Raw genomic sequence first — 42543 nt, 5'->3', positions numbered from 1 at the left:
AGCGTTGGGGAAACGCCCGGTTCCATTCCGAACCCGGTAGCTAAGCCTAACTGCGCCGATGGTACTGCACTCGGGAGGGTGTGGGAGAGTAGGACGCCGCCGAAATTATTCATCGAGAGCCCCGGTCGTAGGACCGGGGCTCTTTTTCTATTCGGAAACCGTCGGAAATCCCCGCTGGCTCCTGCACCAGCGTGACCCTCCCCATCCGTGCGCGTCGCAGGTGACTCTCGCGCTGCACGCAGCTTCAAATCCCGATAGAGTTAACGTCTGTAGTTCGTTCGCAGGGAACGGGCCCGTCAGGTAAAGGACAGTGATGGCGAGCTTCACGATGGATGACATCGACCCTTCCCTTGCGGAAGCGATCCAGAGCAGGCTCGAGGCTGTCGAAGATAAGCTGCGCGCTGCCGTCTCTACGTCGGACCCCATGATGCGGGCCACCGCTCCGTACCTGCTCGAAGCCGGCGGCAAGCGTGTGCGTCCGGTGCTTGTCATGCTCGCTGCTGCCTTCGGCGATCTATCGGCTCCTCAACTTGTTGACGCCGGTGCGCTCGTCGAGCTCACCCATCTCGCGACGCTCTATCACGATGATGTCATGGATGGCGCAGAAACCCGTCGCGGTACGAAAGCTGCTCATCGCGTGTGGGGCAACAACATCGCCATCCTCACAGGGGATTTTCTCCTAGCGCGCGCGAGTGCAATAAGCGCGGGCCTCGGCTCGGAAATCGTCGCCGTCCACGCGCAGACCTTCGAGCGCCTGTGTTTGGGGCAGCTCAACGAGACGGTGGGTCCCACCGAGCGTGACGATCCGTTTGCTCATTACATCGACGTGCTCTCGAACAAGACAGGTTCGCTCATCGCGACCGCCGGTGTTCTCGGAGCGATGATCTCCGGGGCGCCTGCGCAGGTGGTGGAGACCATGCGTGAATACGGCGAGGCTGTTGGCGTGGCCTTCCAACTTGCTGACGACGTGATCGATATCCGCGCAACGCCCGAGCAGTCCGGCAAGACCCCTGGTACTGATTTGCGAGAGGGCGTGCCCACGATGCCCACCCTCCTCTTGCGCTCCCATGTTTCCGAGCACCCCGACGACACGGCGTCAGCACAGTTGCTTGCCTCGCTCGACGGTGATCTCTCGAGCGATGAACGCCTCGCCGAGGTCGTCAGCCATCTGGCCAAACACCGTGTCGTCGACGAAACCGAGAAGCTTGCTGAAAGCTACGCTGATCGCGCTCTCGCTCTTGTCGAAGCACTTCCCGCAGGCGCGGCGAGGGATGCGCTCACTGCATTTACCGTGTCTCTCGTGAGGCGTCGTGCCTAAGGGGCGTGTGCGCCTGCACCGTTCATCGCTTCTCGCGTATGCTTGAGTACGCTCCAGGTACCGCGCGTGCTGAGTCCCCGCGGCGCCTCCTTATCGCGGCTGTACGGTCGAATGCGCTCACAGCGTTTCGGTCTTCACGCCGTGCTCGACCAAGGTGATGTGAACCAACTCGTGAATGCAGACCTTTCATTGCGTGCCGAACGGCACGGGGGAGATTTCGGTGTGGCCTCGACAGGCGCAACCGACGTTGGTCTCGTGCGGTCCATCAACGAGGATTCGTTTATTTCCTACGACCCGATTTTTCTCGTCGCCGACGGTATGGGCGGCCACAATGCCGGCGAAGTCGCGAGCGGAATCGTCGCGGATGAGTTCGCCTCGCTCGCCGGTGGAGACTACGTAGAGCTCGAGGACGTCGCCGACGCCATGGTCCGCTCCTATGAGCGCATTGCAAGCCTCGACGATGACTCGGGGCGTAGTGCAGGCACGACCGTGGCGATGGTTGCACTTACGCTTCACGAATCCGAGCCTCACTGGCTCGTGATGAACCTCGGCGATTCCCGCGTCTACATGCTGCGCGACGGTGAATTCTCGCAGATCAGCGTCGACCATTCAGTTGTGCAAGAACTCGTGGACCGCGGCGAGATTACGCTTGACCAGGCCCGCGTCCACCCCTATCGAAATATGATCACGCGTGCGCTCGGCGCCGGCCCCGATACGCGACCTGATTTTTGGCTCATTCCCGTTCGCCTTGGGGACCGCTTCCTCGTGTGTAGTGACGGCGTGACCGGAGAGGTCAGCGACGGCGAGCTTCACACGATGCTTCAGGAGACCTCGGAAGCGGATTTCGTAGCCCAGCGCATCGTGGAGACGGCCGTTGCCCATGGCGGGCGTGACAATGCGACGGCGGTCGTTGTGAGTGCCGTTGAACCCGATGATGCGGGAGTGTACGGGGAGCATATTTTCACGACCGTCGACCGGCTTGAACTGCCCGTGATCACTGACGAAGATGCGCTCGACGACGCTGCGACTGCGCAGCTGGAGGGCGAGCCTGACACCGGTGACCAAAGCGATCGCGGTGACGGCGCAGAAGCCGTCGGATCGTTCGAGGCTGAACAGGAGCACCCCGAGGGCGCCTGACGCACCTCGCCTTGTGCCGCACACAACCCCGCTTTTCACAATCGTGAAAGGCGGGGTTTGGCGTATCCCGAATCTTCGCGATTCTTGAGGAGGTAACGGTGGTGGAAAGGAGGCGGGCCCGTGACGCTGATAGTCGAGGTTAGCGCTTCCTCACAGCCTCCCGTTGTGCTGGAGATCGCCGCAGATGCCACCGTGAGCACGGGGGAACTTACCGAGCGCCTGCGGCATCATTTCGGCCTTGAGGGCGATGGGTATGCCCTGCGCATTGCGCGAGGGAGTACACAAGGGGTACCGGGCACGCTCTTCGCCAGTGAGGTCTCGCTTCATACGTCTGGGTTGGTATCCGGCATGAGCCTTGAGCTTGTGCGCACCCCGGGTGCCCGCCCTGAGCTTCGGCGGTCGGTGCCCTCGTCGTGGGAACTCGTGGTCGAAAGCGAGGGAGTGGAGCGCGTGTGTGCTCTCGATGTGGGGCTGTCGTCGCTGGGGTCATCCTCGACCTGCCGGCTCACCCTTGAGGGCGGGGGAGTCTCGAGTACGCATGCGTATATTGAGGCGGGCATCGACGTGTGGATCCACCCTGCTCAAGGGGCAGTGATAGCTCGCGAGGGGGAAGGGGAGGCAGGGTCGATTCGTCTCGCGCCTGGTTCCTATGCCCAGGTGGGGCCGTGGCGTGTCAGGGCTCGCCACAGGCCTGGCGCGGAGGTCGTAGTCGACGATGCGCCCGCGCGCGCATATCTTCCGCCCTCTCGAATTGAGCTCACGCAAGCGGAAGTGGAGATCGCGTTGCCGCGTGTGCCGCGTCGCGGTTCGTCACCGCCAGTTCCGTTTGTGAGCTTGTTCTTACCGCTCATGCTCGCTGGCGTCATGTACGCGCTCACACGGAGCACATTTGTCATCATTTTTGCGATTGCGATGCCAGCGATGGCGCTCGCGCACTACTGGTCCCAGCGCGCCCGCGTGCGTAGGGAATGGGTGGGTGCTGTTCGCGAGTTTGACGCAGCACTTGATGAGGCCCGAGCCGAGGTGCACGGTGTGCACGAAACGGAGAAAGCGCGCCTCGAGGCGATGCTCCCGTCGGCAAGGGCCATCCTCCAGTGGGACTCGCCGAAAACTGGAGATCTGTGGGCGCTTCGCGACGAGCACAGCGATTTTATGGTGCTTCGACTCGGCACTGGCCGCATCTCGAGCTCGGTGAGCTTCAAAGGGGAGGCTGGGGCGGAAGGGCCTCGTGCTCTGAGGGGTGAGCTGGATATTCTCCGGGAGCAAGGCTCAACCGTCATCGCGCCAGTGACCATCTCCCTGCGTGAGATTCGCGGGCTTGGCATCACAGGTGAAGGGCGCATGTCGCTTGCGCGTGCTCTTGCCGTACAACTGGGCGGGCGGCATTCCCCTTCCGACGTTCGCCTCGCCCTCGTCAGTTCTCCCGCCGCTAACGCGAGCGCACGAAATCTCGCCTGGCTTCCCCACGTTCGGCGAGCCGGCGCAGGAGGCGTGCTTGTCCTCGAAACCGACGAAAGTGTTGCGGAGTGGGCCGCGCGGCGCATGCCGGGCGCAGTGGAGGACATAACAGAAGCAAATGTCGTCATTGTCGCGTTTGAACCGACCACGGCGCAGCTTACGTCGCTCGCAATCCTCGCGGAGGCGTGGGAGGCGCATGGCGAGATTGGGCCTCGGCTGATCGTAACGTCGGGGGACAGCTCGCACGTGCCGGGCGTGTGCGCGGCTTTAGTCGAAACACTGGCTTGCGGTGCAGTGCTGTGGCATCGAGGGGGTACTGCCCCTGTGACTCTCGAGTCTCTCGAGGGGGTGGGAGAGCAGGCGATTCTCCCGTGGGCGCGCCGCCTGGCACCCTTGGTTGATGCCCGTACAAGGGAGGGCAGTAGTGAAGCGATCCCCGCGAGCGTGTCGCTCCTCGAAGTGAACGGCACCGAACGTCGTCACATCCGTGACCGTATCGCCCGAGCATGGCACGTGAGCGATCAAGCGCAAACCCTCACCCTCGATGCTCTCGTGGGGTACGGCGAGACAGGCCCCCTCACCATCCCACTGCGCACGTGGGGTCCACACGCGCTTGTGGCGGGCACAACGGGATCGGGGAAATCGGAGTTCTTGCAGTCATGGGTTCTGGGTCTCGCTCTTCGGTATTCGCCGCGACGGCTCACCTTCCTGTTCGTGGACTACAAGGGAGGGGCTGCACTCGGGGAGTGTGCGCGGTTGCCGCACTGCACTGGGCTTGTCACGGACCTCAGCCCCGGCCTCGTGACACGTGCACTCACGTCGCTAAAGGCGGAGCTTCGCTACCGGGAAGAGCTGTTGGCCCGCATCGGAGCGAAGGACAGCGACGAGTACGCCGAAAGCGGCGGCACTGACTTGCCCGCGTTCGTGATCGTTGTCGATGAGTTTGCCGCGCTGCGCGACAACTACCCGGAGTTTCTTGACGAACTCATCGACATAGCTCAGCGAGGCCGCTCACTCGGGATCCACCTCATTCTCGCGACGCAACGCCCCGCAGGAATTGTAAGCGAACGACTTCGAGCGAATGTAAGCCTGCGCATCGCCCTTCGATTGAGCGACGCCGCCGATTCAATCGACGTCATCGGGTCAAAGGCAGCCGCTCAGATTTCCCTCGACACCCCGGGCCGAGCCGTCGTGAGCGCGGTGGGAGCGGGCCTTCAGCGCGAGGTGCAGATGGCGTACTCTGGCTCGCGCGGAGAAAGCGACCGGTCCTCGAGGCTCGCGGTCACTCCTGTTACGGCTATGAACATCGAGGGCGTGCCTCGCGATTGGGATGCTGAGCCGAAACGGTCGACGGCCACGCCGACGCGGGGACACACGCGAGAGCGGACGGAGGCGCGCCTCATCGTGGATGAGGCGATCGGCGAATGGTCACGGACTGGTGCCAGGGTACGCTCCCCGTGGTTGCCGCCGCTCGAGGAAAACTACGCGGGCGAGGGGCTCGCGAAAGAATGGGGGCTCCCAGCGCCTTTCGCACTCCTTGATGATCCGGCTCGCCAACGCCGCGCGGTCGCGCGAGTGGGAGAGCCCGGATCCGTGTATGGCGTCTACGGTGCCTCCGGAACTGGGCGGAGTACGAGCATCGTGAGCATCGTGCGCTCGACCCGCACGGTAGAGGACAGGCCTCGAGTGTTCGTCATCGATTCGGCAAGCAGAGGCCTCAACGTGCTCATCGACGAGTCTCACGCCGTCGCATATGTGAGGGGAGACGACACCGCCTCGGTCCTAAGAATGCTCCGTCACCTTGCTCGTACTGAGACTCTTTCTCGAGCGTCGATGCTCGTGATCGACTCTTTCGCGGACCTATGCCACGAGGCCCATCCGAGCGATCGCGAGGATATGCTCTCGCTTCTCGGCGCCCTTGCCCGCACGGCGCGCGCACGCAAGCTCACTCTGGTTATCGGGGCCACGGGCCCCAGCGAACTTCCGCGGAGCCTCGAAACATCGTGCACCGAGAGAATTATTCATCGACTCTCGCGGCCCGAGGACTATGCCCTGTGTGGGCCGGCCGTCAGGCTCACCGATGCGGCACCCGTTGGCCGGGCTAGTATCGGTGGCCTCGAGGCTCACGTTGCGCTCTTTGATGAACCGTGCGCGCGCGAGGAGCGTGACCGGAATGCATGCCTCGAGGCCTTTACACTCTCCCGACGGTTGCTTGACGTGCGCGAGGCTCGAGAGCTCGTGCGCGATCCGCGTCGCGGGTTTGTAGGTTTCTCCCATACTGACGGAACACCGGTTTCGCTCCCGCTTATGCCCGGAGGGCTCGTGTTGGGAGGCGCGGCTCATGAGCGCCTCGCGCTGCTCGAGTCGCTTGCGCACCTCGCCCACGATCGTGAAGTCCTACGTGTCCCTGCTCGTGCCTCGAGCGATGCCGAGCATCCGCGATACCTACTCGAGCGGGCGAAGGGCATGGGAGCTGCGGCATTCGTTCTCCTCGAGGACATCAAAGCTCTCGAATCCGACGGCGGTGGCCCCGAGCTGGGTTCCGCTATCCGCGGGGCACTCGGTGCTGGTGCATGTATCTATGGCGGGCTCGAGGGAGGCTCATTTTCAAGGCTCGGATCCGTGGGGCCGACACTCGCGCAGTCGGGCTGCGGCATTGTTCTCGGAGCGAGCGAAACTGATGTGTTTACCGTGTTCGGTCGCACTCCGCCTCGCACGAGGTGGGCGAGCACCCCGGACGTCGCCTGGCTTGTCGAGGGGCACGAGTGCCGACTTATCGTCCCCTCGCTCGTGGCACGCAGCTGCGCGGCATAAATCGCGACTCCGCTTAGCGGAGGCGAACACACTGCATGACACGACAACAGCACCCATCAATGACTTGAGACCACCACACACCACCACGAAGGAGCACACCTCATGGGTGAAGGAATGGATCCGGCCGCAGTCGAGCGGCTCAGCGAACTCTTACGGTTCAACGCAGAAAGTTGGAGGCATGCGGGGCAGGAGCTTCATACCCTCATCGGTGCCCTCTCCTGGAAAGGCCCCGATGCCGAGACTTTCGCCAATCACGGCCATGAGGTGTCTGCTCACCTCTTGACCGTGAGCGACATGCTCAGACAACTCGCCCTTGCACTGGTAGAGCAGGCGGCAGAGCAACGTCGTGCCTCGAGCGCGGTGCGCTAGCCAACGAGCGTCGAAAAGCTCGGTCCGTTATCCACATCGGAGCCAGCCGCTCTCGCTCCACAGAATGTTCGTGGGCGCTGAGGCCGTAGCGTGAAGGTGTCGGAAATCGACCGTCGTAGATGACATGAGAAGGGAAAACACCATGATGAAGGGAATGGATCCCGGGAGCGTTGAGACCATGGCGGGTGAGCTCGAGTCGCTTGCCGTTTCGCTCCGTGACACGGGAAGTAACGCGGTGAACATGGTCCAGTCACTCGAGTGGGCCGGGGAGGACCGTGAAAACTTCCTGGCGCAGCTGGGCACTCTTGCCCACGCGGGTGACGACAATGCCGCGAGGCTCGGGCTCTTGGCCGAGAACGCGCGCGGGCAGGTAGCCGAACAGCGCGCGGCCTCGAGCGCCGGGTAGCACACACGCTTCTACACACGACTCAAGGGGGAAACATGAACACGACATTTATCGGTATGTCGCCCGAACAGGGCGTCTCCACGGGCGAGGGCCTCGTCTCGCTCGCAACGGCAACCACGACTGCTCTGAACACCGCACGTGAAAGCGTCCAAGCCGCCCAGTGGGTAGGAGAGGATCGCGACGCGTTCGTCGCGAACTTCGAGGCCCTTGCGACGAGCATCGAAGCGCTACTGACGAACCTTCGCACGCACGGTGAGCAGGTCAAGCAAGAGGCGGCCGAGCAGATGCAGGCCTCGGCTGCAAGCTAGCGTACGCAGCCTCACCGGTTCTCTTTGGTTTCACGCCCTGTGCACGAGGGAAGAAGGGGGGAGGTGCACGCTTAGCGAAAGAGCGGTGCACCATGGGACAGAGGAGACGCACGCGAGGACGAGGGGGGAAGAGAAGGGGAAAGAATGGTGGGCGCCGCGGTTCAAACGGCTGCGGCGCCCACCCACGGAAAGGTCCGGCTTGGCCGCGTGCACATCCTGTGAGAGGGAACACGGCTCCCAGCAGCCAATCTGCGTGGACGAAAGCGTAAAGGATCGCTAGTATTGATCAGGTTCGCTTCGCGATATGAAACCTCGAGAGGTGGCGTATTCGGCGAGCAAGGCAGGTTACCCTAGCGGCCAAAGGGATCTGACTGTAAATCAGACGGCTCAGCCTTCGGGGGTTCGAATCCCTCACCTGCCACGCAGATCACCTCCACGAAAGTGGCTGTGATCCGCCGCACCGGGGACTTTCCCAAATTGCCTAGAGTGGCAAAACACGGTAAGTTTTCACGCGTTGCCCTGATAGCTCAGTCGGCAGAGCATCTCCATGGTAAGGAGAAGGTCAAGGGTTCGATTCCCTTTCAGGGCTCTGATCGGATGGCGGCCCGGCACCGAAGCATCGGTGTCGGGCCGCAGTTCCGATCGAGCCGGGGTAGCTCAGACGGTCAGAGCGCACGACTCATAATCGTGAGGTCGCGGGTTCGATCCCCGCCCTCGGTACCACTCCAGGTTTCCCTGGCGTGTTGACGTGCCTGCATGACGCAGGCGATAGGACCCGCGTATGCAAGATGCGCGCGAAACGGAAAGAGGCGAGTCATGGCAGCAAAAAGCTCTGACGTGCGTCCTAAGATCACCTTGGCGTGCGTAGATTGCAAGAACCGCAACTACATCACCAAGAAGAACCGTCGCAACACCCCTGACCGCCTCGAGCTCAAGAAGTACTGCTCGACGTGCGCCAGCAGCACGGTTCACCGCGAAACCCGCTGATCCATACGCACATACTCATCAAAAAGCCACCCCGGGTGTGCTCTCCGGAACCCCTCCGCTGAGCCGCTCACGAGGGTGGCTTTTTGCTGTGCAGTACGGTCCGGGGCGCACCACCACGGGCCGCGCTGAGCGACCGGATACGATGAGAACCTATGCGTGCCGTTAGAGGGCCGCACAACCGATCGAAGGGTGAGAACCAATGGCATCGCCGAATCCTGACTTCGCGGGCCGCGTGTACGACAGTGGCCCGTGCGTGCGAGTGTCGGAAACGAAGATCCGCGAGTTTGCCGCCGCTACCGGTAACACGCATCCCCTCACGGTGAGTGAGGATGCTGCACGCGCCGCGGGTTACGAGGCGATTATCGCGCCGCCCACATTCCTCGTGACGCTCGCCCAGGCAGAAGAGGCACGCTACATCAACGACCCGGAAGCCGGAATCGACTTTTCGCGCGTCGTCCACTCCGAGGAGTCCTTCGCCCTCAGTCGCGCGATTGTGGCAGGCGACGAACTCACTCCCAGCCTCACCGTCGAAGCTCTCAAGCAGGTTGGGCCGCACGCGATGGTGACGACTCGTGTGGACTTTACCGATGAGGCAGGCGCGCATGTCGCGAGCGTCCGTTCGTCGCTCGTTGTTCGAGGCGAGGAAGGCTAACCGGCATCATGACCATTCCCACCACTCCCACGCTCGAAACCCTCGCAAAGGGCGATGTCGTTGCACGCGAGACGCGACGTTTCACGCGCGACAGCCTCGTGCGCTATGCGGGTGCTTCTGGCGACTTTAACCCGATCCATTACAACGATGCGTTCGCACGCGAGGTAGGGCTTCCCTCCGTTATCGCACACGGCATGCTCACGATGGGCACCGTGATTGCCCCCGTTCTCGACTGGCTCGGCGATCCGGGCCGACTCGTGTCGTACGAGACGCGCTTTACGCGCCCGATCGAGGTGCCTGCGCTCGGTGGCGTCGACATTGATATTGAGGCAGCCGTCGGACTCCTGACCCCTGAAGAGGGCACCGCGCGCATTGACATCACGGCGAGTGTTGACGGGCACAAAGTGCTGACGAAGTGCCGCGCGGTGGTGAGGCTCGCGTGAAGCTTTCGGACCTCACGACTCTTCGCATCGGTGGCGAGATCAAGCACTACGTCGAGGCACGCACCGAAGAGGAACTGATCGCTGCCGTGCGCGACGCCGATGCGGCGGGCGAGGAACTGCTCGTCCTGGGCGGTGGTTCGAATCTCGTCGCGTCGAACGCCCCCTTCGAGGGAACCGTTGTACGCGCGGTCGGTGAGGATCGCCCGACGTGTATCGATGCGACCTGTGAGGTGTCGACAACAGGCGAGGCGCGGGTCGAAGACCGCACTCCGCTTGCGCCTGCCTGCGGCGGTGCGAGCGTCGAATACTTCGCTGGGACCACGTGGGATGCCGCGGTTGCGTACGCGGTCGAGCGCGAGATGATTGGGATCGAAGCGCTTTCAGGCATTCCGGGAACGGTGGGTGCCACTCCCGTGCAAAACGTCGGCGCGTACGGGCAGGAAGTGTCCTCTGTCATCACTCGTGTACGCACGTGGGATCGGCTCGAGAATACGATTCGGACGTTCTTTGCTGCCGACTGCCAGTTCGCGTACCGAGACTCGATCTTCAAACGTACGCGGATGCCCGGTGGCGGCGCGACCGGCCGTTACGTGGTGCTCTCGGTAACCTTCCAGCACCACCTCGGCTCCCTCTCGGCTCCCGTGAGGTACGCGCAGCTTGCCGAGCGACTCGGCATCGAGCCGGGGCAGCGCGCGCCGATGCGTGAGGTCCGCGAGGCCGTCCTCGACATCCGTGCGCGCAAGGGTATGGTCCTTGATGAGGGCGATCACGATACGTGGAGCGCGGGAAGCTTCTTCACGAACCCGATCCTCACGCACGAGGAGGCTGCGCGGCTGCCTGAGGCAGCGCCCCGTTACGAGGCTGAGGGCGGAATTAAGACGAGTGCCGCATGGCTCATCAGTCATTCGAACCTCGAAAGGGGATTCACGCTCACACCGGATAGGCGCGGTGCGGCACTGTCGACCAAACACTCGCTGGCTCTCACTAACCGCGGTGAGGCAACGAGCGAAGACATCGCGCAGCTTGCGAACCATGTACGCTCCGTGGTCCACGATCGATTCGGGGTGTGGCTCGAGCCTGAGCCGGTGCGTCTGAATGTTCGGATAGGTGCGTAGGCGCGGAGCCGACGCTTGCTCATCTGGCGCTGTTGCCTGGCTCACTAAGTGATTACACTCGAGCAGGACATAAGTCTTAGTACGCGAAGGAGCGCATATGAGCACGCATAGCGATTCGATTGCCACGGTCGACCCGGAGATCGCCAAGGTTCTCGATCAGGAACTGCATCGCCAGCAAACCACCCTTGAAATGATCGCGAGCGAGAACTTTGTTCCGCGGGCGGTTCTTCAGGCCCAGGGGTCGGTTCTCACGAACAAATACGCCGAGGGCTACCCGGGTAAGCGCTACTACGGTGGCTGCGAGTTCGTGGACGTCGCGGAAAACCTGGCAATTGAGCGTGCGAAGTCCCTTTTCGGTGCTGATCACGCGAACGTGCAGCCCCATTCGGGCGCGTCCGCCAACGCGGCTGTGATGCATGCTCTCGCAAGTGCTGGCGACACCCTCATGGGGCTTTCCCTCGCGCACGGCGGGCACCTCACCCACGGCATGAAGATCAACTTTTCGGGCAAGCTCTACAACATCGCGGCCTACGAGGTCGATCCCGAGACCGGCCGCATCGACATGGATCGTGTGCGCGCGCAAGCGCTCGAGGCGCACCCGAACGTGATCGTTGCCGGGTGGTCGGCGTACCCGCGCCAGCTCGACTTTGAAGCATTCCGCTCGATCGCCGATGAAGTTGGTGCGAAGCTGTGGGTCGATATGGCGCACTTCTCGGGTCTTGTGGCCGCAGGTCTCCACCCGAGCCCGGTGCCGTTTGCCGATGTCGTTTCGACGACCGTTCACAAGACTCTCGCGGGTCCCCGCTCGGGCCTTCTTCTCGCCAAGCAGGATTTCGCGAAGAAGGTTGACTCGGCGGTGTTCCCTGGCCAGCAGGGCGGCCCGCTCATGCACGTGATCGCTGCGAAGGCGGTCGCTCTGAAGCTCGCGGCGACCGACGAGTTCAAGGAACGCCAGAAGCGCACGCTCGAGGGCGCGCAGATTCTCGCTGAGCGCCTCGGTCAGGCTGACGCGAAAGAGGCCGGCATCGAGCTCCTCTCAGGAGGCACCGACGTTCACCTCGTACTCGTTGACCTCCGCAAGTCTGAGATCGACGGGCAACAGGCCGAGGATCTCCTTCACGAGATCGGCATCACCGTGAACCGCAACGCGGTTCCGAATGATCCGCGTCCGCCGCGCGTGACGTCGGGTCTTCGCATTGGTACGCCGGCGCTTGCGACGCGTGGTTTCGGTGCGAGCGAATTCACGGAGGTCGCCGACATCATCGCGACCGCACTTACCGGCAAGGGGGATGTCGAGCAGCTTCGAGGGCGCGTTCGTACGCTCGTGGAAAACACACCCCTGTACGCCGACCTCACCCAATACTGAGAACTCACGACGCAAGGAGTAAGGACGCTATGACTGCACAAATTCTTGACGGCAAGGCCACGGCGAAGACCATTAAGGAAGAACTGCGCGAACGCGTGGAGAAGATCGTTGCTGAAGGCGCGGTTCGCCCTGGCCTTGCGACCGTGCTCGTAGGCGCGGACCCGGCCTCGGAGATCTACGTTGCCGGTAAGCACCGCGATTCCGAGGCAATCGGCATCAACTCGATTCGCAAGGACCTGCCCGAGGAGACGACTCAGGAGGAACTCTTCGCAGTCCTCGATGAGCTCAATGCCGACCCGGCCTGCACGGGCTACATCGTGCAGCTTCCCTTGCCGAAGCACATCGATACCGACGCGGTTCTCGAGTACATCGACCCGCAAAAGGATGCCGATGGTCTTCATCCCGTGAACCTTGGCCGACTCGTGCTCAACGTCAACAAGCCCATCACCACCCCGCTGCCGTGCACGCCGCGCGCCGCGATTGAACTCGCGAAGCGTCACGGTATCGATTTCAACGGCAAGCACGTTGTCGTCGTAGGCCGTGGCGTGACGGTGGGGCGCCCCATCGCGTCCCTCCTCACGCGTCGCGAGCATAATGCGACCGTCACCCTCACGCACACTGGCACTAAGAACCTCCCGGAGCTCCTCAAGCAGGCCGACATCGTGATCGCCGCTGCCGGGGTGCCACATCTCGTGAAGGCGGCCGACCTTCGCGACGATGCCGTTGTGCTCGACGTTGGTGTAACGCGTGAACCGGATCCGGAAACGGGTAAGCAGAAGATCAAGGGCGATGTCGAGCCCGCTGCTAAGGAGAAAGTCGCCTGGATCAGCCCGAACCCGGGTGGCGTCGGACCCATGACTCGCGCGCTGCTCATGCAGAACGTTGTCGAGTCGGCCGAGCGCGCGTGGGAAGCCGAAAAGGCTAAGCGCTGATACCCGAGTTGCCTTGCACGTTCACTGTGTAGAACGATCGTGGGGTGACTGACGGCAGGGACCCGTCCTTCGTGGGGCGGGTTCCTCCCCGTCAAATCGGGCGCGAGCGCGCCCGTGGATGAATGAAGGAGTAAGTGTGACTTTCACGGTGGCGACGGTTAACGTCAACGGCATTCGGGCGGCGGCTCGCAAAGGTATGGGGGAGTGGCTTGCCTCGTGCGGCGCAGACGTCGTCACCTTCCAGGAGGTGCGTGCTCCCGAGGACCTCGTCGAGGGACTCGTGGGACAGGGGTGGCGGTCGGCCGCACACGCCTCGATGCTCAAGGGCCGCGCGGGGGTTGCGATTGCGGTGCGCGAGGGGCTCGAAGGAGCGAACGTGGGAGAGGTCCGACGCTTGCTTCCCAACCTCGAGGCGGATTCGCACACCGGCCGCTGGCTCGAACTCGACGTCGAGGACGCACTCGGCGACGGCATGGACCTAACCGTGATTTCCATGTACATGCACTCGGGCAACGTCGACAAGCCTCAAACGATGGTCGATAAGTACGAGATGCTCGAGGGCGCCTGGTCGCGCCTCGAGGAATTGCGTGCGAGCGGGCGCCACGTGCTCCTCACGGGAGACCTCAATATCGCGCACACGAACCTCGACATTAAGAACTGGAAGGGCAACCTCAAGAGCGCGGGTTTCCTTCCCGAAGAGCGCGCCTACATCGATCGCCTGCTTGAGGCGGGGGAATGGGTTGATGTGCACCGCGCGCTCGCTGGCGATGTGCCCGGGCCGTACACGTGGTGGTCGCAGCGCGGGAAAGCCTTCGATAACGATTCGGGCTGGAGGATCGACTACCACCTGGCCTCGAAGGAACTCGCCACGCGGGCTGTGTCCGCACGCGTCGACAGGGCTGCGAGCTACGACACGCGCTGGAGTGATCACGCCCCACTCGTCGTGACTTACGAGTAAATTTCGAGCAGAAAAAGATAGGCGTGCCCCCGGCGAAGGCTGGGGGCACTGGCAGAAAGCGATGTGACAGTGGTGAACACTCGGTGGAGTATCAATCGCCGTGGTTTTGTAGGGCTCGCGAGTCTCGGCATGGTTGCCCTCGCCGGATGCTCGGCACTGCCCGAGAAGGACGCCCCATCGAAAACGCAGCAACCGTCGGAGGCCACGGATGCTCACGATGGCAGCGTGAAGGTGACCGACGCATGGGCGAAGGCAGCAGACCCCGCTGACACGGACATGACGGCAGTCTTCGCGTCCCTCACCTATGCGGGCGGTGCAAAGGAGAGCGTGCAGGTCACAGGCGCGCGATGCGATGCGGCGGACATGTGCATGCTCCACGAGGTTGTGACAGAAAACGGTAAGAGCACGATGCGCGAAGCCGAGGGCGGATTCACGCTCAAGGCCGGCGAGAGCTTCATGCTCGAACCCGGTGGCCCCCACATCATGCTCATGGGGCTGACGAAGCCCCTTGCCGCTGGCGAGAGCATCGCGCTCACCCTCGAAATCGAGGGGATGGATGACGTGGACTTCACCGCAGTCGTCAAGGACTTCGCGGGCGCGGAGGAAAACTATGACGACATGGGCAGTGACGACGGCCAGTGAGACCCGATGGTGACCGGCGAGCTTTTCTCGCCGCAGGCCTCGTAGGAGCTGCGGGAGTCGGTCTTGGCGCTGCGGGGGCGAGCGCGTACCACGCCTCAGCGGAGGAGAATCCCGAGCGCACGGCACCAATCCCTACCGAGGAGGAGCTCGACAAGCGCCGCATCGTGGGCGAGGCGCGCGAGAGCTTTTATGGCCCGCACCAGGCGGGCATCGCTGAGCCACCACTCGCGCACGGGGTCTTCATCGCCCTTGGCCTTCGACCGGAAACCGATAGAAGCGGCCTCGAACGAATGCTGAGGCTCTTAAGCGACGATGCTGCGAGGCTGACGCAGGGGCGTGCCCCGCTCGCCGACACGGAGCCCGAACTCGCCGATGCGCCCGCACGGCTCCGGGTCATGTTTGCGCTCGGTGAGAAGGCGGTTGCGCTCGCCGGTGTTGAGCCGCCCTCGTGGCTGAGGCCGCTGCCGGCGTTTGAGATCGATAGGCTCGAGGATCGTTGGTCGGGCGGAGACGTGCTGATCGCCCTGCAATCGGACGACCCGATCGCGCTCGCCCACGCTCAACGGATGCTGCTCAAGGATTCGCGCGCGTTCTGCACGCTCACCTGGGTGCAAAAGGGTTTCAGGAATGCGCGCTTTGCTGCCCCCACGGGGTCTCAAAGGAATCTGTTTGGGCAGATTGACGGGACAGTGAACCCCGAGGGGAGCGGTCTCGACACGCACGTGTGGATCAACGATGGTCCGTTCGCCGGTGGCTGTTCGATGGTGGTGCGCAGGATCGCGATGGACGTTGACGAGTGGGACCGTGCGGACCGCGTGGCTCGCGAGTTTTCCGTGGGGCGACGGATGTCCGACGGCTCCCCGCTCGCCGGTGGGCCAGGCGAAAACGGCGAAGCCGATTTTGCCGCGAAAGACAAGCACGGTTTTCACGTGATCGGCGAATACTCCCATATGCGGCGCGCGAGGTTGGCGGACGACGGTACGCACCACGAGAATGAGCAGATTCTTCGACGGCCCTTCAACTACGACGACGCACCCACCGGGAGCGAGATCTCGAATACCGGGCTTATTTTCGTGAGCTATCAACGCGACGTCGACGAACAGTTCGTCCCCATGCAACAGCGGCTTTCCGACGGTGACTTGCTCAATACATGGACGACGCCGATTGGCTCGGCTGTGTTTGTGGTCCTTCCCGGGTGCCGCGAGGGCGGTTTCGTCGGGCAGAGTCTCTTTCAGCGTTGACGCACCAGCTCCGTTAGCCTTGGCCTATGACCACCTCCTCCCCGTTTATTCCCGTCATTCCGGCTGGAGGCTCGGGCACGAGGCTCTGGCCGCTTTCGCGTCAGAGCCACCCGAAGTTTCTCCTTGACCTTGAGGGCAATGGTGCGAGTCTCCTCATCAACACTCTCGAGCGTCTCGCGCCCCTGTCCTCGGCGCGGCCAATTATCGTGACGGGGCGTGCGCACCGTGAGGCAGTCGCCGCGCAGGTTGGCGATGGTGCCCAGGTCCTTTTCGAGCCGAGTGGAAAAAACTCGATGCCAGCGATCGCGTGGGCTGCCGCGCTTGCGGAGCGCGAGCACCCCGGTGCCATCATTGGCTCCTTCGCCGCTGACCACGTGATCGCACCGAAGGAAGACTTCTGGAAGGGTGTCTACAGCGCGATCGCCGCTGCGGAACTCGGCTATCTCGCGACCATCGGGATCGAACCCACGTCGGCGTCGAGCGCTTTCGGGTACATCGAGACCTGCCCGTCAGATGCGGCCGATGAGGACGCGATTGCCCTGCGCTCCGCGGGAGCTTTAAACGTCGCCCGTTTCGTCGAAAAACCGGACGCCGCAACTGCTGACGAGTTCGTGCGAAGCGGACGTTTCATGTGGAATGCGGGGATGTTTGTTGTGAAGGCGCGTGTGCTGCTAGAAGCCCTCGACGATCTCCATCCCGAGATCAGCGACGCCGCACGAGCTCTCGCGCTCGAGGGGACCGGGGGAGAGCTTTCGAGGGAGGGCAAAGCGATCTGGGCGAGCCTCGAGCCGATCGCGATTGATCATGCGCTCGCGGAGCCGCTCGCCTCGCGCGGGGCGGTCGCCGTCGTGCCCGCGAGCTTCGCGTGGGACGACATCGGCGACTTTCGGGCGCTCGCGCGAGTGGCGCGCGGCGAAAAGGAGAACGAGGGCGGCGTGGATGTCGCGGGGACCGCCAAGGTCGTGAGTGTGGATTCTCGGGCGCGCGTGTATTCGAACTCCAAACGCCCAATCGCTCTGGTTGGTCTCAATGGCATTAGCGTCGTCGAAGCAGGGGACGTTTTGCTAGTCGTGGACGAGGCGAAATCGCAAGACGTCGGGGCACTCGTGAAGCGCCTAGAAGCGGAGGGACTGGAGGGCCTTTTATAGGCTTCTGACGGATGCTCTCCAGATTCCGAGTCTGGGAGTGCATTCAGGTTAACGGAGCGTTACATTAGGAGGAGGACGCCCGGACCCGCCGGGCGTACCCTCAACTGGTCCCCTCACGTTGGAGGCAATCGTGAAGTCCCTTTCCCGCGCGGCCGCACTGCTCGGTGCTGGCGCCCTCGTTCTTTCCGCCTGCGGCACCCCGCCCGAACAGTCCGGCTCCGATTCGGGTGCTGGAAAGGGCGGCGATTTCAAGGCCTGTATGGTGTCCGATTCGGGCGGTTTCGACGACAAGTCGTTCAACGAGTCAGGCTTCAACGGCCTCACGACTCTCAAAGAGGACAAGGGCTACAAGGTGCAGACCGCCGAGTCGTCGAGCGAAGCTGACTTCTCGCCGAACCTGCAAAACATGGTGCAGGGCGATTGCAACCTCATCTACGCCGTTGGCTTCCTTTTCTCGCAGACCCTCAAGACTGAGGCCGAAGCAAACCCCGATACCCACTACGCCATCATCGACTCGACCGCTCAGGATGCCGACGGCAACCCCGTCGAGGTCGATAACGTCAAGCCGATCACGTTCGATACCGCTCAGGCGGCCTACCTCGCTGGTTACGTGGCTGCTGGTACCACCAAGACCGGCACCGTTGCGACCTACGGTGGTGCGAAGATCCCCTCGGTGACGATCTTCATGGACGGTTTTGCCGATGGCGTCGCAAAGTACAACGAAGTGCACGGCACGAACGTCAAGCTCCTCGGCTGGAACAAGGACAGCCAAGACGGCTCGTTCACGGGCGACTTCGATGACCAGACCAAGGGTAAGGCTCTGACCGAAGGCTTCATTTCCCAGGGCGCAGACATCATCATGCCCGTCGCGGGCCCCGTCGGTGCAGGCACCCTCGCGGCCGCGAAGGAAAAGGAGGGCGTCATGGTTGTCTGGGTTGACTCCGATGGCGTGGAGACCAACCCCGACGCGAAGGACGTCATCATCACCTCGGTGATGAAGGAGATTGCAGCCGCAGTCGAGACGACCGGCACGGAGGCTGCCGAAGGCAAGTTCACGAACGAGCCGTACGTGGGCACCCTCGAAAACGGTGGCGTCGGTCTTGCTCCCTACCACGAGTTCGATAGCAAGATCCCCGCAGAATTGAAGAAGGAAGTCGAAGACCTCCAGAAGCAGATCGTCAGTGGCGAGATCGAAGTAACCTCGCCCGCTTCGCCCAAGCACTGAGTCTCGGAACTCAGTCACTTGTGACGATCATCAATAAGTAGACTGGCGGCCCCCTCCCGCGGGAGGGGGCCGCCAGCACGCCCATCCCCCTTATACTCGAATCCACACCCCTCGGGCCCGCGGGGTCCGTGTGACTCACGGAAGGCAGCGCTCGTGAAACTCGAACTGCGAGGCATCACGAAGGTGTTCGGCTCGCTCGTAGCCAATGACCACATTGACCTGGTCATCAACGAGGGCGAAATTCATTCGCTCCTCGGCGAAAACGGCGCGGGTAAGTCCACCCTCATGAACGTTCTGTACGGGCTCTATCAGCCCGACGGCGGCCAGATTCTTATCGATGATCAGCCCGTGCATTTCGCGGGCCCCGGAGATGCTATGGCCGCCGGTATCGGCATGGTGCACCAGCACTTCATGCTCATCCCGGTCTTCACCGTTGCGGAAAACGTGGCGCTCGGCCACGAGCCTACGAAGGGCGCCTTCCTCGACCTCGACCAAGCACGCGCGAAGGTGCGCGAAATCTCCAAGCGCTTCGGCTTCGACATCGACCCGGACGCAAAGGTCGAAGATCTCCCCGTCGGTGCGCAGCAGCGAGTCGAGATCATCAAGGCGCTTTCGCGCCGCGCCGAGGTTCTTGTTCTCGACGAGCCCACGGCGGTGCTCACGCCGCAGGAAACCGATGAGCTCATGCAGATCATGCGTCAGTTGAAGGATGAGGGCACATCGATCGTGTTCATCACCCACAAACTGCGCGAGGTTAAGGCAGTCGCGGACCGTATCACGGTCATTCGACGCGGCAAGGTTGTGGGCGCAGCCGATCCAAGCGCGCCGCAAACCGAACTTGCAAACTTGATGGTGGGCCGTCCGGTGGCCCTCGACTTTGCGAAGTCTGAGCCGAAGGGCGGCAAGGCGGCCCTCAGAGTTGAGGACCTCACGGTCACGGACTCGCAGGGGCTCAAGCTTTTGAACTCCGTGAGCTTTGACGTCCACGAGGGAGAAATCCTCGGTGTCGCGGGTGTTCAGGGCAATGGCCAGACGGAACTCACCGAAGCTCTCCTCGGCCTTCAGGAGAACGTGAGCGGTCACGCCGTCCTGAACGGCAAGGATCTCGTGGGCCTCAGCACGAAACGAATCCTGGACGAGGGCGTCGGGTTTGTTCCCGAGGACCGCACCGAAGACGCCCTCATGAAGTCGTTCTCGGTCGCTGAGAATCTTGTTCTCGACCAACACGACCGCAGGCCTTTCGGCTCGGTAATCTCCCTTCACCCGGGCACGATTCGCACGCACGCCGAAAGCCAGGTCAAGGAGTTCGACATTCGCACGGCCGGAATTGACCTTCCCGTTGGATCCCTCTCGGGTGGCAACCAGCAGAAGGTCGTCATGAGCCGCGCGCTTTCGCGAGACCTTTCGCTCTTTATCGCCTCTCAGCCCACACGCGGCGTTGATGTCGGCTCGATCGAGTTCCTTCACAAGCGCATCGTTCTCGAACGAGATAAGGGAACCCCGGTCATCATCGTCTCGACCGAACTCGACGAGGTGTGCCAGCTTGCCGACCGCATCGCGGTGATGTACCGCGGTGAGATCCTCGGGATTGTGCCTGGAGACGAAAGCCGCGAAGTGCTGGGCCTCATGATGGCCGGGTACACCGCCGAGGCGGCTCGCGAGGCCGTCGCTAACGGAACGGGAACGCTGAGTGAGGGCGCCCTGACCGAGGAAGGAGAGCTCTCGTGAGCGAGAAAAATACCGCGTCGAGTCGCACCCTCGCGCAGCGGATTGGCCGCAGCGAAGTCTCGGTCGTCATCGGTGCGTTCATCATTGCCGCGATCATCGGTAGCGTTCTCATCCTGATCGCCAATGAAGATGTGCGTGAGTCCTTCGGCTATGTCTTCGCGCGCCCGAGCGATTTCTTTGGGGCATCGTGGGCAGCGATCGCCGGGGCGTACGAGGCGATGTTCCGCGGCGCTATCTTCGACTACAACGCGCGTACGACCGCCCTCATGTGGCGCCCTCTGTTCGAGACACTGACAGTCGCGACTCCGCTGATCATCGCCGCCTACGGCATGGCCGTGGGTTTCAGGGCGGGCATGTTCAACATCGGCGGCACCGGTCAGCTCCTCATCGGTGCTGCAATGGCCGGATACGTCGGATTCACGTGGACGTTCCTTCCGCCTGTCGTCCACCTCATTGTCGCGCTTGCGGTCGGTGCACTCGCAGGTGCGGTGTGGGGCGGCATTGCGGGCTTCCTCAAAGCGCGATTCGAGGCGAACGAGGTCATCTCGACCATCATGCTCAACTGGATCGCGGTCTCGCTTCTCGGCTTCCTCCTGACGACGAAGGCCTTCACCGCAGCGAACTCGTCGCAGCCCATCTCGCCGAACGTCGCCGTGAATGCACAGCTTCCCATTCTCATCTCCGGTTACCGTCTGCACGCCGGTATCTTCATCATGCTCCTCGCAGGCGTGTTCATGTGGTGGCTGCTCACGCGCAGCTCGCTCGGCTTCAAGTTCCGGACCGTCGGTGAAAACCCCCGCGCCGCGCAAGTCGCGGGCATCAAGGTTGGCACGACGAGCTTCCTCGTCATGGTCGTCGCCGGCGCACTCGTGGGTCTGGCCGGCTCCGTTCACTTGCTCGGCACCGAGCACCGCCTCACGAGCGGAATCGCCGGCAACGTCGGCTTCGACGCGATCACGGTTGCGCTCCTCGGCCGCTCGGGCCCCATCGGGATCCTCCTTGCGGGTCTACTCTTCGCGGCCCTCGGCGTGGGTGGTCGGTTCATGGAGTCGAACCAGGGAGTCCCGATCGACCTTGTGAGCATCGTCCAGGCGCTCGTCGTGCTCTTCATTGCCGCGCCACCGCTCGTGAGGACCCTCACCGGTCTCTCGTTCCTTGCGCGAGACAAAAAGGACGACGACACACCGGCGGGTAGTGCCGCTCCCGCGACGGAGGAATCCGACGCCTCCACGGCAACCGTCGGAACCGTAACCCCCGCCGCAGCCGGCAGCCACCGGGCAAGCGCACCCGCAGCCGACTCCGCCGACGCTTCGAAGGAGGCATGAGATGAGCGTTCAGGATCCCCGCGCCCTTCCCACGGACGACGTCGTCGTTCTCGACACCGTCAAGGGGCGTCTCCCGAACTGGTGGCACATGCCCGTTGCCCTGAGCGTCTTTGCGCTCGTGGCCCTCGCAGGGTTTTGCCTCGGGGCGGTCCCCGGGCACGACTCGACATTCGCAATCGCCCGCGAGTCGATGTTTACCGACATGGGGGTGCCACAGAAAATTTCGATGCCCGCGCAAGCAACCTCGCTGGTGTTGGGCCTCGTTCTCGTCGCCCTCGCGGTCCTTGCGTGGATCGTGCAGGCGAAAAACCTCGCGTGGCCGCGCGGCACGAAAGCGCTCCTGCAGGTTCTCTTCGGAGTTTTGTGGGCCTTTGACTTCCTTGTGTGGGCCGTCGCGGGTCAGGCACTCGACCTCGGCTACCTCCTCCAGGCGACTCTTGCCCTCGCGGTTCCGCTCGTGTTCGGTGCGCTTTCGGGCGTGCTGTCGGAGCGGGCGGGCGTCGTCAACATCGCGATCGAGGGCCAGCTGCTACTCGGCGCGTTCGGCGCCGCGCTCGTAGGCTCGATGACGGGTAGCCCGTGGATCGGCATGATCGCCGCGCCGATCGTCGCGCTCCTGATCGGTGCACTGCTCGCGCTCTTTGCGGTTGGTTACCACGTGCAGCAAATTATCGTCGGTGTGGTGCTGAATGTGCTCGCGATCGGCCTCACGGGCTTCCTGTTTGGAACGCTTATGAAGCAGGATCCGGAACACTTCAACACCCCCATGCGGCTGCCGAACCTCCGCGTTCCCGTTCTCGCCGATATCCCCGTGATCGGCCCCGCGCTCTTTGACCAGAACATTCTCGTGTACCTCATGTGGGTCATCGTTGCCATCCTCACGACCGCGCTTTTCTGGACCCGCTGGGGTCTTCGCGTACGTGCCGTTGGCGAGCACCCCCTCGCCGCCGACACCGTGGGCATTAACGTTGCGCGCACGCGCTGGAGCAATGTTCTCCTGGGCTCGGCCGTCGCCGGCCTCGGCGGCGCGACCCTCACCATTGGCACGAACGTGGCGTTCGCGAAGGAAATGAGCGCGGGCAAGGGCTATATCGCTCTCGCCGCCATGATCCTCGGCCGCTACCACCCCGTTGGAGCAATGTGTGCGGCGCTCTTCTTCGCGTTCGCGACTGCCCTCCAACAGAACCTCGGCATTCTCTCGAGTTCTCTTCCGCCGGACCTTCACAAGGCCACCGTGCCCTCGGAGTTCCTCGCGATGCTGCCGTACGTCGTGACGCTGTTCGCGGTCGCCGGTTTCGTGGGGCGGGTTCGCGTGCCCGCTGCCGATGGCGAGCCGTACATCAAGCAGTAGGAGCCTCGGCGATGACCGACTTCGAACCTTTGCTTGAAGCCGCGCGCGCGGTCGCTGCCCGCGCCTACGTCCCGTATTCGCACTATCCCGTGGGGGCCGCGGGGCTCGTGGACGACGGGCGCATCGTACGCGGGTGCAATGTCGAGAACGCCGGTTATGGTGTGACGCTCTGCGCCGAATGCGGCATGATCTCAGAGCTCATGGCGAGCGGTGGCGGGAAGATCCGTGCGTTCGTGTGCGTCAACCGGCTCGGCGAGGTCATCATGCCGTGCGGCCGCTGCCGGCAACTTCTCGCCGAACACGCGGCGAGCGACTTCACGATCCTGACGCCGAAAGGGGAGGCGAGCCTCGACGAGATGCTTCCCCAATCGTTCGGCCCCGCCGATCTCGATGCTGCCGCGCCCGAGGCGTAGGCGCATTTTCTCAATTGACACAGTCGAAAGGACACCCCATGGCTGAAGCATTTGATGCGGTTGATGTCATCCACGCCAAGCGAGACAAGCGCGAGCTCACGCCCGAGCAAATCGCCTGGACGATCGATGCGTACACGCGCGGTGTGATTGCCGAGGAGCAGATGAGTGCGCTCGCGATGGCGATCTTCCTCAACGGAATGAACCGCGAAGAGATTGCGCTGTGGACGAAGGCCATGATCGCTTCGGGCGAGCGGATGAGCTTCGACGCCCTGTCGAAGACGACGACCGATAAGCATTCCACGGGTGGCGTGGGGGATAAGATCACCCTTCCGCTCGCTCCGCTTGTCGCCTCCTTCGGGGTGGCTGTTCCGCAGCTCAGCGGCCGCGGTCTCGGCCACACGGGAGGTACGCTCGACAAACTCGAGTCGATCCCCGGTTGGCGCGCAAATCTCACGAACGATGAAATGATGCGCCAGCTCGAGACCGTTGGTGCGGTCGTGTGCGCGGCGGGAAGCGGCCTAGCCCCCGCCGATAAGAAGCTCTATGCGCTGCGTGATGTGACGGGGACCGTGAACTGCATTCCCCTCATCGCGAGCTCGATCATGAGCAAGAAGATCGCCGAAGGCACCGCCTCCCTTGTGCTTGACGTGAAGACCGGCTCGGGCGCGTTCATGGAAGACGAGTCGATGGCGCGGGAGCTCGCCCGCACGATGGTCGATCTTGGCTCCGATGCGGGCGTCAATACCGTCGCGCTCCTGACCGACATGTCCGTCCCGCTCGGGCGCGCGGTCGGCAACGCAATCGAGGTCGAGGAAAGCGTCGAGGTTCTCGCCGGCGGTGGCCCGGCAGACGTCGTTGAACTCACCGTTGCCCTCGCGACCGAAATGCTTGCCGCAGCGGGTGTCACGGACGTTGACGTCGACGCCGCGCTCAAGGATGGCCGCGCGATGGACACGTGGAAGGCCATGATTCGCGCTCAGGGCGGCGACCCCGACGCCGCACTCCCCGTCGCGAAGCACAGCCACGAGGTCATCGCGCAGTCCGACGGCTGTGTAACCGGCCTCGATGCCATGAAGGTCGGCGTTGCCGGTTGGCGCCTCGGTGCTGGCCGTTCGCGGCCCGGCGAAGCCGTCCAGTTCGGCGCGGGCGTGCGCCTCAACAAGACCGTTGGCGATCGCGTTACGAAGGGCGAAGTTCTCGCGACGCTCCTCACCGATACCGAGGATCGTTTTGCGCGCTCCCTCGAAGCGATCGAAGGCGCGTGGTGCATCGAGGACGTCGAGAATTTCGAGCGCGGATCACTCGTGCTCGACCGGATCGCCTAAAGAGCGAATGGGGCCCTGCCCCTTTCGCTGCTCAGCGTGCGGCGTTGAGTTTCGCGCGTAAGCGCGGAAGCACTTCGTCGCGAAACAGCGGGGCAAGGAGGTGCGCCTCGCCCGGCTGGGGGTGGATCGGAAACCACCGCACCTCTTCGATCTCTGCGTGCGCGGTGAACTCCTCGGGGCTCGCAACTTCGGGCGCGAGGAAGACATCGGAAATGAGGAGAGTACCGGCTTCGTTCGCAGCGGCGGTTTGAAAATGCCCAAGGTGCGTGAGTTTTTCCGGATCGAGGCGGAGATTGAGCTCCTCGTGAATCTCCCGCACCGCGCAGTCGAGTGGAGTTTCGCCCGCTTCGGGTTTTCCGCCCGGCTGCATGAACTTCTCTGTCCCGCGCTTGCGGACGCCGAGGACCTGCCACTCGCCTTGGGACTTGCCGTAGAAGCACACGGCAGACACCGTGATTGTGGGCGGTGCCTCGCGCGAGCGCGCGGGTTCGACGGTTGCTGAGCGAGCGTCGGCCTCCCACAGGCATTCAAGCCCGCCAAGGCGGGCGAGGGCCGGCCTGAGTGCGAGGCGGCGCATCCCGGCTCCCGCCCATGCGTCGACATCTCGACCCTGGGAACGGGCGAGTGCGAGACCGCGGCGAACGAGAGTGGGGATCGGCTTGCGCGCCTGGCGAACGTCGCGCACGAAGCGCAAGGCGAAAACGAGGGCGGCGGGACGATCGAGGACGATCGCATCCGCGAGAAGTCCGCGCTCGGCGAGGGCGGTGACGAGTTCGGCTGCGAAAATGCCTTCGGCAATGGCAAGCGGAGATTCCTCCGCACTAAAGATGCGGGTGCCCGTGCGCCGGGACTGCGAAATCGAATACGTGGGAACCTCGACCGCTCCCTCGTAGCAGAGGGTTTCAAGGGCTGCGAGAGCGTCGCCTGCGCGCCACGAGGCCGGATCGTCCCAGTCCACGATCCCAAAGGCGGAGGGTAGACCTTCTTCATCGCCGTCGCGGTAGAAGTCATCGAGATTGAGTACGGGCAAGCCTGAGTGCTCCGCAAGGCGCCCCTTGCCGCTTCCCGAAGGGCCGGAGAGAAGGACGATGCGGCGCGCGGGCGCGCCGGTGCGTGGGCGATGCATCGAGGCGGGGCTTTGGGAAATTGGGGGATGACTCACGGAACCTCATCCTATGCCCATCGGCTTTGAGAGAGCCCCGGTCGGCGCGTGGGAGAATGAACGCATGACAAATCACAACGACAACACCACCGTGTCCTACGACGAGCTGGCCGCGATGATCGACCACACGCTCCTCAAGCCCGAGTCGACTCCGGCCGACGCCGCGGCTCTCGCGCGCGAGGCTGAGAAGCTTGGCACCTACTCGATTTGCGTGTCGCCATCGATGCTCCCGATCGAGACGAGCGTCCACGTCGCGACCGTGTGCGGTTTTCCTTCGGGGCAGGTAGCGCCCGAAGTGAAGGCCTACGAGGCCGCCGATTCGGTCAAGAAGGGGGCCGAAGAGATCGACATGGTCATCAACGTGGGTCGCGCTATCGCGGGCGACAGCGACTTCACTGAGCAGGAGATCCGCGCTGTGCGCGAGGCCGCGCCGTGGCCCGTCATTCTCAAGGTCATCATCGAGTCCGCAGCGCTCAACGATGAGCAGATTGTTGCCTCATGCGAGGCGGCTAAGCGCGCGGGCGCCGATTTCGTTAAGACCTCCACGGGCTTCCATCCCGCCGGCGGTGCGAGCGCCCACGCCGTCGCGCTCATGCGCGAAACCGTGGGTGAAGACTTCGGCGTGAAGGCCTCGGGTGGCATCCGCACACTCGAAGCCGCGAAAGAGATGATCGCCGCGGGCGCAAACAGGCTCGGCCTGTCCGGTTCCGCGGCGATCCTCGATGAGCTAGAGGCGCGTTCCTAGGCTCTAGGCGCCAAGGAGCTCGCTGAGCTCCTTCTTCATAAGTTCGAGCTTCTCGGCCGCGCGTTCACGTGCGGCCGAGAGGTCGTTAAAGCTCGCGTCTGCCGCGATAGGACTGACGACCTCGAGGTAGGCCTTGAGCTTCGGCTCGGTTCCCGACGGGCGCACGATCACACGCGAGTCGTCCTCGGCAAGCAGGAACATGCCGTTTGTGGGCGGCAGGCCCGTGGTCTCGAGCGACCCCTCGGCGAGATCGCGGACATCGACCACAGGCGAGTTCGCGAGCGCGCTCGGGGGAGTCGTGCGGAGGGTGGTCATCATCTCGCCGATGCGGTCGAGGTTGCTCACCCGGATCGAAAGCTGCGAGGTGAGGTAGAGCCCGCATTCGCGCGCAAGGTCGTCAAGGAGATCGACTAGGCTCGCGCCGTGTGCTTTCGTGAGGGCGGCGAGCTCGGCGATCGCGAGAGCCGCCGACATGCCGTCCTTATCCTTGACGACATCGGGGAGCACGCAGTAGCCAATCGCTTCTTCGTACCCGAACGCAACGTTGTGTGCGCGGGCGATCCATTTGAAGCCCGTGAGGGTCTGGGTGCTCGCGTATCCGCGAGCTTTCGCGAGCGCCCCGAGGGAGCGTGAACTCACGATCGAGTTCGCGAATGCCCCCTCGACCTCGCGGTGGTCCGCAATGTAGGTCGCGAGAAGCAGTCCCAGCTCATCGCCGTGCAGCATGCGCCACACCTCGCGGCGCGGGTCATAAATGGCGGCGGCACAGCGATCCGCGTCGGGATCGTTCGCAATGACCAGATCTGCCTCGACCTGTTCGGCGAGTTTTGCCGCGAGATCGATCGCCCCCTTTTCCTCCGGGTTCGGGAAGGGAACGGTCGGAAAGTCGGGATCTGGCTCTTGCTGCTCCTTCACGCTGTGGACATCCGTGAAGCCAGCGCTCTCGAAGGCGGAGAGCATCGTCGCGCTACCGACGCCGTGCATGGCCGTGTGGACGATGCGCAGGTTCGCACGTGCGGCGCGAGCCGCACCCGTATCGGTCGCGTCGCTTCGCTCAATAATCGGGAGGATAGCCTCGACGTACTCGTCGACGAAGGATTCGGGCATCGTCTCCCACCCGCTTTCGGCGAGGGGAATGTCGCGCACCGCTCCCACGGAGGCGATTTTCGCGGCGATATCCGCGTCGGCCGGCGGGACGATCTGCACGCCGTTGCCGTCTTCACTTGCGGCGCGGCCACCCAGGTAGACCTTGTAGCCGTTGTCCCGTGCGGGGTTATGGGAAGCCGTCACCATGATGCCGCAATCTGCACTCTTCGCACGCACGGCGTGCGCGAGCACGGGAGTTGGCCAGTGGTGGGGCATCAGGATGACCTCGTGGCCGGCAGCGGTGAGGATAGCGGCGCTCGTTTCGGCAAACGTGCGGGAGTTGTAGCGCGCGTCGTAGCCAATCACGATGCGTGCCTTCCCAACGACATCGCTGAGGTAGGCGCCGATGCCTGCCGCGGCGCGCGACACGACCGCAACATTCATGCGGTTCGGGCCGGGGCCCATCGCACCTCGAAGACCGGCGGTGCCGAACTGGAGAGTTCCGGCGAAGGCTCCTTCGAGTTCGGCGAGTTCGGCCTCGTTGCCCTCCTCAGCAGCGGCAATGCGATGCTTGAGTTCCTCGCGCGTGCTCTGGTTCGGGTCATCCTCCATCCATGCACGCGCGCGGGAAGCAAGGTTTGGCTCGAGCGCGCTCATCGGTCGCTCTCCTTTGCGATGGCGTGAATGGTGCTGGACAAAAGCTTCGCGAGGCGCGGAGCCGCAGCGTGCCCTGCCTCAACGACTTCTTCGTGGTTGAGCGGCGTGGGGGAGATCCCCGCGGCAAGGTTTGTCACGAGCGAGAAGCCGAGCACGTCGAGGCCTGCTTCGCGCGCAGCCATGGCCTCGAGCACGGTCGACATGCCCACGAGGCTCGCACCGAGAACGCGCGCCATCTGGACCTCTGCGGGGGACTCGTAGAACGGTCCGCGAAATTGCATGTAGATGCCTTCGTCGAGGCCCGGATCGATTGACTTCGCGATCTCGCGCAAGCGCGGTGTGTAGATGTCGGTTTGGTCGACGAAGGTCGCACCCGTGATCGGGCTGTCACCCGTGAAGTTGATGTGATCGGTGATGAGCACGGGACTACCCGGCTTCCACTGTTCGTTCAGGCCGCCGCAGCCGTTGGTCAGCACGAGCGTCGTCGCGCCGAATTCGGCAGCGGTGCGCACGCCGTGAACCGTGGCGCTTACGCCGTGGCCCTCGTAATAGTGGGTGCGGGCACCGAGCACGAGTACGCGGGCCCCGCCGGAAATCTCAAAGATGCGGAGGGTCCCGACGTGGCCTTTGACCGAGGGCTTCTGGAAACCGGGGATCGCGTCGGCGGGAGTGCTGAACAGTTCCGTGCCGAGGAGCTCGGCTGCCCCGGACCAGCCGGATCCGAGCGTCACGGCAATGTCAATCCGCTCGATGCCGGAGGCCTCGCGCAGGACGTTTGCCGCGTCCTTGGCGAGGAGGTACGGGTCGGGTGTCATGTGTGCATTGTCAGTCATGCGACAAGCCTACCCGCGCGGGACCGCCTAATCTTCGATCGAGCAGAGTTGCGCACCCGCGGAAACCGTGGCGCCGATCTCCGCGTCGAGGTTCGTCACAATTCCGCTCCGGTGCGCAAGGATCGGCTGCTCCATTTTCATCGCCTCAAGGACGAGGATGAGGTCACCGTCGGCGACGGTTTGCCCCTCCTCGACGGCGATCTTGACGATGGTTCCCTGCATGGGTGCGCTCACCGCATGGCCGCCGGCCGAGGTACTCCGGGCGCTGCTCGTGCGACGCTTGCGGCGCTGGGGAGTGGCTGCACGAGGCGCGCGCAGAGACGCGGGAAGCGAGATCTCGACCTTGCGCCCGTCGATCTCGACGATGACGTCCTCGCGATCCTCGACGTCGTCCGTGGCGTTCGGGAGAGCGGAGGGGGTGATGTCACCCGAGAATTCCGTCTCAATCCAGCGCGTGTGCACGGCGAAGGGAGTATCCGGATCGCTCGGTGCGAATGCTGGATCGTCGACGACGAGTCGGTGGAAGGGCATGACGGTGGGAATGCCGTCGATACGGAACTCGGCGAGGGCACGACGTGAGCGCTCGAGCGCCTCCTCGCGGGTCGCACCGGTCACGATGAGCTTCGCGAGCATGGAGTCGAAATAGCCGGAAATCGAGTCACCCGTGCGCACGCCCGAGTCCACGCGCACGCCCGGGCCGAGGGGCGGTTCAAAAAGCTTGACGGGCCCGGGGGAGGGGAGGAATCCTCGCCCCGCGTCTTCGCCGTTGATGCGGAACTCAAAGGAGTGTCCGCGGGTCTGAGGATCCACGGGGGAAATTTTCTCGCCCGCGGCGATGCGGAACTGTTCGCGCACAAGGTCGACTCCCGTGACCTCTTCGGTCACGGGATGCTCAACCTGGAGGCGCGTGTTGACTTCGAGGAACGAGATGGTGCCGTCCTGGCCCACGAGAAACTCGCACGTGCCTGCCCCCACGTAGTGGGCTTCCTTCAAAATCGCTTTCGACGATTCGACAAGGCGCGCGTGTTGCTCGTCGCTCAAGAATGGTGCAGGCGCCTCCTCGACGAGTTTCTGGTGGCGTCGTTGGAGCGAGCAGTCCCTGGTAGAGACGACCTGGACGTTGCCGTGGCTATCGGCGAGGCACTGCGTTTCCACGTGGCGCGGTGCGTCGAGGTAGCGCTCAACAAAGCATTCTCCACGGCCGAACGATGCGATTGCCTCGCGAGTCGCGGAGTCGAAGAGCTCGCGCACCTCACTGAGCTCACGCGCGACTTTCAAACCGCGCCCGCCCCCGCCGAATGCCGCCTTGATGGCGATTGGGAGGCCGTGCTCCTTGGCAAAGGCGACCACTTCGCCCGAATCTTTGACGGGATCCTTGGTGCCCGCAACGAGCGGCGCTCCTGCCGCCTGGGCAATATGGCGTGCGGAGACCTTGTCGCCGAGCTTCTCGATGGCCTCGGGGCTGGGGCCGATCCACACGAGGCCAGCGTCAATCACGGCTTGCGCGAAGTCCGCACGCTCCGACAGGAACCCGTAGCCCGGGTGGATTGCTTCAGCGCCGCTTCGCTGCGCGATGTCGAGAAGCTTGTCGATCACGAGATAGCTCTGCGCGGCGCTCGCTCCGCCGAGGGCGTAGGCCTCGTCAGCGACGCGCGTGTGCAGAGCGTCGCGATCCGAGTCGGAATACACGGCGATCGATCGCAGCCCGGCGTCGCGGCAGGCACGGGCAATGCGTACGGCGATCTCACCACGATTGGCAATGAGAACCGTGCGGAACGGTCGATGGAGCGCGGGCTTAGGCATTCGGGATCCTTTTCAGGTGTCGGGCGAAGTGCTCAGCAACCTTCCGAGCATATACCGCCCGTAGACGAAAGAGCTTTACGACGAGGACGTTGGACGCCAAAGGTCAGTGATCGGGAGAGAAATCTCCGCGAGCATCCGGCGAAGAAGCGGAAGCGACAGACCGATGACCGCGTGGTGATCGCCCTCGATGCGTTCAATGAAGGGGCCGCCGTACCCGTCGATCGTGAAGGCGCCCGCAACCCACAGCGGTTCGCCCGTCGACACGTACGCGTCGATCTCGGCATCGGAAAGCTCGGCAAAATAGACATCTGTCGATGCCGTATTGCCGAACGTCGCCCCGGTTCCGCCATCCAGCGGGTCGCGATCATCGATGAGCCAGTGCCCCGAATGAAGTCGCGCCCTCTTTCCTCGCATCTCCCGCCACCTCTCGCGTGCGGCATCTGCCGTGCGGGGTTTGCCTCCGAGGGCGCCATCGATCTCGAGCATCGAGTCGCCGCCGAGAACGACATACCCACCTTCGCTCGCCGCGCACGACGCTTCGGCCTTCGCTCTGGCGAGTGTCAGCACTTGATCCTCGAAGGCCAGCTCGCCCGAGGACTCGAGTGCCGCGGCGAGAACAGCTTCCTCGTCCACATCCGCGGGCAGGGTCGTGAACTCGATCCCGGCACGCGTCAGCACGGCCTTACGTCCGGCAGACTGGGAGGCCAGGAGCAGGAGCGGTTCGTGAAGTGGGGTTCCGACGGTTGCTTGGCGGTCGTCGGCCCCTTCGCCCACCCCGGGGAGCCCGCTGTTCATGCACCGACCCCCGCTGCCGTGGGGAGCCGAAAGAGCGGAGCGCAGCACCGAAAGGGGCAGGCTGCCGAGCTCGAGCGCTTCGCGATGGAAGTCGCGAAGAGACGTGCCGCGCGCGAGAGCCTCGTCGCGCAACTGCTCCCAGACTCGCTGGCCGAGCTTGTAGCTCGGGGCCTGGCCGGCCCAACCGAGGTAGCGGTGATACTCGAAGCGCTGAATCGGCTCTTCCATGCGCCAGTGTTCGCGGACGAAGTCCCAACCGCGCTCGTAAGTCCACTGCCCGCCACCAAACTGTTCAGGAACGGGAAGTTCGTTGTGAAGACCGATATCGAGGACGACGCGGCCGGCGCGCATGCGCTGCTCCATGAGCATGCCGAGCTTTTCTCCGTCGGTTGTGAGATAGCCGAGCTCCTCCATGAGCCGCTCTGCGTACAGCGCCCAGCCTTCGCCGTGGCCCGACACCCACATGAACGACGCACGCCAGCGGTTCAGGCGCTCTGCTTGAAGCTGCTGCGTGCCCACCTGGAGGTGATGCCCGGGCACGCCCTCGTGGTACACGGTTGTGGTTTCACTCCACGTGCGGAACGTGTCAACTCCGGCGGGGGTGTCCCACCACATGCGACCGGGGCGCGAGAAGTCCTCGCTCGGGCCGGTGTAGTAGATGCCGCCCGCGCCCGTTTCAGCGATCATGCATTCCAGGCGCGTGAGCTCCTCCGGAATATCAAAGTGCGTCCCGGCAAGATCACGAATCGCCGCGTCGGAAAGCTCCTGCATCCACGCCTTGAGGTTGTCGGTGCCGTGAAGAACGAGCGACTCATCGGCATTTAGGGAGGCCATCGCGGCATCGATAGAATCGCCGCCGCCATTGCCGTAATGCGCATTCAGGCGCGAGGCTACCTGCTTCTGTTCGTCGATCAGGCGCGTGAGTTCCTCAACACCGAACTCGTATGCCTCCTCGACGTCGATCTCTTCGCCGAGGAACGTGCGCGAACCGAGCTGGTAGGCCTCGCGGCCGACGGCGTCCTTCTCGGGAGCGTTCTCCGCAAGCTCCTCAAACACCTCTGCGAGTTTCGTATAGGCCTCGCACGCGAGGTTCACATTCTGTTCAAGCTTCTCGCGGGCCGGGCCCTCAAGGCCGGATTTGGTGACGAGGGAGGGGAAGAAACCGTCGGCCTTCGTAAAGGAGCGTGACTGTTCCGCGCCAATGAGCTGCTGGCGCTTTGCCGCGAGACCCCCCTTCGACGCGGCGTATCGGAGCGATTCGGCGTAGCCCTCGACGGCCGCCGGCACGCGTGCGAGGCGCTCGCTGATCGTGTCCCAATCCTCGGCGCTTTCGTTCGGCATCATGTCAAAAATGCTGCGGATCCCTTGAACGGGGGAGGCGATGTTGTTCACGGTCGCATGCGTGAGGAGCGCGTCGTGATGCTCGAGCTCGAGGCCGAGGCGCTCCCGCATGGCTGCGCGCGTCACGTGATCGACATCGTCGCCAGGATGCTCACGCTCAACGCCGTCAAGGGCGGCGAGCGTCTCGCGCGTCAGTGAAGCACCTTTCTCAAGACCTTCTGGGGACAGGTCGTCCATGAGATGGTCCTGGCCGGGGACGCCGAGGCTCGTGGCGGTCATGGGGCTCAAAGCGATCGAGCGCTCAACAAAATCATTCGCGACGTGATCGGTAGGGCTAGGGGTGCGCTTCGTTGTCATGGCACCACTGTAGTCACGTGAGTCAGCGCTGGGAGAAAATCCAGGAGCTTTGGCCCGCGCTCGCGCGGAGGGAGTGAGCCGATCTGTGGGTGCGCACGGGAGAATTCCATGCCGAGGATGAGCCTCCTGCGCGCTCGGCGATTTCACGCTGGTGCGCCTCTTCTCGCGAAATCGCGCTCATCGCCGCGACCGCCACCGAAATGGCGGCGATTTCTTCCTCGGTAAGGCGGCCCGAGACAAGTTCGACGCTCGGGCGAGGCTCTGCTCCGTCGCTTCCGGGGAATGAGGGAGGGTTCAGCTGCTCGTGAGCGCTCACAGCGGAATGTTCCCGTGTTTCTTTGTGGGCATGGCGTCACGCTTGGTCCGCAGTGCCCTGAGCGCCCGTGTGATCGCCTCGCGAGTCTCGTGAGGTTGGATCACGCCGTCGAGAAGGCCTCGCTCAGCGGCCACATAGGGATTTGCGAAGGTCTCTTCGTACTCGGTTTGGAACTGTGCGCGAAGCGCCTCGGCGTCCTCGCCTGCTTCGCCGGCTGCTTTGAGTTCCTTTCGGTGAAGGATATTGACCGCCCCCTGCGCGCCCATGACCGCTATTTGAGCGGTTGGCCACGCGAGATTGATATCGGCACCGAGCTCCTTCGAGCCCATCACGATGTACGCGCCGCCGTACGCCTTGCGGGTGATGACGGTAATGAGCGGGACGGTCGCCTCAGCGTACGCGTACAGAAGTTTCGCACCGCGGCGAATGATGCCGCCATACTCCTGGCCCGTTCCCGGGAGGAAACCCGGCACATCCACGAACGTCAGTACCGGAATGTTGAAGGAATCGCATAGTCGAACGAAGCGTGCGGCTTTCTCGCTCGCATCGATATCGAGCGTGCCTGCGAGTTGCGAAGGCTGATTCGCGACGATGCCGACGCTGTGCCCTTCGACTCGCCCGAAACCCACGATGACGTTTTTCGCGAAATTCCCGTGGATCTCGAGGAACTCGTCGTCGAGGACCGCCTCGACCACGCTGAGCATGTCGTAGGGCTGATTCGGGGAATCGGGGACGAGGCGATCGAGGGCGCGGTCTTCCGCTCTCGGTTCGAGATCCGATTCGTCGGGATAGACGGGGGCCTCAGTAAGTGTGTTCGCCGGAAGATACGAGAGAAGGTCTCGAACGTAGTCGAGTGCGTCTGACTCATCGCTCGCCATGTAATGCGCGACTCCGGACGTGCTCGAGTGCGTGCGAGCCCCGCCAAGCTCCTCGAAGCCCACGCTCTCGCCGGTGACGGTTTTGATGACGTCGGGACCCGTAATGAACATGTGCGAGGACTTCTCCACCATCACGATGATGTCCGTGAGCGCAGGTGAGTAAACGGCGCCGCCAGCCGCGGGCCCCATGATCAGAGAAATCTGGGGGATAACGCCCGAAGCACGCGTGTTCCGCCGGAAAATTCCCGCGAAGGCCGCGAGTGACGCAACGCCTTCCTGGATGCGCGCGCCACCGCCGTCGAGGATCCCGATAATCGGAACGCCGGTGGACAGCGCGAGGTCTTGAATCTTCTGGATCTTCTTTCCGTGTGCCTCGCCGAGTGAGCCACCGAGAACAGTGAAATCCTGCGAATACACGCACACTTGGCGGCCATCGATCGTCCCGTACCCCGTGATGATTCCATCGCCATCGATACGTTTATTCTCGAGCCCAAAATTGTGGCTTTGGTGGCGCACGAAGCGATCGGTCTCGACAAACGATCCCGCATCGAGGAGTTCCTCGATGCGCTCGCGGGCGGTTTTCTTGCCGCGCGCGTGCTGCTTCTTGATCGCTGCGGCCCCCGCCTCCGTGACGGCCGCATTCTCGCGGGACCGAAGTTCGTCAAGTCTCTCGGCGGTCGTGGACCGCCTCGGGGTCTCGTTCACTCCCACTCCTGCTCCGTCGTGGCCTGGCACAATTGCTCTCGTGAGTGTACGCCATAGTGGAAAAGCGAGGCAGCGAAGAGGGAGTGAAAGGCCGTGAGTGAGCATATGCGTATCGACTACGTGGACTCCTGCACCTCAACCCTCGACATTCTCACCGAGCCGCCCTACGACACGCTCGAAGCGCCGTTCGCTCTCATGACTCTCGATCAGCGCGCCGGGCATGGGCGGCAAGGGCGGCGCTGGCAGAACCGGCCGGGAGAATCCCTAGCGCTCACACTCGCGTGGCCGCTGCCGGGCCCCGAGCGCCGAGGCTGGTACCCGCTCGCCGTGGCCCTCGCCGTTCTCGATGCGTGCGCTGAAGTGGCCCCCGGGGCCGTATTGCCCCGCGTGAAGTGGCCAAACGACATTCTCTCGCTCTCAGGCGAGAAGATCGCGGGAATTCTCGTTCGTCTTGACCGTGGGCGTCTTCTCGCGGGAGTTGGCGTCAATCTCGTGGGGGAGATTGAACGGGGGCGCGAGGGATTGGAGAAGGCGCAGACGCTTGCGAGCATGGATGCTTTGTACGGTGGAGTTCTCGCCGATGCAGATGGGCGCTGCGAGTTTGGCGCCGTGCTCGCGCGAAAAATCGCGCGCATTTTCGCACTTGTCGATCACGGCGGAGAGGACTTCAGACACCTGCAGAGGCGGTATGCTGTGAACTGCCTCACTGTGGGGTCGTCGGTTGTTGTGACGACACCGGCGGGTGCCACCTATAGCGCGAGGGCGCTCGGCATCGATCCAGTGGGCAGGCTGCTCGTCCACAATGCCGATCGAGGTCACCACGCTCTCGATGCCGCCGACGTCCATCTGGCGCGGCCGAAGCAAGTGTGAGCACCAGGAGATGCGGGATTCGAGGACAGAACGAAAGGACCCGATGAGTACCGTCCACGATCGTGAGGAGCCCAACGCATACGTCGCAGGCGACGCCGTGCCGAATGAGCTCAACGAACGCTTCGCGCGCGTGCGTGGCGCCATCGGTGCACTCGAGCGCTCCCTCCTCGACGGCGAACGCGAATACTCCAGGCGGGATCTCGAAGAAGACTTCAACGTTGACCGGCAACTCAGTACCGACTATTGGCGCGGACTCGGGTTTTCCAACGTCGCTTTCGACACGACCGTCTTCACCGAAGACGATGCCGAAGCGATCGCCGACCTCGCCGCTCTCGTCAACGACGGCACCTTGAGCGACGACGCATTTGTCACGATTGTTCGCGGGCTCGGCTTTCATATGGGGCGCCTCGCGATGTGGCTCACCGAAGCACTCGTCGACGATGCCAAGCAACGCCACGGCATGAGCGACACCGAAGCGCGCATGCGCATGCTCGAGAGCGTTCCGCAGTTCGTCGAAATCTTCGAGCACCAAGCGATCCACGTGTTCCGTCGCCAAATGTCGGCCTACACAGCGCGTGCCGGCGCAGAGATTCTGCGTACCTCGACGAGTGAATGGGACGACGATTCTCTCCCGCTCCCGCGCGCCGTCGGCTTCGCGGACCTCGTCCAGTTCACGCGCCTCGCCCAATCGATCGATGGCATCGAGCTTGCGGAGGTCATCAGGGATTTCGAGAACCTCACACGCGACGTCATTTCCGACGGCGGCGGGCGCGTCGTCAAGACGGTGGGCGACGAAGTCATGTTCCTCGCCGATACCCCGGAGGACGGCGTCAGAATCGCGCTGTCGATCTCCGAAAACATCAAGCGTCAGCCGTCGCTGCCCAACGTGCGCGTGGGCCTTGCGTGGGGAAACATGTTCTCCCGCTACGGGGATGTGTTCGGCCCCAAAGTGAATCTCGCGGCGAGGCTCGAAGGTATCGCCGAACCGGGTGCGGTCGTGATCGACGGCGAGACGGCGGATCTGGTCGACCGCGCCTTCCCCGGCGGATTTACGCGCGTAGCCGAATGGACAGAGGAGCTTCACGGGATCGGCGAGACTGCCATTGTGAGGGTCGAACGGGCTGCGGCCTCGCTCATCGAGCGTCACTCGTGAGAGAGTAGAGAGTCGCTTGAAGGTCTGCGCTTCTCACAGCGGGGACACACGCACTCGGGTAAGGATGACTTCGTGACACGACTACTTCTGGTTGAAGACGATTCGGCGATTGCAGAGCCCCTCTCGCGAGCCCTCGACCGCGAAGGCTATTCCGTTGTGAGAGCGTCGAGAGGAATTGACGCCCTGACCATCGCCGCGAGCGAGGACCACATCGACTTCGTGATTCTCGATCTGGGTCTACCCGACATCGACGGCCTCGAAGTATGCAGGAGGCTTCGCAAAGGTGGCCTCGAGGCCCCCGTTCTCATTCTCACCGCGCGAGCCGACGAGGTCGACGCGGTTGTGGGTCTCGACGCTGGTGCCGACGACTACGTGACTAAGCCCTTCCGCCTCGGTGAGCTCCAGGCCCGTATCCGCGCCCTCCTTCGGCGGACCCAGGTCGCAGAAGACACGAGCTCGAACGTGTACGACATCAACGGGGTGAGCCTCGATCCATCCGCGCGCCGCGTGTACGTCGACGGCGAGGAGCTCTCCCTCAGCGCTAAAGAGTTCGATCTTCTCGCGGTACTCATGCGCGAAGCAGGAAGCGTCGTCACTCGCGACGACCTCATGCGGGAGGTGTGGGGCGCCGAGTGGTGGGGCTCCACAAAAACGCTCGACATGCACATTTCGTGGCTGCGCCGCAAACTTGGCGACGACGCGACAAGTCCCAAACGCATCACCACCATTCGCGGCGTGGGTTTCCGCTTCGAAGACACCGACGCCCACTAAGGCGCGCTAGGCGCTCACCATGCAACTTCGAGTTCTCCAGGCCACCCTCATGACCGTGCTTCTTGCGGTCCTCCTGCTTGGCATCCCCCTGGGTGCGGCGTGGCTGACAGCCGTGCGCGACAACCTCTCCGCTCAAGCCGGCACCCTGCTTCAAGACGTCATTTCTGAAACGGATCACCGCCTCAACGAGGGGCTCCCGATCGACGAGACAATGCTCCAAGAGACCGTCGATCAGGTTGTGAACCTCGACGTGCAAATTGCAGTCACGTATCAAAACACGGAACTCGAAGCAGGTGAAGACGCCGGCGCCGATGCTCTCCAACAGTCGGCACAGGGCGTCAACGGCCAGATCGTGACCGTGCGCATTCCCCAATCCGATGTCCGAGCGCACACGGCAAGCGCGTGGGTGCTCATCATCGTTGCCGCGATAAGCGCGATTGCGATCGGCGTGTCGGTCGCGCTGTGGCAAGCGCAGCGGCTTTCCGCGCCGCTCGTTCGCCTCACGAGGCGCGCTGAAGAACTTGGCAGCGGTAGGAGCCGCTCGGAGTGGAAGCCGAGCGGGATCGCCGAAATCGACACCGTAGCGGTCGAACTGACCCGCTCCGGCGCGATGCTCACCGAACGGCTCGAGGCGGAATCGGCACTCGCCTCCGACGCTTCCCACCAACTGCGCACACCGCTCACGGCCCTGTCCATGAGGCTCGACGAAATTCTCGCAACGAGCTCGGAAGAATGGGTTCGCGAGGAAGCGCGCGTGTCCCTCGAACAGGTTGACCGCCTCACCCAGGTCGTCCATGACCTCATCAACGCCCCTCGTTCCTCCCAGCGCCGTACTCCCGGGGTCGTTGATCTCCGCCAAGTCCTCGTCCAGCAGGCGGAAGAATGGAAGCACGCCTTCCGTGGCGCAGGTCGCGAGCTGCGAATCCAGGTCCCGCACGCCGCAGCCGTATGGGCCTCGCACGGGCCGCTCACTCAAGTGATCGCCACGTTGATCGAGAACTCCCTCGCCCACGGCGGGGGAACGACCCGCGTGAAGGTGCGCCGCAACGAGCAATCAACCGTCATCGAGGTCGTCGACGAAGGTGCCGGCATCGACCCGGCTCTGGGCCAGCGCATTTTCGAACGCTCCGTCTCAGGCAAAGACTCGCGTGGAACGGGCGTCGGCCTTGCCCTTGCCCGCACCCTCGTCGAGGATGACGGCGGTCGACTCGAGCTCATTGATGAGCGTCCCGCGCGCTTTGGCATCTTCCTCTCGACGGCACCCGCTCCCGAGGACCCCGAGCTCGCAGACACAGAAGACGAGCAGCCGTCGGACCCCGCCAAGGCCCACGGGCTCGTGGCGCGGCGGGACAAGCGACGCGCCGAGCGGCACCAACGAGAAGCCACCGCCTCCGCGGCGCACGCTCTTGAGGCATTGCCCACCGATGCACGTTCCACCCTGCGTGCCGGGGACGCAAGTGCGGACGGCGCACTACACTAGCGGCGTGAGTACTCAACACGCCCGCAAGTCCAGCTCATCACATGTGGAAGGTGCGCGCTCGCCGCGTATTGGCGTGATCGGTGGTGGACAGCTCGCGCGCATGATGATCCCCGCCGCAATCGAACTCGACCTCGACTTGCACGTCCTCGCGACTACCCCGGAAGAGTCCGCGGCGCGCGTGAGCCCTCACGTCATGCTCGGGCGTCACGACGACCCCGAGGCAGTCACGGCCTTCGCGAGGAGCGTTGACGTCGTGACCTTCGATCACGAACACGTCCCTACGGGCCTCCTTCACGCGCTCGAGCACGAAGGGGTGGTGGTGCGTCCGGGCCCCAACGCGCTCGTGTACGCACAGGACAAGCTCGCCATGCGTGCGCGCCTCAGCGAACTTGGTCACCCATGCCCCCGGTGGTGGCGCGTCGAGACCGAAGCTGATCTCGAAGCCGCCCTCCATGAGAGCGGGGGAGACCTCATCCTGAAGACCGCACGCGGCGGTTACGACGGTCACGGAGTGATGCGGGTGGAGGCACTCGAGGACGCCCGCGAGTGGCTCGAAAGAGGACAGCCGCTACTCGCCGAGGAACGCGTCCCCTTCGTCCGCGAACTCTCAGCGCAAGTGGCGAGGCGTCCCGGTGGTGAGATCGCCACCTACCCCGTGACTGAATCCGAGCAAAAAGACGGGGTGTGCTTTCGCGTGAGCGCGCCCGCACCGAACCTCGCAGCGGAAGTCGCCGAGCGAGCACGCACCCTCGCCGCAAATATCGCGAGCGACCTCGAGGTCGTGGGAATGCTCGCTGTCGAACTGTTCGAGTACCCGGATGGTCGCATTGCCGTCAACGAACTCGCGATGCGGCCCCACAATACGGGGCACTGGAGCATGGACGGGTGTGTCACGAGCCAATTTGAGCAGCATCTGCGCGCCGTCGCAGACCTCCCACTCGGAGACACCACCCCCACCGCTGCGTGGACCGTCATGGTCAACACTCTCGGCAGCACCCGCGAAAACCTCGCCGAAGGTGCACGAGAGGCTCTCGCGAAGGATCCCGGAATCAAGCTGCATCTGTACGGCAAGAGCGTTCGCGCAGGCCGCAAACTTGGGCACGTGACCGCTCTTGGAGCCGATCTCGAGGAGACAGAGCGCCGGGCCCGCGCCGCAGCGCACACCATCGTGACCGGCGACGAATCAAAGGAATAGCACATGAGTAAGAAGCCCCTGGTCGGTATCGTCATGGGGTCCGATTCGGACTACCCCGTGATGAAAGACGCCGAAGAGCAGCTCGCCCATTTCGACATCCCGTGCGAGGTCGAGGTCGTGAGCGCTCACCGCATGCCTGAAGACATGATCCAGTACGGACGATCCGCGCACGAGCGCGGCCTGCGTGCGATCATTGCCGGTGCAGGCGGAGCCGCACACCTGCCGGGAATGCTCGCCGCCCTTACCCCCCTTCCTGTGATTGGCGTTCCCGTTCCGCTGCGGCACCTCGACGGCATGGACTCACTCTTGTCGATCGTGCAAATGCCGAAGGGAGTGCCCGTCGCAACCGTATCGATCGGTGGCGCTGCCAACGCCGGGCTCCTCGCAGCGCGAATTCTGGGTTCCGGAGACTCGGATTTTGCGCGAGAAATCCGCGAAAAAATGGTGAGGTATCAAACAGAATTGCGCGATCTTGCGTACGAAAAAGGCAAAAAGCTGCGGGAGTCCCGCCAACATTGCTTTACGGGTGGCAAGGTGGGGGCATGAGCACAGAGCGTAACTACCGGCTCGCAGAGGGGGCGGACGTTTCACCTGAGGCGAGTGTCGGCGAAGGCAGCTCAGTCTGGCACTACGCGCAGGTTCGCGAGGGGGCCTCACTTGGTGAGAATTGCATCATCGGACGCGGAGCTTATATCGGCTCCGGCGTCACAATGGGGGCGGGGTGCAAAGTGCAAAACTACGCCCTTGTGTATGAACCTGCCGTGCTTGGTGACGGGGTGTTCATCGGGCCCGCAGTCGTCCTTACCAACGATCATTTTCCGCGCGCAGTCAACCCGGATCTGAGCCCGAAGAGAGCATCCGACTGGGAACCGGTGGGCGTGACGATCGAAAAGGGCGCCGCCATCGGTGCACGATCTGTCTGCGTGGCCCCTGTCACTATCGGTGCCTGGGCGCTTGTGGCCGCGGGCTCGACCGTCGTTAAAGATGTCCCACCGCACGCGCTCGTTGCCGGGGTGCCCGCGAAGCGCATTGGTTGGGTTGGTAGGTCAGGTAAGCCCCTCGCAGCAGACCCCGACGGCGGCTGGGTGTGTCCCGAGACGGGCGAACACTACGTTGAAGACGATGTGACCGGTGGCCTCGCCCTGCTTGAAAATGCCGCATAGTTTTATCGATTGAGAAGAAGGACATTGCACATGTCATACAATCTGATTCCTGCTGCGAAGCCGATCATCGGCGAGGAGGAGCGTGCCGCGGTTGACCGCGTACTTGCTTCCGGCATGATCGCGCAGGGACCCGAGGTCGCGGCTTTCGAAAAGGAGTTCTCGAGCGCGCTCGCCGGTGGGCGTGAGTGCGTTGCCGTTAACTCGGGCACGTCGGGTCAGCACCTCGGTCTTCTCGCCTCGGGTATCAAGCCCGGTGACGAGGTTATTGTTCCGTCCTTCACCTTTGCGGCGACCGCTAATGCGGTTGCCGTGATCGGGGCGATGCCTGTTTTCGTCGATATCGATCTCGATTCATTCTGCATGGACCCCGCGCAGATCGAAGCGGCGATTACCGAGCGAACGGTGGCGATTCAGCCCGTACACCTTTACGGTCATCCGGCCGCGATGGAGCAGATCTGTGAAGTCGCGAAGAAGCACAGCCTGTGGGTTGGCGAAGATGCCGCGCAGGCCCACGGCGCGACTCTCAACGGCAAGCAGGTCGGTACGTTCGGTCGCTGGGGCATGTTCTCGCT

Annotated in this window: 38 protein-coding genes, 3 tRNA genes and 1 rRNA gene (1 of these 42 cut by a window edge); 35 read left to right on the top strand and 7 right to left on the bottom strand. The window is 63.5% G+C overall.

Annotated features, from left to right (window positions below):
* From rrf to HMPREF1484_RS10545, 26 genes are all read left to right on the top strand, one after another.
* Positions 1-105 (top strand): 5S ribosomal RNA (gene rrf / locus HMPREF1484_RS10670); the annotation flags it as partial.
* 208 nt (positions 106-313) lie between these two features.
* On the top strand, positions 314-1318 hold the full coding sequence (locus HMPREF1484_RS10665; protein WP_016665068.1) for a polyprenyl synthetase family protein: 1005 nt from the start codon (positions 314-316) through the stop codon (positions 1316-1318).
* A 111-nt stretch (positions 1319-1429) separates the two neighbouring features.
* Positions 1430-2455, top strand: a complete 1026-nt coding sequence (locus tag HMPREF1484_RS10660; RefSeq protein ID WP_016665067.1) for a PP2C family serine/threonine-protein phosphatase — start codon at positions 1430-1432, stop codon at positions 2453-2455.
* A 120-nt stretch (positions 2456-2575) separates the two neighbouring features.
* Positions 2576-6727 carry an FtsK/SpoIIIE domain-containing protein gene (locus HMPREF1484_RS10655; protein WP_016665066.1) on the top strand — a complete coding sequence of 1384 codons (4152 nt, stop codon included), beginning with the start codon at positions 2576-2578 and terminating at the stop codon, positions 6725-6727.
* A gap of 102 nt (positions 6728-6829) precedes the next feature.
* A complete protein-coding gene (locus HMPREF1484_RS10650) occupies positions 6830-7096 on the top strand; it encodes a hypothetical protein (RefSeq protein WP_016665065.1) in 267 nt (88 codons plus the stop codon).
* Between the two features lie 142 nt (positions 7097-7238).
* A complete protein-coding gene (locus HMPREF1484_RS10645; protein WP_016665064.1) occupies positions 7239-7502 on the top strand; it encodes a hypothetical protein in 264 nt (87 codons plus the stop codon).
* Between the two features lie 35 nt (positions 7503-7537).
* Positions 7538-7810 (top strand): hypothetical protein, encoded by a 273-nt coding sequence (locus HMPREF1484_RS10640; RefSeq protein ID WP_016665063.1) that lies wholly within the window; start codon positions 7538-7540, stop codon positions 7808-7810.
* A gap of 339 nt (positions 7811-8149) precedes the next feature.
* Positions 8150-8231, top strand: a tRNA-Tyr gene (locus tag HMPREF1484_RS10635).
* Positions 8232-8326: 95 nt separating this feature from the next.
* Positions 8327-8399: transfer RNA gene (locus tag HMPREF1484_RS10630), tRNA-Thr, on the top strand.
* A 57-nt stretch (positions 8400-8456) separates the two neighbouring features.
* Positions 8457-8533: transfer RNA gene (locus HMPREF1484_RS10625), tRNA-Met, on the top strand.
* A gap of 93 nt (positions 8534-8626) precedes the next feature.
* Entirely contained in the window at positions 8627-8797 is a 171-nt protein-coding gene (gene rpmG, locus HMPREF1484_RS10620) for a 50S ribosomal protein L33 (protein ID WP_016665062.1), read from the top strand.
* 199 nt (positions 8798-8996) lie between these two features.
* The gene (locus HMPREF1484_RS10615; protein ID WP_016665061.1) at positions 8997-9449 is read left to right on the top strand and encodes a MaoC family dehydratase N-terminal domain-containing protein; all 453 of its coding nucleotides are present in this window, start codon (positions 8997-8999) and stop codon (positions 9447-9449) included.
* Positions 9450-9457: 8 nt separating this feature from the next.
* Positions 9458-9892 (top strand): MaoC/PaaZ C-terminal domain-containing protein, encoded by a 435-nt coding sequence (locus HMPREF1484_RS10610; RefSeq protein WP_016665060.1) that lies wholly within the window; start codon positions 9458-9460, stop codon positions 9890-9892.
* A complete protein-coding gene (locus HMPREF1484_RS10605; RefSeq protein WP_016665059.1) occupies positions 9889-11007 on the top strand; it encodes a UDP-N-acetylmuramate dehydrogenase in 1119 nt (372 codons plus the stop codon). The genes HMPREF1484_RS10610 and HMPREF1484_RS10605 overlap by 4 nt, the downstream gene beginning before the upstream one ends.
* Positions 11008-11104: 97 nt before the next feature.
* Positions 11105-12373 (top strand): serine hydroxymethyltransferase, encoded by a 1269-nt coding sequence (gene glyA / locus HMPREF1484_RS10600; protein ID WP_016665058.1) that lies wholly within the window; start codon positions 11105-11107, stop codon positions 12371-12373.
* Between the two features lie 29 nt (positions 12374-12402).
* Positions 12403-13305, top strand: coding sequence for a bifunctional methylenetetrahydrofolate dehydrogenase/methenyltetrahydrofolate cyclohydrolase (locus tag HMPREF1484_RS10595; RefSeq protein WP_016665057.1), 903 nt, complete (start codon positions 12403-12405; stop codon positions 13303-13305).
* 136 nt (positions 13306-13441) lie between these two features.
* Positions 13442-14263 carry an exodeoxyribonuclease III gene (locus tag HMPREF1484_RS10590; RefSeq protein WP_016665056.1) on the top strand — a complete coding sequence of 274 codons (822 nt, stop codon included), beginning with the start codon at positions 13442-13444 and terminating at the stop codon, positions 14261-14263.
* Positions 14264-14332: 69 nt separating this feature from the next.
* Positions 14333-14905 carry a copper chaperone PCu(A)C gene (locus HMPREF1484_RS10585; protein ID WP_051120669.1) on the top strand — a complete coding sequence of 191 codons (573 nt, stop codon included), beginning with the start codon at positions 14333-14335 and terminating at the stop codon, positions 14903-14905.
* Complete coding sequence (locus HMPREF1484_RS10580; protein WP_016665054.1) at positions 14902-16146, top strand: Dyp-type peroxidase; 1245 nt, start codon at positions 14902-14904, stop codon at positions 16144-16146. The genes HMPREF1484_RS10585 and HMPREF1484_RS10580 overlap by 4 nt, the downstream gene beginning before the upstream one ends.
* A 26-nt stretch (positions 16147-16172) precedes the next feature.
* A complete protein-coding gene (locus tag HMPREF1484_RS10575) occupies positions 16173-17294 on the top strand; it encodes a mannose-1-phosphate guanylyltransferase (RefSeq protein WP_016665053.1) in 1122 nt (373 codons plus the stop codon).
* Positions 17295-17424: 130 nt separating this feature from the next.
* A complete protein-coding gene (locus HMPREF1484_RS10570; RefSeq protein ID WP_016665052.1) occupies positions 17425-18519 on the top strand; it encodes a BMP family protein in 1095 nt (364 codons plus the stop codon).
* A 153-nt stretch (positions 18520-18672) separates the two neighbouring features.
* Entirely contained in the window at positions 18673-20247 is a 1575-nt protein-coding gene (locus HMPREF1484_RS10565; protein WP_016665051.1) for an ABC transporter ATP-binding protein, read from the top strand.
* Positions 20244-21572 carry an ABC transporter permease gene (locus HMPREF1484_RS10560; RefSeq protein ID WP_016665050.1) on the top strand — a complete coding sequence of 443 codons (1329 nt, stop codon included), beginning with the start codon at positions 20244-20246 and terminating at the stop codon, positions 21570-21572. The genes HMPREF1484_RS10565 and HMPREF1484_RS10560 overlap by 4 nt, the downstream gene beginning before the upstream one ends.
* Position 21573: 1 nt before the next feature.
* Positions 21574-22923, top strand: coding sequence for an ABC transporter permease (locus HMPREF1484_RS10555; RefSeq protein WP_016665049.1), 1350 nt, complete (start codon positions 21574-21576; stop codon positions 22921-22923).
* Positions 22924-22934: 11 nt separating this feature from the next.
* Positions 22935-23336, top strand: a complete 402-nt coding sequence (locus HMPREF1484_RS10550; protein WP_016665048.1) for a cytidine deaminase — start codon at positions 22935-22937, stop codon at positions 23334-23336.
* Between the two features lie 38 nt (positions 23337-23374).
* Positions 23375-24661, top strand: coding sequence for a thymidine phosphorylase (locus tag HMPREF1484_RS10545; RefSeq protein ID WP_016665047.1), 1287 nt, complete (start codon positions 23375-23377; stop codon positions 24659-24661).
* Positions 24662-24692: 31 nt separating this feature from the next.
* Here the strand turns inward: HMPREF1484_RS10545 and HMPREF1484_RS10540 are convergent, their stop codons facing one another.
* On the bottom strand, positions 24693-25823 hold the full coding sequence (locus HMPREF1484_RS10540) for an NUDIX domain-containing protein (RefSeq protein WP_016665046.1): 1131 nt from the start codon (positions 25821-25823) through the stop codon (positions 24693-24695).
* Positions 25824-25887: 64 nt separating this feature from the next.
* On the opposite strand from HMPREF1484_RS10540, the gene deoC reads away from it, so the two are divergent.
* A complete protein-coding gene (gene deoC / locus HMPREF1484_RS10535; protein ID WP_040387064.1) occupies positions 25888-26568 on the top strand; it encodes a deoxyribose-phosphate aldolase in 681 nt (226 codons plus the stop codon).
* Positions 26569-26571: 3 nt separating this feature from the next.
* On the opposite strand, the gene HMPREF1484_RS10530 is transcribed toward deoC, so the two are convergent.
* The 6 genes from HMPREF1484_RS10530 to HMPREF1484_RS10505 form a co-directional block, all read right to left on the bottom strand.
* Entirely contained in the window at positions 26572-28311 is a 1740-nt protein-coding gene (locus HMPREF1484_RS10530; RefSeq protein WP_016665044.1) for a phospho-sugar mutase, read from the bottom strand.
* Positions 28308-29144, bottom strand: a complete 837-nt coding sequence (locus HMPREF1484_RS10525) for a purine-nucleoside phosphorylase (protein ID WP_016665043.1) — start codon at positions 29142-29144, stop codon at positions 28308-28310. The genes HMPREF1484_RS10530 and HMPREF1484_RS10525 overlap by 4 nt, the downstream gene beginning before the upstream one ends.
* Positions 29145-29171: 27 nt before the next feature.
* Positions 29172-30947, bottom strand: a complete 1776-nt coding sequence (locus HMPREF1484_RS10520; protein ID WP_016665042.1) for a biotin carboxylase N-terminal domain-containing protein — start codon at positions 30945-30947, stop codon at positions 29172-29174.
* Between the two features lie 75 nt (positions 30948-31022).
* Positions 31023-33440 carry a DUF885 family protein gene (locus HMPREF1484_RS10515; protein ID WP_016665041.1) on the bottom strand — a complete coding sequence of 806 codons (2418 nt, stop codon included), beginning with the start codon at positions 33438-33440 and terminating at the stop codon, positions 31023-31025.
* 22 nt (positions 33441-33462) lie between these two features.
* Positions 33463-33756: an acyl-CoA carboxylase epsilon subunit gene (locus HMPREF1484_RS10510; RefSeq protein ID WP_016665040.1), complete on the bottom strand. Its 294-nt coding sequence runs from the start codon at positions 33754-33756 to the stop codon at positions 33463-33465.
* Complete coding sequence (locus tag HMPREF1484_RS10505) at positions 33753-35339, bottom strand: acyl-CoA carboxylase subunit beta (RefSeq protein WP_016665039.1); 1587 nt, start codon at positions 35337-35339, stop codon at positions 33753-33755. Before HMPREF1484_RS10505 ends, HMPREF1484_RS10510 begins: the two co-directional genes overlap by 4 nt.
* 93 nt (positions 35340-35432) lie before the next feature.
* Here HMPREF1484_RS10505 and HMPREF1484_RS11080 point away from each other — a divergent pair, with 93 nt between their 5' ends.
* From HMPREF1484_RS11080 to HMPREF1484_RS10465, 8 genes are all read left to right on the top strand, one after another.
* Positions 35433-36209 (top strand): biotin--[acetyl-CoA-carboxylase] ligase, encoded by a 777-nt coding sequence (locus HMPREF1484_RS11080; protein WP_141740674.1) that lies wholly within the window; start codon positions 35433-35435, stop codon positions 36207-36209.
* A 43-nt stretch (positions 36210-36252) separates the two neighbouring features.
* Positions 36253-37362 (top strand): adenylate/guanylate cyclase domain-containing protein, encoded by a 1110-nt coding sequence (locus tag HMPREF1484_RS10495; protein ID WP_016665037.1) that lies wholly within the window; start codon positions 36253-36255, stop codon positions 37360-37362.
* A gap of 72 nt (positions 37363-37434) precedes the next feature.
* The gene (locus HMPREF1484_RS10490) at positions 37435-38133 is read left to right on the top strand and encodes a response regulator transcription factor (protein ID WP_016665036.1); all 699 of its coding nucleotides are present in this window, start codon (positions 37435-37437) and stop codon (positions 38131-38133) included.
* Positions 38134-38152: 19 nt separating this feature from the next.
* On the top strand, positions 38153-39613 hold the full coding sequence (locus HMPREF1484_RS10485; protein WP_016665035.1) for a HAMP domain-containing sensor histidine kinase: 1461 nt from the start codon (positions 38153-38155) through the stop codon (positions 39611-39613).
* On the top strand, positions 39558-40808 hold the full coding sequence (locus HMPREF1484_RS10480) for a 5-(carboxyamino)imidazole ribonucleotide synthase (protein WP_016665034.1): 1251 nt from the start codon (positions 39558-39560) through the stop codon (positions 40806-40808). The genes HMPREF1484_RS10485 and HMPREF1484_RS10480 overlap by 56 nt, the downstream gene beginning before the upstream one ends.
* A 3-nt stretch (positions 40809-40811) precedes the next feature.
* Entirely contained in the window at positions 40812-41354 is a 543-nt protein-coding gene (gene purE, locus HMPREF1484_RS11735) for a 5-(carboxyamino)imidazole ribonucleotide mutase (RefSeq protein ID WP_016665033.1), read from the top strand.
* A complete protein-coding gene (locus HMPREF1484_RS10470) occupies positions 41351-41971 on the top strand; it encodes an acyltransferase (protein ID WP_016665032.1) in 621 nt (206 codons plus the stop codon). The genes purE and HMPREF1484_RS10470 overlap by 4 nt, the downstream gene beginning before the upstream one ends.
* 30 nt (positions 41972-42001) lie before the next feature.
* Positions 42002-42543, top strand: the start of a protein-coding gene (locus HMPREF1484_RS10465) for a DegT/DnrJ/EryC1/StrS aminotransferase family protein (protein ID WP_016665031.1). It continues 565 nt past the right edge of the window; only the first 542 of its 1107 coding nucleotides appear in the window; its start codon is at positions 42002-42004; its stop codon lies off the right edge, out of view.

The organism is Dermabacter sp. HFH0086 (assembly GCF_000413375.1).
Taxonomy (GTDB): Bacteria; Actinomycetota; Actinomycetes; order Actinomycetales; family Dermabacteraceae; genus Dermabacter; species Dermabacter hominis.
Note: the sequence above shows the minus strand (reverse complement) of the source record. Positions and strands in the feature narration are given on the sequence as shown.

Coding starts and splice junctions, on each gene's coding strand:
- HMPREF1484_RS10515 (WP_016665041.1), bottom strand. CDS start 33,440: ATGACAACGAAGCGCACCCCTAGCCCTACCGATCACGTCGCGAATGAT.
- HMPREF1484_RS10525 (WP_016665043.1), bottom strand. CDS start 29,144: ATGACTGACAATGCACACATGACACCCGACCCGTACCTCCTCGCCAAG.
- deoC (WP_040387064.1), top strand. CDS start 25,888: ATGACAAATCACAACGACAACACCACCGTGTCCTACGACGAGCTGGCC.
- HMPREF1484_RS10485 (WP_016665035.1), top strand. CDS start 38,153: ATGCAACTTCGAGTTCTCCAGGCCACCCTCATGACCGTGCTTCTTGCG.
- HMPREF1484_RS10615 (WP_016665061.1), top strand. CDS start 8,997: ATGGCATCGCCGAATCCTGACTTCGCGGGCCGCGTGTACGACAGTGGC.
- HMPREF1484_RS10530 (WP_016665044.1), bottom strand. CDS start 28,311: ATGAGCGCGCTCGAGCCAAACCTTGCTTCCCGCGCGCGTGCATGGATG.
- HMPREF1484_RS10555 (WP_016665049.1), top strand. CDS start 21,574: ATGAGCGTTCAGGATCCCCGCGCCCTTCCCACGGACGACGTCGTCGTT.
- HMPREF1484_RS10640 (WP_016665063.1), top strand. CDS start 7,538: ATGAACACGACATTTATCGGTATGTCGCCCGAACAGGGCGTCTCCACG.
- HMPREF1484_RS10480 (WP_016665034.1), top strand. CDS start 39,558: ATGCACGTTCCACCCTGCGTGCCGGGGACGCAAGTGCGGACGGCGCAC.
- rpmG (WP_016665062.1), top strand. CDS start 8,627: ATGGCAGCAAAAAGCTCTGACGTGCGTCCTAAGATCACCTTGGCGTGC.
- glyA (WP_016665058.1), top strand. CDS start 11,105: ATGAGCACGCATAGCGATTCGATTGCCACGGTCGACCCGGAGATCGCC.
- HMPREF1484_RS10650 (WP_016665065.1), top strand. CDS start 6,830: ATGGGTGAAGGAATGGATCCGGCCGCAGTCGAGCGGCTCAGCGAACTC.
- HMPREF1484_RS10595 (WP_016665057.1), top strand. CDS start 12,403: ATGACTGCACAAATTCTTGACGGCAAGGCCACGGCGAAGACCATTAAG.
- HMPREF1484_RS10645 (WP_016665064.1), top strand. CDS start 7,239: ATGATGAAGGGAATGGATCCCGGGAGCGTTGAGACCATGGCGGGTGAG.
- HMPREF1484_RS10520 (WP_016665042.1), bottom strand. CDS start 30,947: ATGCCTAAGCCCGCGCTCCATCGACCGTTCCGCACGGTTCTCATTGCC.
- HMPREF1484_RS10495 (WP_016665037.1), top strand. CDS start 36,253: ATGAGTACCGTCCACGATCGTGAGGAGCCCAACGCATACGTCGCAGGC.
- HMPREF1484_RS10665 (WP_016665068.1), top strand. CDS start 314: ATGGCGAGCTTCACGATGGATGACATCGACCCTTCCCTTGCGGAAGCG.
- HMPREF1484_RS10610 (WP_016665060.1), top strand. CDS start 9,458: ATGACCATTCCCACCACTCCCACGCTCGAAACCCTCGCAAAGGGCGAT.
- HMPREF1484_RS10575 (WP_016665053.1), top strand. CDS start 16,173: ATGACCACCTCCTCCCCGTTTATTCCCGTCATTCCGGCTGGAGGCTCG.
- HMPREF1484_RS10545 (WP_016665047.1), top strand. CDS start 23,375: ATGGCTGAAGCATTTGATGCGGTTGATGTCATCCACGCCAAGCGAGAC.
- purE (WP_016665033.1), top strand. CDS start 40,812: ATGAGTAAGAAGCCCCTGGTCGGTATCGTCATGGGGTCCGATTCGGAC.
- HMPREF1484_RS10470 (WP_016665032.1), top strand. CDS start 41,351: ATGAGCACAGAGCGTAACTACCGGCTCGCAGAGGGGGCGGACGTTTCA.
- HMPREF1484_RS10660 (WP_016665067.1), top strand. CDS start 1,430: ATGCGCTCACAGCGTTTCGGTCTTCACGCCGTGCTCGACCAAGGTGAT.
- HMPREF1484_RS10550 (WP_016665048.1), top strand. CDS start 22,935: ATGACCGACTTCGAACCTTTGCTTGAAGCCGCGCGCGCGGTCGCTGCC.